The organism is Nonomuraea sp. NPDC049152 (assembly GCF_040648355.1).
In the GTDB taxonomy this organism is placed as follows: Bacteria; Actinomycetota; Actinomycetes; order Streptosporangiales; family Streptosporangiaceae; genus Nonomuraea.
This window is the reverse complement of the sequence record NZ_JBEZDO010000052.1, coordinates 1-42,157: the sequence shown is the minus strand read 5'-3', so window position 1 is coordinate 42,157 and position 42,157 is coordinate 1. Positions and strand designations below refer to the sequence as shown.

Genomic DNA, 42,157 nt, shown 5'->3' with positions numbered 1-42,157 from the left:
CGCAGCCCGCGCGGGTCTGACCCTGCCCTACAGCTCCGGCCCGGTCGAGGGACACGTCAACCGCATCAAGATGCTCAAGCGACAGATGTATGGACCAGCCAACCCCGACCTACTGCGCAAACGCGTCCTACTCGCCGACTGAGCCCGCCCCTTCACGGAATTCGTGCCAGACCCAAGATTCAGCCGTCGTTGACAGCTGAGGAGTTCACCGCATCGCGGCCTGGGCCGCGATGCGGTGGGACTGGTTGGTCGCGACAGAGACGGCTTCCCGCATCGTGAGGTCTTCTTCGCCAAGGTGCGAGAGCACTTCGCCCTGTCCGATCCGGTCGAGGCGATCGTTCCGATGGCGCGCACCTAGTCGACGGCAGCGGGATCTACCTCGAACGTCCTGGGAAGCCATTGCGTGCCGCAGCCGGAGGCCGGGAACAAGGCGGCGCCCAGCGCCATGAGCACCGTCTTCCGCGTCGCAATCGCAGACTGCGGGGTGGGAACCATCGCCGAACCTCCGCCGACCAGAGGAACCAACTCATGCTCGGTACTACGGCAACAGCCTGGCGCCGTGCCGATGGGCGGCGTGGCTGATTCGCGCACTACTCGTCGGTGAGTTTAGACGACTACAGGCCCTCGGGGTGCTGGCGCAGAACCGGCCTTCAGCCTGCTGTGGTCTGTCCTGTGTGTCCGACCATGACGCCGCATATCCATCGGGGGCTCTGACGGATGCTGAGCTTGCGTAGTGCCAGCTCCATCTGCGGCTCCTGAGCCGCATGATTGAGGCCTCGTCGCAGTGGCCGTGGAGGACGCCCCGATGTAAGGGAATGATGCCCCCGCCGCGCTGCTTGGGCGAGGGCATCGAGGAATGGCCGCGTTCGGGAGCGTTAGCCCTTGTAGTTGAAGATCTGGCGCAAAGTGTGCTGAACCTCCACCAAATCCTTTTGATCTGCCATTACCTGGTCGATGGACTTGTACGCATCAGGGTGTTCGTCCACCAGGGCAGCAGCTCGGTTTGCATTCCACGTGCGGCCGCGCATTGCTTCCGTTAGGGAAGCCGCGGACAATTCCCGCTTCGCCTTGGTGCGCGACATGCGGCGGCCCGCGCCGTGGGAGCAGGAGTTGTACGACTCCGGGTTTCCGCGCCCGCGCACGATGTAGGACTGGGTGCCCATGGAGCCGGGGATCACGCCTTCGTCGCCCGTGTCGGCCTTGATGGCGCCCTTGCGGGTGATCCAGAGGGACTTGCCGTAGTGGGTCTCCTGCTGTGTGAAGTTGTGGTGGCAGTTGATCGTGCGGACGCGCTGACCCTTACCGACCACGCGGAACAGGGCGTTGATCAGGACCTTGTCCATCCGGGCACGAGAGGCCATGGCGTAGCGCTGCGACCACAGCATGTCCTCGATGTACGCGGTGAACTCCGGAGTGCTCTGGACCAGGTAAGCCAGGTCCGGGTCCTCCAGGCCGACCTCCTGCTTCTTCATCAGCTTCTTGGCCCCCACGATGTGCATCGTGGCGAGCTGGTTGCCGATGCCGCGCGAGCCCGAGTGGAGCACGGTCCAGACGCGGTCACGCTCGTCGAGGCAGACCTCCACGAAGTGGTTGCCGGAGCCGAGGGTGCCGAACTGGTCGCCGACCTTCTTCGTCAGCCTTGGGTTCAGGTCGGTGTGGGGGAGTCCGAGGTCACCCAGGGTGCGGTCCATCGCGGGGTCGGAGTGGCCCTTGCCGACACCGGCCGGAATGCGGTGCTCCACCATGGGCATCAATGCGGCGAGGGTGTCGGGCAGATCGGCGGCGGTGAGGTTGGTCTCGGTTGCGACCATGCCGCAGCCGATGTCGACACCCACGGCGGCGGGGATGATCGCGCCTTCGGTGGGAATGACCGAGCCGACAGTTGCGCCGATGCCGACATGCGCGTCAGGCATGAGAGCGACGTGGCCAGAAACGAATGGCAGGCGGGCAGTACGTGCGGCCTGCATGATCGCGCCTTCGTCGATCTCGCTGGCCCACGACAGCAGGTTGGGTGCGGGCTGGTTCGGCGACATCAGATGAATCTCCTTCTCGTTGTTGATCAGTCTGGCGTGATCAGGAAGGAAATCCCACTCATTTTATCGCTCAGAGGATTCATAGGGCGCTTGCTCATTTGCCCGGTATTCGAGCTGAGGCTCGTGCTCCCGACCCCGACACCGCATTGTTCGTGTCCCTCGGTCGGCGTCAACTCCGTCTGTGCGGCATGGCATGGGCCCGTGGAATCCGCAGGGCAGCGGTATCAGAAGACGGAGTGGACACCTCGGTCGGGACACACAATCTGGCAGCTGTCGGGGGCGGGGGGAATGTGGCCGTGGGATGAACCAGCCACGTGGAAGGGAGGCGGCGATATGGGGACATCCGCCAGCCGCGCCGCCGCCCGGTTCAAGGGAGCTTGGCCAGGTGGACGCACTCCGGACAGGCGCGAGCCGCGGTTGGCGAGAACGGTATCGAGGGTCCGCAGATCGGCAACCAGCGCACCGGCTCTCCACACAGGCTGACCGTCACGTCGTGGGGGGCGGCATGCTGCACCGCTTGCCGTCCAACTCCTGAGAGTCCGAGGCGGAAGTCGTCGGAAGGAACGTCCGACCCTTGTTCCATGGCGTACACCAGCAGGTCATCCCAGTGGACTGGCCGGCGTCGTATCCCGCAAGAAGACCTTCATGCTGAAGGACCTGCAGGAGCAGACGTTCGGGGTGGAGTGCCGCAAGGACGCAGGGGTGATCGACGAGATCCCCGGGGCGTACAAGGGCATCGAGGACGTCATGGCGGCGCAGACCGATCTCGTCCAGGTGGTCGCGCACCTGCGTCAGCTCATCTCGATCAAGGGCTGAGCCGCTCGGCGGGGGTCCGGTGGAGCCCCCGCCCCGTGTCGTGGTGGAGGCGCCGACGGGCGGTCGCTAAAGGGGGATTATGGTGGGCTCCATCCATCCTGGCGTGATGGCATACGCTGAACACATGTTCCCCTCGATGAGCTAGGAGGTGACCGCCCAGTGCTGAAGGACTCGTTCGGCCGGGTGGCGACCGACCTTCGGGTGTCCCTCACGGACAAGTGCAACCTGCGGTGCACCTACTGCATGCCGCCCGAAGGCCTCGACTGGCTGCCCAACGTCCAGTTGCTGACCGCCGACGAGATCGTCCGCCTGGTCACCATAGGCGTCGAACGCCTGGGCATCACCGAGGTGCGTTACACGGGCGGCGAGCCCCTGCTGCGCCGCGAGCTGGTCGACATCGTCGCCCGCACCGCCGCCCTGCGGCCCAGGCCGCAGATCTCCCTCACCACGAACGGCATCGGCCTGGCCAAGCTCGCCCCTTCGCTGGCCGAGGCGGGGCTCGACAGGGTCAACGTCTCTCTCGACACCCTCGACCGCGAGACGTTCAAGCGCCTGGCCCACCGCGACAGGTTCGAGGACGTCATCGCGGGCCTCGAGGCCGCTGACCGGGCGGGCCTGCGTCCCGTCAAGGTCAACACGGTGCTCATGCGCGGGATCAACGAGCATGAGGCGGTGCCGCTGCTGCGCTTCTGCCTCGACCGCGGCTACGAGCTGCGCTTCATCGAGCAGATGCCCCTCGACGCCCAGCACGGGTGGAGCCGCGCCGACATGGTGACGGCCGACGAGATCCTCGCCCTGCTCACCGGCGCGTTCGACCTGTGCCCCGATGATCTGGAGGAGCGCGGCAGCGCTCCCGCCGAACGCTTCCTTGTCGACGGCGGCCCGTCCAGGGTGGGCGTGATCGGCTCGGTGACGCGCCCGTTCTGCGGGGCCTGCGACAGGGTACGGCTGACCGCCGACGGGCAGATCCGCAACTGCCTGTTCGCCAGGGAGGAGTCCGACCTCAAGGTCGCGCTGCGCGACGGGGCCACCGACGAGGAGCTGGCCGAGCGCTGGATCGCCGCGGTGCGCGGCAAGCGCGCGGGCCACGGCATCGACGACCCCTCGTTCCTGCAGCCGGTCAGGCCGATGTCGGCCATCGGAGGCTGATCAGCCGCCGGTAGGAGTCCAGGCGCCGGTCGAGGTCGTAGGTGTTCATCGTCACCAGCACCTCGTCGGCTCCCGTCCGCTCGACCAGGTCGCGCAGCCGGCCGGCGACCTGGTCCTCGGTGCCGTGGATCTGGCCCCTCAGCGCGTCGTCGAGGTGGCCGCGCTCGCGTTCGGTGAGGGTCATCGCCTGGATGTCGGCCACGGGGCGCAGCGGAGGGAAGACGCCACGGGTGCGTGAGTAGGCGGTCGCCCACGCCTCGGGCAGCTGGAGCAGGTGCGCGTCCTCGCCGACGGCGATGTTGGCCGCCACGATCACGTACGGCGTTCCCCTCACGTTCTCCCTGTAACGTCTGACGCCCTCCTCGACCCGGCCGCCGCCGATCACCAGCGGCAGCCCGAGCTCGGCCGCGATGTCCGCCCCTGAGCCGATCGCCAGGACGAACGCGGGCACCTTCCTGCCCTCGGACGGCATGGCGTGCACGCCGTGCCTGCCGGTGGTGAAGTAGTCCAGCACGTCCTCGATCTGGGCGCGGAAGTCGTCGGCGTCCTTCTTGTCGTGACCGAGCGCCCGCCTGATCCCGCCGGTGAACCCGACCGACCTGCCCAGGCCCATGTCGATCCGTCCCGGATACAGCGCGTCCAGCACACCGAACTGTTCGGCGACCACGAGCGGCTGGTGGTTGGGCAGCATCACCCCGCCGGTGCCGACCCTGATGCGCGAGGTGGCCGCGGCGACGGCGGCGGCCAGCACGGTCGGCGCCGAGCCCGCCACCCCGGGTACCGCGTGGTGCTCCGAGACCCAGAACCGGTGATAGCCGAGCTCTTCGGCCTGCCGGGCGAAGGCGACGGTGTCGCGGAGCGCCTGCGCGGGGTCCTGGCCGTGCCGGACGAGGGACCGGTCGAGGATCGACAACTTTGTCACCTTCGGTGCAACACGCCCGGCGCGGAAGGATTCCCGGCTAGACTGCGTATGCCGTACTCAGTTTGGGAGGCCGTCCGTGCGCACCCGAACGATCCCGATCCTGCCCTGCCCGTCGATCGATCCCGTCCAGGAGTTCTACGAAGCGCTCGGCTTCACGGTCATCTCGAAGCAGACCAGGCCCTACGGCTACCTCGCGGCATGCGCCAGTTCCTCATGACCGACCCAGGAGGGAACACGATCAGGATCGGCCGGCCGATCGAGACTCCCGAGCCGCCCGCGCAGGGCGGCCGGCTGGAACGCGCCTTCGCCAACGCTCTCGTGCTGGGGGAGTCGGGGCCGCTGCTGGCGGAAGCCGAGGGGATCAGGCTGTCGGAGAAGGAGCCGGCGGAGGTGGCCGACGACCTGGCCCGCGCCCGCGACCTCGCCGACGCTCTCACCCGCTGACCCAGAGCCACCCGCCGACCCGCAGCCATCCGCTGCCGAGGAGCCATCCGCTGACCCCGGAGCGCCAGGACCCGGCTCGGCTCGCTCGTCTCCCGTCCCGAGCCGACGGTCAGCCGTCGAGGACCGTGGACAGGGCCGCCACCGCGTGCGCGCGATGCTCGTCGAGCCTGAGCACCGCCGCGCCGGCGTCCCCGGCCCGCAGCGCGTCGAGCACCGCTCGATGCTCGGTCACGACCCGCTCCCTGTTGCCCCCGTCGCCGTAGTACATCGACCGGTAGGCGTCGGTGGAGTCCCACAGCGTCCTGATCAGCCTGACCAGCCGCGGCATCCCCGAGCACTCGAACAGCGTCAGGTGGAACACCCTGTTGGCCGCCGCCATCTCCTGCACCTCACCGGCCGCGGCCGCCCGCTCCACCTCCTCCTGCGCCCGGTCGAGCCGCGCCAGGTCCTCCGCTCCGAGGCGCGGTACGGCCTGCCGTACCGCCTCCTCCTCCAGCAGCTCCCTGATCCGGTAGACCTCGCGCAGGTCGTCGAGCGAGAGCGTCTCCACGAAGTAGCCGCGGTGCGCCTGGTAGGTGACCAGGCCCTCGCCTTGCAGCGTCTTCAGCGCCTCCCGCAGCGGCACCCTGCTGACGTCGAACTCCTCGGCCAGCGCGTCCTGCCTGATGGGGCTGCCGGGGCGCAGCCTGCCCGTGGTGATGGCCCTGCGGAGCTCGCCGAGCACGAACTGCTGGGCCGTGGGCGGCCTGCGCCGTTCCTCGAGCGAGCTCATCGCCCCAATATCTCACGGACCCACGCCGAGTCCCGCCCGAGAGCGGGAGGGGCGAGCCGGTACGAAGCCGGGGTGGCGCCGAGCCCGACGGGGTTGGCCACCTGGCCGTCCACGACGGGTTCGAACCCCAGCGAGGAGGCCAGCTCGAAGGCGCCCGCCACGTCGTTGATCGGCCCGCACGGCACGCCCGCCGCGGTGAGCGCCGCGAACCACTCGTCGGCCGTTCGCGCGGCCAGGGCCGACGACAGCTCGGGCACCAGCACGTCGCGCGCCTCCACCCTGGCCGCGTTGGTGGCGTAGCGGGCGTCGGCTGCCAGATCGTCGCGACCCAGCGTCGCGCACAGCGCGCGGAACTGCCTGTCGTTGCCCGCGGCGATGACGATCGGCCGGTCGGCCGCCTCGAACACCTCGTACGGCACGATGCTCGGATGCCTGTTGCCCATCGCGCGCGGGACCACCCCCGCAGCGGCGTAGGCGGAGGCGTGGTTGGCCAGCGCCGACAGCAGCGAGGTCAGCAGCGACACCTCCACGCGCTGGCCCTGCCCTGTCCTGTCCCTGTGACGCAGCGCGGCCAGCACCCCGAAGGCCGCGTGCAGCCCGGTGATGACGTCGACCAGCGCCACGCCCGTCTTGGTCCCCTGCCCCTCGGGCTCGCCCGTCACGCTCATCAGCCCGCCGACCGCCTGCACGACCAGGTCGTAGCCGGGCAGGTCGGCCCCCTTGCCAGGGCCGAACCCGGTCACCGAGCAGTAGACGAGAGCGGGGTTGAGCTCGCGGACCGCCTCGTAACCCAGGCCCAGTCGCTCCATCGTGCCTGGCTTGAAGTTCTCCACCAGCACGTCCGCCCTGGCCACCAGCGCCCGCGCCACCTCCAGATCGTCTGGATCGCGCAGGTCGAGGGCGATCGACCGCTTGTTGCGGTTGACGCCGAGGAAGTAGGTAGCCTGCCCGTCGGCGTACGGCGGGCCCCACGCCCGCGTGTCGTCGCCGCCCTCGGGCCGCTCCACCTTCACCACGTCGGCGCCCAGGTCGCCCAGCAGCATCGTGGCGTAAGGGCCGGCCAGCACCCTGCTGAAGTCGGCCACCAGCAGTCCGGACAGCGCTCCTGAAGTCTCCATAGGCAAAGCACCCTATGGTGTGCGATGTTGGATATTCAATATTGGATCCAATCCTGGAAGGCCCTGAACGCATGCACCCCACCGCCCTGTTCGCCATCGACGGCCTGCTGACCGAGGAGGAGCGCGAGATCAGGGGCACGGTCCGCCGCCTGTGCGACCGCGAGCTGCGCCCCAACCTGACCCAGTGGTTCGAGGAGGGCGCGATCCCCGCCAGGGAACTGGCCCGCACGTTCGGCGGGCTCGGCCTCCTCGGCATGCACCTGGAGGGCTACGGCTGCCCGGGGCTCGGCGCCGTCTCCTACGGCCTGGCCTGCCTGGAGCTCGAGGCCGCCGACTCGGGGCTGCGCAGCCTGGTGTCCGTCCAGGGCTCCCTCGCGATGTACGCGATCTGGCGCTACGGCAGCGAGGAGCAGAAGAACGAGTGGCTGCCCGCCATGGCCGCGGGCGAGCGCATCGGCTGTTTCGGCCTGACCGAGCCCGACTTCGGCTCCGACCCGGCCGGCATGCGCACGAGCGCCAAGCGCGAAGGCGGCGACTGGGTGCTGAACGGCACCAAGATGTGGATCACCAACGGGTCGGTCTCCGACGTGGCGGTCGTCTGGGCGCAGACCGAGGACGGCATCCGCGGCTTCCTCGTTCCTGCGGGCACGCCCGGCTTCACCACCAGGGACCTCAAGCACAAGATCTCCCTGCGCGCGAGCGTCACCAGCGAGCTGGTCCTCGACGGCGTACGGCTGCCGCAGCAGGCCATGCTGCCCGGCGCCCGAGGCCTGTCGGGGCCGCTGCGCTGCCTGAACGAGGCCAGGTTCGGCATCGTGTTCGGAGCGATGGGCGCGGCCCTCGACTGCCTGGAGACGGCGATCGCCTACGCGGGGGAGCGGGAGGTGTTCTCCAAGCCGCTGGCCGCCTTCCAGCTCACCCAGGACAAGCTGGCCGACATGGCGCTCGAGCTGGGCAAGGGGCTGCTGCTCGCCGTACACCTCGGACGGTTGAAGGAGGCGGGGACGATCACGCCGGAGCAGGTGAGCGCGGGCAAGCTCAACAACGTGCGCGAGGCGCTGGAGATCGCCAGGACGTGCAGGACCATCCTGGGCGCCAGCGGGATCACCCTGGAGTACCCGGTGATCAGGCACGCGGTGAACCTGGAGTCGGTGCTCACCTACGAGGGCACCTCGGAGATCCACGCCCTCGTGCTCGGCAAGGCGCTGACCGGCCACGCGGCCTTCGCCTGACGGTCGGCCTCCGAGGGTCTTCGCCAGGCGCGATCCCATGGCCCCATGTGATCAGCCCGGTGAACACCGTACGGTGTGATTCATGGGGCATGACGCGATCATTCTCGCGGGCGGCGCGGCCAGCAGGATGGGCGGCAAGGACAAGCCGGGACTGCGTCTTGGCGGCAGGACCCTCCTCGAGCGGGTCGCCGCCGCCGTGCCGGACGCGGGCCGCCTGGTCGTGGTGGGCCCCCCGCGTGACCTGCCCGGCGCGCTCTTCACCCGCGAGGACCCCGTGGGCGGTGGGCCCGTCCCCGCACTGAGGGCGGGCCTGGCACTGGTGGAGGCTCCGTGGGTGGCTCTGCTCGCCGGAGACCTGCCGCTCCTGGAGCCCGCCCACGTGACGGCCCTCCTGGAGGCCGCGGGACACGAGGAGGACGGGCTGCGGGCGGGCGCGGTGCTGCTCGACGACGGCGGACGCGAGCAGTGGCTGGCCGGAGTCTGGCGCGCGGCGCCGCTGCGCGCGGCGCTCGCCGGGTACGAGGGCCGCTCCCTGCGCGGCCTGCTCGCCCCCCTCGACCCGGTACCGCTGCGCCTGCCGGGCACTCCCTGGCTCGACTGCGACACTATGGACGATCTCAGAAAGGTGGCACAGATGAACGTGTTGGCCGAGTGGACCGCGCTGGCCTGCAAGGAGTTGGGCGTCGACCCCGCCAGGGTCGACAGGGATCTCATCCTGGAGTTGACGAAGGAGGTCGCGCACGGCGTCGCCCGGCCCGCGGCACCTCTCACCGCCTACTTGCTCGGCCTCGCCGAGGGTTCGGGCACGGCGCCCGCCGACGCCGTCGAACGCATCACGACGCTGGCCCGTAACTGGGAACGTGCCACGACAGAGACCTTGACCGACGGCTGAAGATCCTGGTCAAGCTGAAGATTTCCTGTGAACCCGCCGGCAAACGATTTTGGGAAAGCGTGCCTATCCGACCGGCGGGCCGGAACACATTTAAGGGAGAAAAGGGCGATGCCGGGTGGTTACGGGGGCAAACCACCCGGCATCGCTTCATCGGCGTTCCGACGGGGGCCCGGAACGCCGGCACCAGCACTCCGACGGGGGACCGGAGCGCTTGGCTAAAGCGTACACCTACAACCCGTGGGATGCGTCAAGACTTAGTCACGACCCGATCTCGCGTCGGTGATGCGGTATCTCGTCTTGGTCAGGAGCAGGGGTGGAAAAGGTCGGAGGCGGGGCATCTCTTCCTCGCTCATTGGCACCGATAACTGCTATGTATGGCAAAAAGATCGCGCCCGCGATGAACAGCAGCCGATACGGCCACGGCACCGGCACCACGACCGCCAGGATCAGGCACATCGTGCGGATGCCCATCTGGAAGAGATAGACCTTCTCCCGGCGGTTGATGTCCGCGCTGAGGGACGGCCGGGCGTCGGTCACCCGGTGCACGTCCTTCTTGCGCCGCCAGCCCCTCACATCTCCCACGGTAGACCTCGGACGGCGCGGGCGCGATGAGCCCCATGGACGGTACGGCAGGTCATGCGATCATGGCTTTCAGGTAAGGGAGGAGCAGCTATGTCGGATCGAACGTATCGGGTGACAGAGATAGTCGGCACTTCGGGGGAGAGCCTCGACCACGCCATCCGCAACGGCCTCCGCAGGGCCTCGGAGACCCTGCGTCACCTCGACTGGTTCGAGGTCACGGAGATCCGCGGGCACATCGAACAAGGGGAGGTGGCCCACTACCAGGTGGGCATGAAGGTGGGCTTCAGGCTCGAGGACGCCTGATCTCTGTCACCGTTACGTGTGAGGCGTGACTTCGCCGGGCCCGCGGGGCACACTCCGGTACCAAAGGGTTCGGCGAAGGGATCACGAGATGACACCGCTCCTCGGTGCCAGGCCGCGGGCGTTACAGAGGGCGCTGGCGTTACACAGGGCGCTGGCCGTGCTGGCGCTCGCCGTGCCGCTGGCGACCGGGTGTTCGGGCGCGCCCGCCCAGGACCGGGCCGCCGCGCCCGTCAGCGGCGGAGTGCTGCGGCAGACGGCCGACGAGGTCGCTCGCACCAGCGCCGGCATCAGGCAGCTCGACGACCTGCCGATGTACGAGATGACCTTCCACGGCGGCTACGACGCCGAGGCGCCGCTCACCAAGGACGAGCTCGCCCGCAAGGCCGAGGGCTGGGCATGCTCGCTGTACCACCGCGGCACCGAGTTCGGCCGCAACTTCGACTGGGACCCCAACCCGGCGATCGTCGTGCGCGCCGACCCGCCGGACGGCTACGCCTCCCTGTCGATCGCCGACGCCTCCTACCTGCTCGGCAAGGCAGGTCCCGCCGACCTGACCGACCCGGTCCAGCGGCGCAGGCTCGCCCACGCCGTGCTCGCCCCCTTCGACGGCATGAACGAGAAGGGCCTGGCCGTCGGCTTGGCCGCCACACCCGAGGCCGATCTGCCCGTGCCCGATCCCGGCAAGCCCACGCTCACCAGCGTGCGCATCATGCGGGTGCTGCTCGACAGGGCGGCCACCGTGGACGAGGCACTGGCCCTCATGCGCGCCTACAACGTCGACTTCAGCGACGGACCCCAGGTGCACTACCTGATCGCCGACAGGAGCGGCGCGTCCGCCGTCGTCGAGTACGGCAAGGGCAGGATGAACGTCAGCGAGGACCGCGTGCTGACCAACTGGAGCGTCGTCAGCGGCACGCCCGACGACCGCCACAAGACTCTGACCAGGAGGATCGACTCCAGGACCGACGGGCTCGACCTGCTGAAGAGCGTCGCCCAGGGCCACACCCGCTGGTCGGTCGTCTACGACCTCCAGGCGGGCACGGCCAGGCTGGTCACGGCCAAGCGCTGGGGCAGGGTGCACACGCTGTCGATCGCGGGCCCGCAGGGCTGAGCCCCGCGGGCCTGCGGCGGAACGGTCAGTTCGCCTGGCTGACCGTCGACATGTTGAAGTCCGGCACCCTGACCGGCGGCATGATCGTGCGGGTGAAGTAGTCGTTCCACTCGCGGGGCAGCGTCTGCCGGCTCTCGCCGACCTCGGTCAGACGGCCCAGCAGGTCGACGGGGCTCTCGTTGAACCTGAAGTTGTTCACCTCGCCCACCACCTCGCCGTGCTCGACCAGGTAGACGCCGTCACGGGTGAGGCCGGTCAGCAGCAGCGTCTGCGGGTCGACCTCGCGGATGTACCACAGGCAGGTCACCAGCAGCCCGCGCTCGGTCGAGGCGATCATCTCCTCCAGCGACCTGCCGCCCTCGCCGCCCCGCATGATCAGGTTGTCGATCGCGGGCGTCACGGGCAGGCCGCTCAGCTCGGCCGAGTGGCGGGTCTGCAGCAACGCCGACAGAGTGCCGTCCTTCACCCAGTCGGTCGCGGCCAGCGGCAGGCCGTTGTCGAAGACCGAGCTGCGGCGGCTGGCCGCGTGCGCGGTCACGAACGGCGCGCACTGGATGCCAGGCGCCGCGGGGTCGCTGCTCAGCGTGACAGGCAGCGGAGAGAGCCGCTCGCCGACGCGGGTGCCGCCGCCCGACTTGGAGAAGACCGTGCGGCCGTCGAGCGCGTCCCTGGCGCCCGCCGACCACAACAGGTAGATCATCAGGTCGGCGACCGCGCTCGGCGGCAGCAGCGTCTCGTAGCGGCCCGCGGGCAGCTCGATCCGGTTCTTCGCCCACTCCAGGCGCTGGGCCAGCGAGGAGTCGAGCGCGGCCACGTCGACGTCGGAGAAGTCGCGGGTGGCCACGCCCGTCCACGCCGAGCGCTTGAGGTCGGCGGACTTGGCGTTCAGCTCCAGGCGGCCCGTCGGCTGGTCGTGGCGCAGCCGCAGGCCCCTCGAGGATCCGACGAAGGACGAGGTCAGCGTGTGCTCGGCGAAGCCGTACAGCTTCCTGCCGCCCGCCTCGGCGGCGGCGAACGTCTCGCCGAGCGCGGGCGCGAAGTCGCCGAACACGCCGATCGTGGTCGGCAGCACCGGCTCGGCCCAGTCGGCGCTCGACCCCGCGCCCTCGACCAGCGGCCTGGCGTCCTCGGCGGGCTGCGCCTCGCGCGCCGCCGCGTCGGCCGCGGCGACCACCTCGGCCAGCTGCTCGGGCCGTACCCCTGCGCGGGAGACCACGCCGACGCCCGCGCCCACGATCGAGATCACGGTCACCTGCGACGACCTGGCGACGCCGTTGGTGGTCAGCGTGTTGCCCGCGAAGCGCAGGTTGGCCGTCGAGCCCTCGTCCACGATGACGACGCAGTCGTCGGCCTGCGAGAGCTCCAGCGCCCTCTCGACCATTGCCTGAGGAGACGTCACTTTCCACCCTCCTGGACGGTGTTGAGGATCCTGACGCCGCGGAACAGCGCCGAGGGACAGCCATGGCTGACCGGGGCGACCTGGCCAGGCTGGCCCTTGCCGCAGTTGAAGGCACCGCCGAGCACGTAGGTCTGCGGCCCGCCCACGGCCTCCATCGAACCCCAGAAGTCGGTCGTGGTCGCCTGGTAGGCGAAGTCGCGCGCCTGGCCCGCGAGGGCGCCGTTCTCGATGCGGAAGGCGCGCTGCCCGGTGAACTGGAAGTTGTAGCGCTGCATGTCGATCGACCAGCTCTTGTCGCCGACGATGTACAGGCCGCGCTCGACGCGCCCGATCAGCTCCTCGGTCGAGGGGCCGTCGGGGTCCGGCTTGAGCGAGACGTTGGCCATGCGCTGGATCGGCATGTGCCCTGGCGAGTCGGCGAAGGCGCAGCCGTTGCTCGCCCCCAGCCCCTTCATCAGCGCCATCCTGCGGTCGAGCTGGTAGCCGACCAGGATGCCGTCCTTGACGATGTCGAACTCGCGCGTGGCCACGCCCTCGTCGTCGTAGCCGATCGTCGACAGGCCGTGCTCGACCGTACGGTCGCCGGTGACGTTCATGACCGGCGAGCCGTAGACGAGCGAGCCGAGCTGGTCGAAGGTGGCGAAGCTGGTGCCGGCGTAGGCCGCCTCGTAGCCGAGCGCGCGGTCGAGCTCGGTGGCGTGGCCGATCGACTCGTGGATCGTCAGCCACAGGTTGGACGGGTGGATCACCAGGTCGTAGTCGCCCGCCTCGACCGAGGGCGCGGCCAGCTTCTCGGCCAGCAGCTCGGGAAGCCCGGCCAGCTCGGCCTGCCAGTCGTAGGAGCCGTCGGTGAGGTACTCGTAGCCGCGGCCGACCGGCGGCGCGATCGTCGACATGTCGTCGAACCCGCCGGCGGACGCCTTCATCGCGTTGAGCTCGGGATGCAGCCGCACGCGCTGCTGGGTGGTGACCGTGCCCGCGGTGTCGGCGTAGAACTTCTGCTCCTTCACCTGCAGGAGCCTGGCGCTGACGTGGTCGGCGCCCTTCAGCAGCCCCGCCGACCAGTCGGCCAGCAGCGCCACCTTCTCCTTCTGCGGCACGGCGAACGGGTCGATCTCGTAGGGGGAGACCCAGGTGACCTCGCCGTGGACCGGCTCGGGTGCCAGCTCGATGGGCTCCCTGTTGATCGGGGCGCTCACCTCCGCGACCTTGACGGCCTGCGCCGCGACCTCCGCGGCCGCCTCAGGGGTGAGGACCAGGCCCGCGGCGAAGCCCCACGTGCCGTTCTTGATCACTCGTACGGCGTAGCCGAGGTCGTCGGCGTCCATGGCCCCTTCGAGCCTGGCGTCGTACAGGGCGAGGGACTCGGCTCGCACGCGCTCCAGCCTGAAGTCGGCGTGCGAGGCGCCGAGGTCGCGGGCCCGCTGAAGCGCGGCGTCCGCGAGCTGCCTGAGCGGCAGGGCGAGGAAATCGGGATCGATCTGGCGCATGTCAACGATCCTAGCCCTGTGATCTTGTGCGTCCCGGACAACGGGATACCGGCCGGTACGAGATAGCGTCAGGTCTCATGGCACGCTCTGTACTCGTCACCGGAGGCAATCGCGGCATCGGCCTCGCGATCGCCCGCGAACTGGCCGCGGCAGGCGACAACGTCGCCGTCACCTACCGATCAGGGGAGCCGCCCGAGGGGCTGTTCGGCGTCCGCTGCGACGTGACCGTCTCGGACGACGTCGAGGCCGCCTTCGCCAAGGTGGAGGCCGAGCAGGGCCCCGTCGAGGTGCTCGTCTCCAACGCGGGCATCACCAAGGACACCCTGCTGGCGATGATGAAGGAGGACACCTTCACCGACGTCATCGACGCCAACCTCACCGGCTCCTACCGGGTCGCCAAGCGCGCGATCAGGCCCATGATGAAGCTCAAGCGCGGCCGCATCATCCTCATCTCCTCCGTCGTCGCATTGAGCGGCCAGGCGGGTCAGGCCAACTACGCCGCCTCCAAGGCCGGCCTCATCGGGTTCGGCCGCTCGCTCGCCCGCGAGTACGGCTCGCGCGGCATCACGGTCAACGTCGTCGCCCCCGGCTTCGTCGAGACCGACATGACCGCCGGCCTCGACCACGAGGCGATCGTCAAGAACATCCCGCTGGGCCGCCAGGCGGCGCCCGCGGAGATCGCGCGCGTCGTCCGCTTCCTGGCCAGTGACGACGCCTCCTACATCACCGGGGCAGTGATCCCCGTCGACGGCGGACTCGGAATGGGGCACTGACCATGGGCATTCTCGAAGGCAAGCGCATCCTCGTCACCGGCGTCCTCACCGACGCCTCCATCGCCTTCTCCGTGGCCAAGCTGGCACAGGAGCAGGGCGCCACGGTCGTGCTGACCGGCTTCGGCCGCCTGTCGCTCGTCGAGCGCATCGCCAAAAGGCTCCCGCAGACGCCGCCGGTGATCGAGCTCGACGTCCAGAACGACGAGCACCTCGACACCCTGGCCGCCCGCGTCGGCGAGCACGTCGACGGCCTCGACGGCGTCGTCCACTCCATCGGCTTCGCCCCGCAGACCGCGCTCGGCGGCAACTTCCTCAACACCTCGTGGGAGGACGTCTCCACCGCCCTGCACATCTCCACCTACTCCTACAAGTCGCTCGCGGTGGCCTGCCTGCCGCTGATGAAGGAGGGCGGCTCCGTCGTCGGGCTCGACTTCGACGCCAGCAAGGCCTGGCCGGTCTACGACTGGATGGGCGTGGCCAAGGCGGGCCTGGAGTCGGCCAACCGCTACCTGGCCCGCGACCTCGGCAAGCAGGGCATCAGGGTGAACCTGGTGGCCGCGGGTCCGCTGCGCACGATGGCCGCCAAGTCGATCCCCGGGTTCAAGGAGTTCGAGGAGAGCTGGCCGGAGAAGGCGCCGCTCGGCTGGGACCTGGCCGACACCGAGGTGGCCGCCAAGGCCTGCGTGGCGCTGATGTCCGACTGGTTCCCCGCCACCACCGGCGAGATCGTCCACGTCGACGGCGGCGTCCACGCCATGGGCGTCTAGTTCCTCCCGATATGGCTTCGCGGCCACCGGGTCACCGGTGGCCGCCGTCTTCTCCGGTCAGGCCAGGCGGTGGCGGCCGCCACCCACGCGCACCGGCTCGAACGGGATCGACTCGCCGCCCTCGTCACGGCGGCGGCGCGACTGCATCACCCTGGCCGCCAGCACCGCGGAGCCCAGCAGCACGGCCGTCAGCGCCGTCCCGAGCACGTCGGAATCGGGCTCGCTCGGCCGTACGACCTGGGCGCCGATGTGATCGGACAGGTTCTCGGAGTACGGCCCAGGCCACAGCAGCTCCACCCGGGGATCGTCGGGATCCACCGGCGCGGGCTCGGGCGTGACGACCTCGTCGACGCTCTGCATGAGCTGGGGCCTGCTCATGGGCGGGGTCGGCGCCTCGACGGGCAGCGTCTCCGCGTCCTTGCGCCGCTTGGCGGGCGTGGCGCTGGGCGAGGGCGAAGGACTCGCGGTGGCCTTCGGCGCGGCCGAGGGCTCGGGCTCGTTGACGGGAGCGAGCACGCCCTCCCCATCACAGGCCAGCACCGGCAGGCAGACGTTCTCCAACGTGCTGGAGACCAGGCCGTCACCGCCGCGCTCGGGCGGCGGCCGCTCGGCGGGCTCGTCGCGCGTGTCTCTGGGGGAGCGGGTGGAGGTGGGTGCGGGCTTGTCCGTGGGCGCGATCTCCCCCACGGGGGCGAGGACGGTACCCGTGGCCTTGTCGACGCCCTCGGTCACCGGGCCGAGCGAGTTGCCCGTGACGCCGTCGACCGCGTCGGTGACGCCGTCGACCAGGTCGCACACCCCGTTGGTCACGCCGGACAGCAGCCCGCCGCCGCGCTCGCAGTCGCGCGCCCGCACCTGCGCGAACCCCTCGCCCATCGGGAGCGCGGCCAGCGCCAGCGCGAGGAGGCCGGCCGAGACCGCGGTTCTGCGGCGTCCTACGCCCATCTACCCCTCCTGTATCGTTCGCCCGATGGACAGCTTTGTGGAGTCGGAGCCGATTTCCACGCAAAGTTACGATTCGATATCGACTAGTGATACGCGAGGGTGACTCTCGTTCTACTCGCCCTCGATGCGCTAAGGAGACGATCAGCCTACTCACGTTGATCGTCGTGACGCATCCCCGCATTACCCGGGCGGGCGCGGGGCTCAGTCGAGGGAGGAGACGTCGTCCAGCGCCTCGCGGATCTCGCGCGGCAGCGCCACGTCCTCCGACAGCAGGATGCCGCTCAGCTGAGCGTGGGTGCGGGCGCCGACGATCGCCGAGGAGACGCCGGGCTGGTCGCGCACCCATGACAGCGCCACCGAGAGCGGGGAGACGCCCAGCCCCTCCGCCGCGGTCGTGACCGACTCCACCACCCTGCGGCAGCGCTCGTCCAGGTAGGGGCGGACGAAGTCGGCGAAGTGCGGAGTGGCGGCGCGCGAGTCGGCGGGGATGCCGGTGCGGTACTTGCCGGTCAGCACCCCCCTGCCCAGCGGCGACCAGGCCAGCACGCCCGCACCCACGTGGTCGGCCGCGGGCAGCACCTCGCGCTCGGGATCGCGGGCCAGCAGCGAGTACTCCACCTGCGCCGCGGTGATCGGGATCCGGGTGGGGGTCGCGCGCTGCGTCACGGCGGCGGCCGCCAGCTGCCAGCCGGTGTAGTCGCACACGCCCGCGTAGACCGCCCTGCCGGAGGCGACGATCGCGTCGAGGGCCGCCAGCGTCTCCTCCAGCGGCACCTCGGGGTCGTAGGTGTGCAACTGCCACAGGTCGACGTAGTCGACGCCGAGCCGGGTGAGCGAGGCGTCGATGGCGGCGATCAGATGGCGCCGCGAGGCGTCACGCGGCCGCCGCGCCGCGGGGGTGAGCACGGCCTTGGTGGAGATGACCAGCTCGGAACGCGGCACGGCGTCCCTGAGCAGCCGCCCGAGCAGCCGCTCGGCGTCGCCGCCTGTGTAGACGTCGGCCGTGTCGATCAGGTTGCCGCCCGCCTCGGCGAAGGTGCGCAGCTGAGCGGCCGCGTCCTCGGCGTCGGTGTCCCTGCCCCATGTCATCGTGCCGAGGCCGAGACGGGACACCGAAAGGCCGCTCCGACCGACATAGCGTTGTTCCATGAAGCTCCGGCGCTCCCGTCTGTCGATCTCGGCCAGGAATTCGGCCAGGCTACCGCCAGCCCAGGCAAAGGAACGTGATCCACGCCTGCAAGACTTGTCTCATGGCGACCGTCCTCCTGGCCAGACACGGCCTCACCGCTCTGACCGGTCCCGTCCTCGCCGGCTGGACCCCTGACGTTCATCTCAGCGACGCCGGATGCGACCAGGCCAAGGCGCTGGCCGAGCGGCTCGCCGCGGTGAAGCTGGACGCCATCGTCTCGAGCCCGCTCGAACGCTGCCAGGAGACCGCGCAGGCCGTGGCGGACGCCAGAGACCTGGAGGTCCAGACCGACGACAGGTTCGGCGAGTGCGGCTACGGCGAATGGACCGGACGACCGCTGACCGAGCTGGCCAAGGAACCACTCTGGCGGGTCGTGCAGTCCCATCCGAGCGCGGCCGTCTTCCCCGGCGGAGAGGCGCTGGCCGACGTCCAGCACCGCGCGGTGGCAGCGGTGCGTGACTGGAACGAGCGGCTCGGGGAGAAAGGCGTCTACCTGGCGTGCACGCACGGTGACGTGATCAAGGCGATCGTGGCCGACGCTCTCGGGCTCCACCTCGATCAGTTTCAGCGCATAACTGCTGATCCGGCCTCCATAACGATCATCCGCTATACCCCCTTGCGTCCCTTTGTTCTCAGGCTTAACGATGTGGGGGAATTGCGGCTTCCTGAGGGTTCGGAGGAGAAAGACGGGGGAGAAAACATCACCGGGAGCGATGCCGCCGTCGGCGGCGGACCAGGAACCACGTAAGGTCGGGCTATGCCGGTCTTCGACTACGACCCACCAGAGAGGTTCGTGGCGGGTGCCTTGGGGCAGCCGGGGGCACGGATCTTCTTCTTGCAGGCCCGAGCCGAGGGCAGACTGACCACGGTCGCTCTTGAGAAGCTGCAGGTCGCCGCCCTCGCCGGCAAGCTCGAGGAGCTGCTCGACGAGGTGCTCAGACGCAGTGGGGGCACCGCTCACGTGCCGGCCGTCGCGCCCGCCGACCTGACCGACAACGCGCCGCTCGACCAGCCGATCACCGAGGACTTCAGGGTCGGCACGATGGCGCTGGCGTGGGACCCCGACAGGGACCAGGTCGTGATCGAAGCCCAGGAGATCACCGACGAGGAAGACCTGGAAGCCCCGGAGCCCTGCATGCTGAGGGTCCACATCAGCGCGGGCGCCGCCAGGGCCTTCTCCCAGCGCGCGCTGAAGATCGTGGCGCAGGGCCGCCCTCCCTGCCCGCTGTGTGGTCAGCCACTCGACGCCGAAGGCCACATCTGCGTGCGCCTGAACGGCTACCGCGGAGGTGAGGTCGCTACGTGAGCGTGCCCGAGCGCGAGCTTGAAGACCTCCGCTACGACGAAGAAGCCGCTCTCAGGCTGCTCAAGGACGGCCGGCTGGAGGTGGCCGGCCGCCTGGTCGAGGCGACGAACATGACCCTCTACTGCGGCATCACGCTCGGGGGCCGCTCGGCGGCCTGCGTCTACAAGCCGGTGCGCGGCGAGCGCCCGCTGTGGGACTTCCCCGACGGCACACTCGCCGCCCGCGAGGTCGCCGCCTACGAGGTGTCCAGGGCGACGGGCTGGCGGATCGTGCCGCCCACGGTCTACCGCGAGGGCCCCTTCGGCCCCGGTATGTGCCAGCTGTGGATCGACACCGACCAGGAGACCGACCTGATGAGCCTGATCCGCAGCCGCCACCCCGCGCTGCGGAAGATGGCCGTCTTCGACGCGGTCGTCAACAACGCCGACCGCAAGGGCGGCCACCTGCTGCCCATGCCGGACGGCGAGTCCATCTACGGCGTCGACCACGGCGTCTGCTTCTCCGCGGAGGACAAACTCCGCACCGTGCTGTGGCAGTGGCGGGGCAAGACGCTGCCGCGCGAGGCCGTCGGCGTGCTGGCCAAGCTGGAGCGTGATCTGGAGTCGGGACAACTCGGCCGCCGACTTCGCGAGCTGCTCACCCTCGCCGAGGTGGAGGCCACGTGGGCCAGGGTCAGGCGGCTGCTCGACACCGGCGTGCACCCCTACCCCTCGGAAGACTGGCCCGCGATTCCCTGGCCGCCCATATAGGTAGTCTGTCCGCGTGTGTACGGTCATCGTGCGGACGGGTGAGCCGCTGACTCTGCTGGGTGTGCGTGACGAGTTCGCTGATCGGCCGTGGGAGGGCCCAGGCGAGCACTGGCCCGAATACCCGGGCGTCGTCGGCGGGCGCGACCTCAAGGCGGGCGGCACGTGGCTGGCGGCCCTGCCGTCCCATGATCGCGTCGCCGCGCTGCTCAACGGGCGCGGCCTGCCCGCCGACGAGCGGACCAAGATCTCCAGGGGCGAGCTGCCGCTGCGCGCCGTCGTGACCGGCGACATGCCCGAGATCGAGCTGTCCCGCTTCGACCCCTTCCACCTGGTGGTGGCCGACCGATCCCGCGCGCGCGTGTGGTCGTGGGATGGCGAGCGCCTGACGGCCGCCGAGCTGCCCGAGGGCACCACCGTCATCGTCAACAGCGGCCGCGACGACGACCCCAAGGCGGTCGAGCTGCGCCCCCTGTTCGCCGCCGCCGCCGACTGGCGCGACCTGGTCGAGGCGGCCACCGTACGGCACGAGCTTCCCGACGGCCGGATCTACGCCTCGCTGTCGGCCACGCTGATCACCATCGGCGGCGGAGGGCTCGGCTACGAGTTCTCCGATCTCAGCAGGTGGAATGCGGTGCGGCTGCCTCGCGTTGATCGTGGTGTTTCCCGAGACGGATAAGGTCAAAGCATGCGATCGTGGTCTACCCCTGATGTTCCCAGCCTGCCCGGCACCGCCGTACCTCTGAGGTTGTATGACACCGCGGCGCGCCAGGTGCGGCTGACCGAGCCGGGGGCCACCGCCAGGATGTACGTGTGCGGGATCACACCGTACGACGCCACGCACCTCGGCCACGCCAACACCTACCTGGCCTTCGACCTGGTGAGCAGGGTGTGGAGGGACGGCGGCCACGAGGTCCACTACACGCAGAACGCCACCGACGTGGACGACCCGCTGCTGGAGCGGGCCGAGCAGACCGGGCAGGACTGGCGCGAGCTGGCCGAGCGCGAGATCGAGCTGTTCAGGACCGACATGCGGGAGCTGCGCATCCTGCCGCCGCGCGAGTACGTCGGCGTGACCGAGGTCGTCGACCAGGTCGCCGGCCTGATCGAGCAGCTGGCAGCCAAGGGCGTCACCTACTCCGTCGACGGCGACGTCTACTTCAGCGTCGCCGACGCGCCCAAGTTCGGCGAGGTGTCGGGCTACAGCCGCGAGGAGATGCTGACGCTGTTCGGCGAGCGCGGCGGCGACCCCGAACGTCAGGGCAAGCGCGACCCGCTCGACTGGCTGCTGTGGCGGGCCGAGCGGCCTGGCGAGCCCTCCTGGCCCTCCCGGTTCGGACCGGGCCGACCCGGCTGGCACGTGGAGTGTACGGCGATCGCCCTGGCCAACCTGGGCGCCGGCTTCGACGTCGCGGGCGGAGGCTCCGACCTGATCTTCCCCCACCACGAGTGCGGCGCCTCCGAGGGTTACGCGGCCAGCGGCGAGTGGCCGTTCGCCAAGTTCTACACCCACGCGGGCATGGTGGCGCTCGACGGCGAGAAGATGTCGAAGTCGCGCGGCAACCTGGTGTTCGTCTCCAAGCTGAGGGTCGAGCACGACCCGATGGCGGTCAGGCTGGTGCTGCTGGCCCACCACTACCGCGCCGACTGGGAGTACACCGACGACCAGATCGCCGCGGCCGAGACCAGGCTGGAGCGGTGGCGGGCCGCCGTCGCGCTGCCGTCCGCGCCCGCCGCGGACCGGCTGCTGGCCACGGTGCGCGAGCGGATGGCCGACGACCTCGACGCGCCCGGCGCGCTGGCCGCCATCGACGCGTGGGCCGCCACGGCCCTGGCGGAGGGCGGCTCCGACGCCGCCGCGCCCGGTCTGGCGCGCGACCTGGTCGACGCGCTGCTCGGAGTGAAGCTCTAGAGCGCCTCGTCCCCGGCCATCAGGGCGGCCGACATGTTGCGCTCCATCAGGCGACCCGCTCGACGCGCTCACGACCGACTGAGCGGCGAGGGAGTGGACGGAGCGGACCCGGCCCCCGCACGCGCCGGGTCACGCTTCCCGTTGCACGGCGCGATCCTCCACCGGCCCGCCGAGCCGCGCGAGCGAGTCGAGCCCTGCGAACCACTCGACCGTACGGCGCAGCCCCTCCTCGGCCCCGACCAGGGGCCGCCAGCCCAGCTCGGCGGCGGCCAGGCTGGTGTCGGGTCTGCGGACCTTCGGGTCGTCGACGGGCCTGTCGATGAACGCGATCGGCGACGACGAGCCCGCCAGGTCGCGGATCAGCTCGACCAGCTCGACCATGGTCAGCTCGTCGGGGTTGCCGATGTTCACCGGGCCCGCGAAGTCGCTGTCGGCCATGCGCAGGATGCCCTCCACGGTGTCGTCGACGTAGCAGATGGAGCGGGTCTGGTTGCCGTCCCCCGTCACGGTCATCGGCTCGCCCGCCAGCGCCTGCCTGATGAAGGTGGGGATCGCCCTGCCGTCGAAGGGCCGCATGCGGGGACCGTAGGTGTTGAAGATCCGCACGATGCCCGTGTCGGTGCCGTGCGAGTTGCGGTAGGCGGTGGTCAGGGACTCGGCGAAGCGCTTGGCCTCGTCGTAAACGCTGCGCGGCCCCACGGGGTTGACGTTGCCCCAGTACGTCTCCCGCTGCGGGTGTTCGAGCGGATCCCCGTAGACCTCGCTGGTGGAGGCCAGCACGAACCGCGCCGCCTTCTCCTTGGCCAGGCCGAGCGCGTGCAGCGTGCCCAGGCTGCCCACCTTGAGCGTCTCGATCGGGTGCCTCAGGTAGTCGGTGGGCGAGGCGGCCGAGGCGAAGTGCAGCACCAGGTCCACCGTGCCAGGCACGTGCACGAACCCCGTCAGGTCGCACTCGACGATGTGCAACCGGGGCCTGTCCAGCAGGTGTTCCAGATTGCGCGGAGAGCCGGTGAGGAAGCTGTCCATGCAGACGACCTCGGCCTCCCTCTCCAGCAGCTTCTCGCACAGGTAGGAGCCGAGGAACCCGGCGCCTCCCGTCACCACGGCTCTCATCGCGGCATCGCCTCGATCACTTCGTCGACTTCGATCTCCAACAGACCTGGATCGGGGGAGCAGCCGCGCGGGTCGCCGGAACCGCCCTTCCACAGCACGGTGTGCGGGCCATCGGGGGGCGGCCCCCACAGGGCGGGGGAGACGGGGCCGAACAGCAGTACCGAAGGGGTGCCGTAGGCGGTGGCCAGATGCGCGACCCCCGTGTCGCCGCACACCACCATCCGGGAGTCGCGGACCAGCGCGGCCAGCTGCCGCACGTCCGTCCGCCCCGCGAGCACCAGGGCCCCGCTGTCTCCTGCCACCCGCTCGGCCAGCCCCCGCTCGGTCGCGCCTCCCGTGACGGCCACCTCGTGCCCCCTTCGCCGCAGCTCCGCGACCACCGCGGCGAACCGGTCGGGCGGCCACCTCCTGGACGGGAAGGCCGCGCCGGGATGGACCACCGCGGGCCCGCCCCTGTCGCCGCCTCCCAGGCGCAGGTCGGCGGGGTCGGCCCGCACGCCGTACCACTCCAGCAGGTCGCACCAGCGGCGCACCTCGTGCACGCCCTCGCGCCACGGCGGGCCGCCGCCCCCGTGGGTCAGCAGCCGCCCTGGGTGGGTCGCCCGCAGCGCCCGGGTGCTCTGCGGGCCCTTGCCGTGCAGGTTGACGGCGATCTCCGGGGACTCGTACGGGACGGGGCCGGGCCCCCGCACCTCGATCACCTGGTCCACCGGCAGCAGCGGTTCCAGCGCCGGAGGACCGGCCAGTACGAGGCGGCTGGCGGGGAAGGCGCGGCGCAGCGCCCGCAGCGCGGGCACCGCCGTCAGCAGGTCCCCCAGTCCCAGCCCCCGCAGCACCAGGACCTCTAGGGCCACGAGGTCTCCGTGGAGGGGCAGACCACGAGTTCGCGCACCTCGCAGCCGGACGGCTGCGACAGCGCGAACACCACGGTCTGCGCCACGTCCTCAGGCCGGTTGAGCTTGGCGCCGGGACCCGGCCTGTACTGCTCGGGCCGGTCGTCGAAGAAGTGCGTCGACATCCCGCCGGGCACCAGCATCGTCACCCCCACCTGGCCCGCCAGCTCGGCCGCCAGCGCCCTGGTGAAGCCGACCACGCCGAACTTGGCCGCGCAGTAGGCCGTCGCGTCGCCGACCGCGCGAAGCCCGAGCGTCGAGGCGCAGGTCACCACCCGTCCCGACGACCGCTTCAGGTACAGCAGCGCCGCCCGCACGACCGAGGCCGTCCCGACGAGGTTGACCTTGATCACGCGCTCCCAGTCGTCGGCGGGCACCTCCTCCAGCCGCCCGCAGGCGTCGATCCCCGCCGCGGTGACCACCCCGTCGAGGCCGCCGGCCCGCTCGGCAAGCTCCCGCACCGCCTGTTCGGCCTGCTCCCGTACGGCCAAATCGGCGATCGCCTGGTCGAATCCGTCCGTGGCGCGCACATCCACCACCAGCGGCCTGCCTCCCGCCTTCGCGACCGCCTCGGCGACCGCGAGGCCGAGGCCCGAGGCCCCGCCGGTGATCAGGATGTTCCCCAGCATCGCTTCCCTCCTCATGTCTCCTGCACGGCGGCGATGAGCCCGGTCGTGGACCTGCCCGGCACGCTGGCCAGCACGACGGTCTCCGCGCCGACCCGCCGCAGCGAAGCGGCCTCGGGCAGTTCGCGGCCCGAGTAGTCGCCGCCCTTGACCCACACGTGCGGCCGCAGCCGTTCGATGGCAGGGCCGGGGGTGTCCTCCTCGAACACCATGACGGCGTCCACGCAGGCCAGTGCCCTCAGCACCTCCACGCGGTCGCGCTGCCCCACGACCGGCCTGCCGGGGCCCTTGAGCCGCTTGGCCGAGGCGTCGGAGTTGACGCACACGATCAGCGCGTCGCCCAGCGCCCTCGCCCTCCGCAGGAGGCTCACGTGCCCGGCGTGCAGCAGGTCGAAACACCCGCCGGTGGCGATCAGCCGTCCCCCACCGGCCCTGACCAGCTCGGCGACCTCCATCGGCGTACGCGGCCTGTCGCCCATCTCGTGGCTCTGCAGCCTGATGGCCGCCGCTCCGCCGCTCTCGACGAACCTGGAGGCCTCGCCGACGCCGACGGCGACCGCGTCCTCCACCGGCAGCCCGTCGCGCAGCGCCAGCGCGGCCGCTCCGGCGAACCTGTCGCCCGCCCCGCACACGTCCGGGCCGGAGGTGAGCATCGGCGGCGGGATCCTGCTGTGGTGGCCGCTCGCGTGGGCGAACGCCGCGCCGTGCGGGCCCAGCGTCACCGCGACGGCCTGCGCGTGCAGGACCTTCGTCAGGTGGCGGGCCGCCAGGTCGGGGCTGGTGTACGGCGGCGGGCACAGCCGCCTGGCCTCCGCCTCGCTCGGCGTGATCAGCACGCACCCCCGCACCGGCACCGCGCCCCTCGGATGCGGATCCCACACGACCGGCACGCTCACCTCGCCGAGCAGGTCGAGCACCGAGTCGGCGACGCCTCTGCCGTAGTCGGACACGAGCACGGTGCCGGCCCCGCGCACCGCCGCGCGCACCGTGTCGGTCACGCGGGCCGGCGCCCGCCCGTCACCGGTGTCGATCCGCACCAGCGTCTGCCCCCTGGCCCTGACCCTGGTCTTGCACACCGTGGTGCCGTGCAGCGGCAGCCTGACGACCTCCACATGGCCGTTCAGCAGCGAGCGCAGCGTACGGCCCTGCGGGTCGTCGGCGAGCGCGGTGATCAGCACCACGTCCGCGCCGTCGCGGGCGGCCAGCAGTGCCGCCAGCCCGGCCCCGCCCGGCCGCACGTGTTCCTCCTCGACGTCGACGACAGGAACGGGCGCGTCGGGCGCGATGCGCTCGGCGGCTCCGTCGATGTCGACGTCCAGCAGCGTGTCGCCGATGACGACAAGCGGTCCTGTCTTCACGCGCACGCCTCCTCGATCGAGTCGCAGAGCAGGTGGATCATCGCCAGATGCACTTCCTGGACGGTCGCCGTGTCGGCCTCGGGCACGGCGACGACCTCGTCGCTCAGCTCGGCCAGCGGATTGGGCGCCATGCCCGTCATGGCCCACGTGATGAGCCCGCAGTCGCGGGCGGCCCGCGCCGCGGCCAGCACGTTGCCGCTGCAGCCGCTGGTCGACAGGCAGATCAGCACGTCGCCCTGGCGGCCGTGCGCGCACACCTGGCGGGCGTAGACGACGTCCGCGCCGAAATCGTTGGAGATCGCCGTCACCGACGAGGTGTCGGCGTGCAGCGCGATCGCCGCGAACGGCCGCCGCTCGCCCCTGAACCTGCCCACCAGTTCGGCCGTCAGGTGCTGCGCCTCGGCGGCCGAACCGCCGTTGCCGCACACCAGCAGCCTGCCCCCGCCGCCGAGGACGGCCGCGAGCTTGCGACCCCACGCCTCGACCGTGGGCGCCTGGTCGGCGCTCATCGACAGCGCGTCGCGCAGTCTGATCAGGTGCCTGTGCATCTCATCCCCCTTCTCACCCTGCCTTCCAGCACGCTCAGGTAGACGGCCTCCGTCTGCTCGGCCACGTGCGGCCAGCCGTACCGCGCCCGTGCTCTGCGGGCCCCCGCCGCGCCGAGCTGGGCGGCCCTGTCCGGGTCGTCGAGCACGTCCCGCAGGGCGCGGGCCAGCGCCTGCGGGCGGCGCGGCGGCACCAGGAGGCCGGAGCCCGCGACCGTGTCGAGGTGGCCGCCCACCGCGGAGGCGATCACCGGCACCCCGCAGGCCATCGCCTCGAGCGGCACCATGCCGAACGGCTCGTACCACGGCACCGTCACCACCACGTCCGCCGAGCGCATCAGCACGGGCACCTCGTCACGGGGGATGCTGCCGATCACCTTCACCCTGCCGGCCAGCCCGTACGCGGCCGCCAGCTCCGACAGCCTGACCGCCTCCGGGTCGTCGGCCGAGCCGCCGGCGATCATCAGCTCGACCTCGGGCACCTCGCGCAGCGCCCGCAGCACGGTGTCGACGCCCTTGCGCGGCACCAGCCTGCCGATGCTCAGCACCCGTTTGACGGCACCCTTGGGGGCCCGGGGACCGTCGGGGGTGAAACGGTCCAGGTCGACCCCGCACGGCACGATCGACACCCGGCGGTCGGGCACGCCCATGGCCCGCAGCTCGGTCACCTCGTCGGCACAGGTCGCCACGACCGCCGCCGCCCGCCGTCCGATCTGCGTCTCCACCGCGATCCGGCCGGGCGGGCTGGTGTCGGCCCTGCCCTGCCAGCGCCGCTTGACCGAGCCGAGCGCGTGGAAGGTCTGCACCACGGGACGGCCGCGCGCGGCCAGCAAGGCGGCCCTGCCGCTCATCCAGAAGTGCGCGTGCGCCATCTCCGGCGGCCGCGCCGCCCACCGCCGCGACAGCTCCTTGGCGAAATCCGGCATGTACGGCGGCAGCTCGTCCTTCGGCACCGGCGCGGCCGGCCCCGCGGTGACGTACTCCACCCGCACCCCGTCCGCCAGCGGCACGCTGCGCGGCTGGTCAGGAGCGCTTCGCCTGGTGTGCACGACGATCTCGTGACCGCGCTCCGCCAGGGCGACGGCCAGGGCTGCGACGTGGACGTTCTGCCCACCCGCGTCGACCCCGCCCACCACCGCCAGCGGATCGGCGTGCTCGGAGATGAGATCGATTCTCATGTCACCAGCTCCCTCACTGCTTTGACGACCTGTTCCGCCGTCACTCCCGACAGGCACGGATGGCCTCTGACCGGGCACAGGCGTGCCCTCGTGTCCTTGCACGCCGCCTGCTGATCGCCCAGCAGCACGTACGGCACGCCGTACGGCGCCCAGCGTCCTGCGGGCACGACGGGGGCGAAGAGGCTGACCACGGGAGTGCCGACGGCGGCGGCCAGATGGGCGGGCCCTGTGTTGCCCGCGACGAGGGCGCAGGCGTCGCCCAGCACCCCCGCCAGCTCGGGCAGGCTCGTCAGGCCGCCCAGGTCGACGCCATGCCGCCCGGCCACCTCGGCCGTCAGCGCCCGCTCGCTCCTGCCGCCGGTGACGACCACCGTGAAGCCCTCGAAGGACAGCGCCTCGACCGCCTCCCTGTGCCGGTGCGGCGGCCACGCGCGGGCGGGCGCGGCGGTGCCCGGATGGACGACGACGTAGCCCGGCGGGCCGACGACGCTCGGCGGCGGCCGCTTGACGGCCGGCGTGGCGTCGCCGCCGTCGAAGCCCGCCGCCCTGGCGACGGCGAGCATCCGCTCGGCCTCGGGCAGGTGCCTGGTCTCGTCGACCCGGACCCTGACGTCGAGCAGGGATCCCGGATAGTCCTCGCTGATCGCGGTGATCCGCCCCACGCCCCGCAGCCTCAGGAGCAGGGCCAGGGGGAGCGCGGACTGGTGGAAGGAGGTGAGGATCAGCGCCTCGTCGGCGGCAGGCAGCAGCTCCATGAGCCGGGCGACGTGCTCGCGGGTGACCGGCGGCGGATCGATGTCGATCCACGGGGTCCGCCACTCGATCACGCGATCGACTCCCGGCAGGAGTTCCGCCGCCGCGCGGCCCAGCGGACCCGCCAGCAGCACCACCGCCTCGGCACGGGCCCTGACCGCGCGGATGGCCGGACCTGCGAGGATCACGTCGCCCGCGCTGTCCGGCCGGGCCACCAGGACGGTCCCCGTCACCGGCGTACCTCCAGCTCGCCGCGCAGGCGGTGCAGGCAGGCGGCGGGCGGGATGACGACGCTGGTGACCGTCATCCTCGCCACCTCGCCAGGCGTTCCGGGGCCGGGGACGATGCGCTCCCACGCGAACCTCGCGCTGAGCGCCGCCCATCCGGCCGCGGCGGCCAGCGCGCCACGCCTCGTCCCCGCGAGCGCGAGAGCCAGGGCGCCGAGCCCCAGCACGGTCGTGGCCGCGTGACGGGGCAGCAGCCCGCCCGCCCCGATCCGCGACCGCCAGCCGGGCCCGTGCACCCTGCGCATCAGGGCGTCGTCGGCGTTGCCCCGCTGGAAGCGCACGCTGGCCCAGAAGCCGTCGTTCCGCACCGGATGCCGCGTCACCCGCTCACCCCTGACCAGCCGGAAGCCCGCCTCCCGCACTCTCAGCGCGAGATCGGCGTCCTCCCGGTAGGCGCGAGGAAAGCGCTCGTCGAACCCCCCGACCTTCTCCAGCGCCGACCGCCGGTAGGCCATGTCGGCGGTGATCCACTCGGCGCGGGCCAGGCCGGCGGTGTTGCGCTCGGCGTCGGTCGGGCGGCGGCCGGACGGCAGCGGCACCTCGATCCTGCCCTGGCTGCCGCCGACGTCCTCCGGCAGGTCCGCCAGGTCCCTGATAAGCGCCTCCAGCCACCCCTCGCCCGGGACCACGTCGTCGTCGAGGAACACCACCCAGGGCGTCCGCGCCTGCCGCCACCCCCTGTTGCGCGCCGCGGCGGGCCCCTTCCGCTCGGTGTCCTCCACCACGATCACCGGCACCCCGTCGGGGATCGCCCGGGCCAGGGAGGCCCGCCCGATCGTGGGGATGACGATGGTGATCACGTCGCCCTCCGCACCACGAACGGCCCCGTCACGAGCACGTCCACGGGCGAGGAGCCGAAGCACTCCAGCGCGTCCCTCGGCGAGTCGACCATCGGCCTTCCCGCGGTGTTCAGGCTGGTGTTGACCACCACGGGCAGCCCCGACAGCCCCTCGAACCGTTCGAGGACCTCGGCCATCAGCGGGTCGTGCTCCCGCGACACCGTCTGGATGCGGGCCGTCCCGTCCACGTGCACCACGGCGGGGATCCGCTCCCGCCAGTCGGACCGCACGTCGTGGACGAACAGCATGTACGGCGAGGGCACCGGGCCCCTGGCGAAGATCTCGTGCGCCCTCGACTCCAGCACCATCGGCGCGACAGGACGGAACTGCTCGCGTCCTTTGACGTCGTTCAGCCGCTCGGTGTTGCGGGCGAAGCCGGGGTGGGCCAGCAGGGAGCGGCGGCCGAGAGCGCGCGGGCCGTACTCGCTGCGGCCCTGGAACCAGGCCACGATCCTGTCCTCGGCCAGCGCCCGCGCCACCTCGGCCGCCAGATTCTCCGGCCGCGAGTACGGCACCCGCGCCACCTTCAGCCACGCGGCCAGCTCGCCCTCCGTCCAGCCGCGGCCGAGGTCGGCGCCCCGCATGGGCGCGGCGGGCTCGCCGTACTCCTGGGCCAGGTGCAGGGCGCCGCCCAGCGCGGTGCCCGAGTCGCCCGCGGCCGGCTGCACCCAGATCTCCTCGAACGGCCCCTCGGCCAGCAGCCTGGTGTTGGCCACGCAGTTGAGCGCCACCCCGCCCGCCATCGCCAGGCATCGCGCCCTCGTCCTGTCGTGCAGCCAGAAGGCCAGTTCGAGCAGCACCTCCTCCAGCCGCGTCTGGACGCTGGCGGCCAGGTCGGCGTGGTCGGCGGTCCAGGTCTCGCCATGGCCGAGCCGCTTGGCGAAGCCGCCCCAGTCGATGGGCTCGACGCTGAAGCCGCCGTCGCCCGTGGCCGTGACGAGCTCGCGCAGCACGTCGAGGTGGCGCGGCGTGCCGTAGGAGGCCATCGCCATCACCTTGTACTCGTCGCTCGAACGCGTGAAGCCGAGGTGCTCGGTCACCTCCTCGTACATCAGGCCGAGCGAGTGCGGCAGTTCCTGCGTGGCGAGCGTGGTCAGCTCGCCGCCCCTGTAGTGCCCCGCCAGGTGCGAGACGGCCTCCCCGCGGCCGTCGCACACCAAGACCGCGCACTCCTCGTACGGCGCGGCCAGCCCCGCCGAGGCCGCGTGCGCCACGTGATGCGGCACGAAGCGCACCTGGGCGGGGTCGAGCCCCGGTAGCGCCGTGGCCAGGAAGCTCGGCGCCCTCGTCGTGTACATGGTGCGCAGGTCCTCCCACGGAGCCCCCGTCTCCTGCCGGACCAGCGAAGGGTCGTAGGAGTAGGCCACCGCGTCGAGATCCTCAGGCCGCAGTCCCGCTTCGGCGAGACACCACGCGGCGGCCTGCTCGGGCAGTTCCCAGGCCGAGAACGGGACGGGGCGCTTGCCGTGCTTGCGGCGGCTGAACCGTTCCTCCTCCGCGGCCGCGACGACGTCGCCGTCGATCACGAGGGCAGCGGCCGGGTCGTGAAAGACCGCGTTGATCCCCAGGAACCTCATGGGAGAAGCGCTACCGAGAGAAGCCCTTGTTAAACACAAGGTAGACGGGGTAGCCGCCACTCATGTTCACGCATCGGCCCGCCGCGGCCGTGCTTTTCGACCGCGATGACACCTTGATAAAGGATGTCCCTTACAACAATGATCCGAGCCTCGTCGAGCCGATGCCCGGCGCGCTGGAGGCGTTGACGGCGCTACGCGCGGCTGGGATCCCTGTGGCGGTCGTGACCAACCAGTCAGGCGTGGCCAGCGGGCTCATCACGCCCGACGAGCTCCACCAGGTCAACGAGCGCGTCGAGGAACTGCTCGGCCCGTTCGACGCGTGGGCCATCTGCGTCCACGGCGAGGACGACGGCTGCGCCTGCCGTAAGCCGAACCCCGGCCTGGTGCTGAAGGCGGCGGGGGCGCTCGGCGTCGACCCGGCCGACTGCGTGGTCATCGGGGACATCGGCAAGGACATGCAGGCGGCCAGGGCAGCGGGAGCCCGCGCCATCCTGGTGCCCACGCCGAAGACCCGGCCCAGCGAGATCGTCGCCGCTCCCGAGGTCGCCCACGACCTACGCGAAGCGGTGGGATGGGTGCGCGCATGAACATCCTGCTCTGGCACGTCCACGGTTCATGGACCACCTCGTTCGTCCAGGGCAGCCACACCTACCTCGTGCCGCTCACACCGGGACGCGACCCCGACGGGCGGGGGAGGGCGCAGAGCTTCGACTGGCCGTCCTCGGTTCGCGAGGTGCCGTGGGACAGGCTCGCGGACGAGCGCATTGACCTCGTCGTCTACCAGCGCCCGCACGAGATCGAGTTGGCCGGGGACTGGCTCGGCAGGACGGTCCCCGGCGTCTACGTCGAGCACAACACGCCCAAGGGCGACGTCCCCTCCACCCGGCACCCGCTCGCCGGGCAGTCGGCCATCCCGCTGGTGCACGTCACCCACTTCAACGCGCTCTACTGGGACAACGGCATCGCCCCCGTCCACGTGATCGAGCACGGCGTCGTCGACCCCGGCCACCTCCACACCGGTGAGCTCCCTCGCGCGGGCGTGGTCGTCAACGAACCGGTCCGCAGGACACGCGTGGCGGGCACCGACCTGCTCGCCGCCTTCCAGGTGCCGCTCGACGTCTTCGGCATGAAGACGTCGGGCCTGCCGTACCCGGCCTTCGACCTTCCCCAGGCCGAACTCCACGCCGCCCTCGCCCGCCGCCGCGCCTACCTGCACCCCTACCGCTGGACCTCGCTTGGCCTCTCGCTCATCGAGGCCATGATGATCGGCCTGCCCGTCGTGGCGCTGGCCGCCACCGAGGCGATCGAGGCCGTCCCCCCGGAGGCGGGCGTCCTGTCCACCAAGCTGCCCGTGCTGGTCGAGGCGCTGTCGGCGTTCGTCGGCGACCCCGCCATGGCGAGCCAGTACGGCAAAGCCGCCCGCGCGGCCGCGCTGTCCAGATACGGCATCGCCAGGTTCCTCGCCGACTGGGACGGTTTGCTCGGCTCATGACCGGGTACCCGGGCTGGACACGCCGCCCGCTGACACGTCTGGAATTCCATGTTCATCCTCGAGCGCTCGCGCCGGGCCGCCTGCCTGGACGAGGACCCCGAGATCTTCTTCCCCATCTCGCTCCAAGGCGCGGGACACGCGCAGGTGGAGCGGGCCAAGGCCATCTGCCACGGCTGTCCCGTCAGACGGCCGTGCCTCGACTACGCGATCACCACCCGCCAGGCCGACGGCGTCTGGGGCGGCACCGATCCCGCCGAACGCCGGGCGCTGGCCCTCACTCCTGAACCAGCCACTCTCCGTCGCGCATGAGATCGCGATCCTTCAGCTCGTTGACCTCCCGCCACGCCTGCACCCGTTGCGGCGTCACGCGGAAATAGAGGTAGGGACTGCGCAGCCGCCGCGGGTCGAAGCCGGTCTTGACCGCGAACGCGTCGCCGACCTCCTGCGAGATCTCATCCGACGCGAGCGTCTGCACGCTGCCCTCGATGAGGACGACGTCCCTGGTGAGCCCGAGGCCGAGCCTGACGGTGCCCGACACCTCCAGGTTGCGAGCGGTCGGGTTGCTCGCCGCCGTCGACAGCAGCAGGCCGGTGCCGTCCCACAGGAAAGACAGCGGCATCAGATACGGGCCGCCCTCCTGATCGGCGCTCGCCACCCACACGTCCACATCGTGCTCGAGCCTGTCCAGGGTGTCCTGCTTACGCTGCTTCGGCGTACGAGCTTCAGGGGGCATGTCGGTCATCTCCATAGATTGTCACATCGGCGTGGTTTGCCGGGTCAGTGGTCTGACACGTCGACACGGGAGAAAGTGACCGATGAGCGAACACGATTTTCTGGCGGACCGTTTCGAGGAGTACCGGCCCCACCTGCGGGGGGTCGCCTACCGGATGCTGGGCTCGCTCAGCGAGGCCGACGACGCCCTCCAGGAGGCCTGGCTACGGCTCAGCCGCTCCGGCACCGGCGACGTGGAGAACATGGGCGGCTGGCTGACCACGATCGTGAGCAGGATCTGCCTGAACATGCTGCGCTCCCGCACCACGCGCCGCGAGTACCCGCTGGATGACGACGGGCGCGAGCCGATCGTCAGCGGGGACGACCCCGAGAACGAGGCGCTCATGGCCGACTCGCTGGGGCTCGCGCTGCTCGTCGTGCTCGACACGCTGACACCCGCCGAACGGCTGGCGTTCGTGCTCCACGACCTGTTCGGCGTGCCGTTCGACGAGGTCGCGCCCGTCGTGGGCCGCAGCCCCGCCGCGAGCAGGCAACTGGCCAGCCGCGCCCGCCGGCGCGTGCAGGGCGCCCGAGGCGCCGGCGGCGCTGAGGGGGCAGGGAGTGCCGAGGATGCCAGGAGCGAGGGTGCCGGGAGTGCCGAGGGAGTTGTGGGCGTTGGGGGAGCCGGGGGCTCCGCCCCCACGCCCGGCATCGACCTCGTCAGGCAGCGCGAGATCGTCGACGCCTTCCTGGCCGCCTCCCGCGGCGGCGACTTCGCCGCGCTCGTCGCGATGCTCGACCCCGACGTGGTCCTGCGGGCCGACGGCGCCGCGGTGGCGGTGGGCGCGACGGGGCTCATCAGAGGCGCGGACGCGGTCGCCGAGTCGTTCTTGGGACGCGCCCGTACGGCGGTACTCGCGCTGATCGACGGGGCGGCGGGCGCGGTGTGGGCGCCGGCCGGGAAGCCCAAGGTGGTGTTCGCGTTCACGCTCACCGAGGGCCGGATCACGGCGATCGACCTGATCGCCGACCCCGCCCACCTGGACGAACTCACCCTCGAGCCCCTCACCGACTGAACCCTCGTCCACCCAGCCGCCCCCTCGCCCGGAGGCGCGCCCACACCTTCACCGCATCCGCACGCTCGCCTGGAGGCGCGCGCAAGATAGGGCCGCATCAGCGAGCCGTCGTTCACGACCGCCGCCGACAGCATGGCGATCTGGAGTGGAGTGGAGCGGCCATCCGACCCTCGCCGCACCCGTACACGAAACGTCGCCTGCGCCGGGCCGGGTCTCGGGCCCGGCGCGCGCGAAGCCGGCGGCCCGGGCTGTCTCGGGCCTCACACGTGGCTGCGGATCCGTCTCGGGTCCTACCTCATGCGTGGTCTTCGGATCCGTCTCGGGTTCAGGCGAGGCTGTTCAGGGGGTTCAGGCGAGGGTGATCAGGTCGGCGTACCCGGCGTTCCAGAGGTCCTCCACCCCGTCGGGCAGCAGCAGCACCCTGTCAGGCCGCAACGCCTCCACCGCGTCCTCGTCGTGCGTGACCATCACCACCGCCCCCTTGTACGCCCCGACGGCCCCCAGCACCTCCGCCCGCGAGGCCGGATCGAGGTTGTTGGTCGGCTCGTCGAGCAGCAGCACGTTCGCGCCCGAGCTGACCAGCCCGGCCAGCGCCAGCCGCGTCTTCTCGCCGCCCGACAGCACCCCCGCAGGCTTGTCGACGTCGTCACCGCCGAACAGGAACGACCCCAGAACGTTGCGCGCCTCCCCGTGCGTGAGATGCGGCGCCGCGTCGGCGAGGTTCTGACCGACCGTGCGACCGGGATCGAGCGTGTCGTGCTCCTGGGCGAAGTAGCCGAGCCGCAGCCCGTGCCCGCGCACCACCCTGCCCGAGTCGGGCGCGAGCCGCCCCGCCAGGATCTTCAGCAGCGTGGTCTTGCCCGCGCCGTTCAGCCCGAGCACCACCAGCCTGCTGCCGCGGTCGACGGCCAGATCCACGCCCGACAGCACAGGCAGCTCGCCGTAGGACTTGGCCAGGCTGACCGCCCCCAGCGGGGTCCGCCCGCTCGGCGCGGGCTCGGGCAGCCTGATCCTGGCCACCCTCTCCGTACGGCGGGCAGGCTCCACCCCCGCCAGCATCCTGTCGGCCCTGCGGGCCATGTCCCTGGCGCGGACTGCCGTCGCCACGTTCGAGCGCATCCTTCCGGCCTGGGCGTGCAACGCGGCGGCCTTGCGCTCGGCCGCGGCCCGCTGCCTGCCCCTGCGCCGCTCGGCGGCGGCGCTGTCGGCCAGGTAGGTCTCCCATCCGGTGTTGTGCACCTCGATCGCCGCCAGGTCGGCGTCCAGCCGCCATACCCTGTTGACCACCTCGGCCAGCAGCTCGGTGTCGTGACTGATCACCACCAGGCCGCCCGGGTATCCCGAGAGGAACGACCGCAGCCACGCGATGGAGTCGCCGTCGAGATGGTTGGTCGGCTCGTCGAGCAGCAGCGTGCCGCGCTCGGCGAACAGCACCCTGGCCAGCTCCACCCGCCGCCGCTGCCCGCCGGACAACGTGCCGATCGGCTGGGCCATCACCCTGTCGGGCAGACCGACCCCCGCCGCGACCCTGGCGGACTCCGCCTCGGCCGCGTAGCCGCCGCGCGCCTGGAACTCGGCCTCCGCCCGCACGTAGCGGGCCATGGCCGCCTCGCCGCCCCCGCCCATGTCGTGTTCGGCGGCGCGCAGCGTGCGCACCGCCTCGTGCAGGCGGCGCGCCGACAGGATGCGGTCGGTGACGGTGAGCTCGGGATCGGCCGCCGCGGGATCCTGCGGAAGGTAGCCGACGGGCCCCGTACGGCTGACCATGCCTGCCGCGGGGGCATCCTGGCCCGCGAGGATGCGCATCAATGTGGTCTTGCCCGCGCCGTTACGGCCGACGAGGCCGACCCGGTCGCCTGGACCGACGTGAGCGGTGATGCCGGACAGCAGAAGACGAGCGCCGACGCGCACGTCGACATCGCGAAAGGTAATCATGAAGTAACGCTCCGGAGAAGCCAGTGGACACACTTGTGACGCGAAAGCTGGTGTCCTGGCTAAGAAGTCCGGGGCGTAGACATGCGGCCCAGGCTACGCGGCCCGCCCACCTGGCCGCATCGGATTTTCCGGCGCCGGGCCCTGCCGGGCCACCGCTACCCGGCCTGGCTGGCTGGTCACAACGCACGGGGATCACGATCGAGACGTGGGCGCTGCCCGCCGAGGGGCTGCCCCAGAGGGTCGCGGACGCGGTCCTGGGCTGCTTCGCCGAAGCGCTGTCCAACGTCGAGAGGCACAGCGGCGCACGCGTCGTCTCCATCGCGGTGACCAGGGGCGCGAAGGGGTTGCGGGTCACGATCAGTGACGACGGCCGAGGCTTCATGGGCGAGGCGAAAGGCCGCGGCATCGTCAGGATGGGGGCACATCTGGCCGCCGTGGGCGGGCGCTGCACCGTCAAGGGAACTCCCGGCGGGGGCACCACGGTCGGTGCCGTCGTTCCTCTCCCGGTGCTCGACGGCGCATAGGGCCGCATCGCCAGGACGCGGCGACCGGGTGTCACAAGGAGGGGGATATTCGGTTGTTCCGTCTGATACCGGTGGGCCACAGTCCTCGCATGCGTGATGTTCTCCTGCTGCCGGGCGCCGGCCGCACCAAGGCGGACTGGCGGTTGGTCCGGCCGATGCTGGAGGCGGCTGGATTCCAGACCCTCGCGATCGACCTGCCTGAGCTGGGCACATGGTCGTGGCAGGGGGCGCTCGACGCCGTCGCCGCCGCGATCGACGACCACGGCCTGGACCAGCCGATCGTGGTGGGTCACTCGCTGGGCGGGCTGGTCGCCGCCCTGTGGGCCACCCTTCACCCGGAGTGCCCGCTGGCGGTGAACGTCGACGGGCACACCAACCCGACCGGGCCGCTCGAGGGAATGGATGCCATCGAAGGCGTCCAGATCATGCGGGCGTTCCTGACCGAGCAGTCGACCGACCCCGCGCTCGCGCACCTGGTAGCCGAGTTCGACGCGCTCGACCTGCCGGCGACCTACCGGGCGACGCGCTGCCCGCTGCTGGTCATCTCCTCGACCGGGTCGGACATCCGGGAGATGCTGCCACCCGAGGTGGCGAAGGTGTTCGCCGCCTACGTGCGGGGGTTCGGCCTTGAACTGGCCTCGATCGTCCGGACGACTCCTCTGGTGTCGATCGCCGACCTGCCGACCGGCCACGACGTCCATCTGGAGGCGCCGCATGAGGTCGCACGACTGATTCTGGAGCACCTGCCGTGAATGCTTCGGTTGATCAATACCAGTGCCGTCATCGCCTGCGACTGGATCGTCGAGCTCGCAGCGGGCAGTCACGTCCCCTGCGTGCCGTACCAGCGCCACTCGGTGAGTCGTGGGCGATGGGGGAGGGCGGCGCGTCCGGTCGCCCACAGCAGGGTCTCCCAGACGTCAGAATCAATGGCGACATGGGGAAAGAGCTTCTTCAGGACCCGTTCGCACAACTCCCTTGGCGGCGACCATTCCAGATTCAACCCCTGAGTGACGTCATGGGTGTGCACGAGGGTCTCGACAACGGCCATCGCGGCGAAGCCCTCTGGATCCGAGGGGCCGAAGACGTGGTAGGCGACGGTGCTCGAGGGGGCGGTGCGTAGGACGGAGGCGAGCAGGCCACCACACGCCTCCAGGACGGTCATGAGGCCCTCGGGGCCAGAGGCCCGCTCGACGAAGATGACATTCGCCGGCCCGCCGCTTCGGTCACTGCTCGTCCGGAACGGCAACAGCGTGGACATCGGCGGCTTCGTGAGCCCGAACCTCGCGGCGTAGGTGAACAGGTCATCGGCCAGATGCTCGAGCGTCTCCCAACACGTCCACTCGAGTGTTCCCGCCTTGGCCTCCCACGCCTGGGGATCGGCATCCCTCAGGGCGTCGATGGCCAGGGTGACGACCCGGCGCACGTCCTCTCCGTCAACTGGGGTGTCTGCGCTGTGCATGCGGCGGATCGTAACGTGCGGCCGTTCTCACCCGTCGAGTGCCTCCGCCATGCGGTCGAGGTCGGCGAGGAGCTCGGCGAGACGCCGCTCCGGGACGGCGTCGGTCATGCGCTGGTCGATGGCGTAGACGGCGGAGCGTGCCGACGCGAGGTGACGGTGGCCCTCCTCGGTGAGGTGGGCGGGCAGAGCGCGACCGTGGTCGGTGGTGGCGGGCCGGGTTATGAGGCCGGCGTCCTGCAGTCCGCGAAGGACGACGTTCATGGACTGCCGTGTGACGAAGGCGCCGCGGGCCAACTCGGCGTTGGACAGGCCGGGGCGCTGGTCGAGGAGTTCGAGGCAGGCGTACTGCGGCACCGTCAGGCCGTACTCACGCAGTGCTCTGTCCATCGCGCTGCGCAGCGCCGCGGCGGCGCGCTTGAGGCGGTATCCCAGGCGCTCGGTCACGTCGGCGGCCGGCGGGGTGTGGCTGGAGAGAGTCCCTTCATGCATGTCAGGAGTTTGACATGTAAGCGCGGTGCCGTCTATTTTCTCCTATGTCAAAGTCCTGACATAAACCATGATCGAGGAGTACTCATGACCGTCACCGTCAGCGGGCCGGACTTCGTCGCTCTGCAGGTGCGCGATGTCGAAGCGGCTGCCGCCTTCTACGAGACGCATCTTGGGCTGCGCCGGGTGCCTGCCTCGCCGCCCGGCGCGGTGGTGTTCGCCACCGAACCGGTTCCGTTCGCCGTCCGCGAGCCGCTGCCGGGAGTGGATCTCGACGCCGTCGAGCGGCCCGGCCTCGGGGTCGCCCTGTGGTTCCGGACCACTGACGCGCAGGCCCTGCACGACCGGCTCCACGCCGCCGGGATTCCCATCGTCAAGGCGCCCGAGGATGGTCCGTTCGGCAGGATGTTCACGTTCGTCGGCCCTGAGGGCTACGCCATCACCACGCACGAAGACTGACCATGACCGCCATCGCCATCGCCCCGCGCGGGCCGTTCTCGCTTGCGGCGAGCATGCGGTTCCTGGAGGGCTTCACACCCGCCGGGTACCGCGACGCCTCAGACGGCAGGGCGCTGCGCCTGGCCTTTCCCGCCGACGACGGCCGCTCGACGGTGAGCGCGGAGGTGGGGCAGGCGCAGGGCTCCGAGGGCACCGTACAGGCGGATGTCACCCTGCACGCCGGGGATCCGGGTCGGGACGCTGCGGGCACGGCATCCGCGGAACCGGATCGCATGGGCGCGGCGCGGGCGCGGTCGCTCGGTGAGGTGACTCACAGAACGCTCTCCGGAGGGCCCTGTGGTGCGACACCGCACGTCAGGTCGTGCTCCAGCGTTCGCGCGTAGGACTCGACACCGGCGACGATGTCGATCGTGTCAGGGTCGAGCAGCCATTGGGTCTGCAGGCCGTCCAGAGTCGCGATGATCTCGGCCGCCTTGGCCACGGGGTCGATGTCCAGCCGGGTGACACCGGCGGCCTGAGCGGAGCGGATGCTGTCGGCGACGATGGCCCGCATCGCGCGGTAGCGGTCGACGAAATGCTCGTGGCCTGGAGAGTCGGGCTCCAGGCTCTCCGCCACCAGTACGGTGAACAGCTTGGCCAGCCCCGCCCGTTGCCGGTTTCGGCGCGCGAACTCCGGCATGGCTCGCAACCGCCCTTCGGGTGCCATGCCCAGCAGTTCCATCGCGAACGCTTCGCTGTCATGGTCACGCCGCTCGATCACCGCCAGCAACAGGCCCGCCTTGCTGCCGAAGTGATGGAGCAGCCCGGGCTGGGTGATGCCCGCCGCGGCGGCGACGTCGGCCAGCGAGGTGCCCCGGAAACCGCCGCGGGCGAACAGTTCGCAGGCGACGGCGATGATCTCTTCTCGCCGCCGAAGCGCGCGTTCCTGCCTGCTGGGGGCTTGCCTGCCGCGGGTCACGGTGCTAAATCTAACCCATTCACTTACCGAGTACTAGGTAAGTGAACACCCTCTACGAGTTGGGAGGTGCGACGATGCCCTCGAGACGACAGCACGTCGGGCCGTTACTGATCGCTGCGCTCAGCCTGCTGACCGGGCTGTGCACCGGCCAGCAGGCCCAGGCCGCGCAACGGGAGCCCGTCATCCTGGTCCACGGCTGGAACGGAACGCCCGCCGTCTTCGACCAGATGAAGACGGCGTTGGAGCAGGCCGGGCACCCGGCGTACGCGATCGATCTTCCCGGCGAGGAGAACCTCGCCAACGCCGAAGCGATCAAGAACCTGGTGGATCAGGTACGGCAGGCGCACAACGGCAGCAAGGTCAGCCTCGTCGGGCACAGCATGGGAGGGCTGTCCGCGCGCCACTACCTGAAGTTCCTCGGCGGCGCGGAGCAGACGCTCAGCTACGTCTCAATGGGCACCGGGCAGCTCGGCTACTGGCCCGCCTGCCTTCTGCAACCCGGGCAAGGCGGGCAGATGTGCCCCGCCAACAGCTTCATCAAGCAGCTCAACAGCGGCGACCCCACTCCGGGCCCGGTCCGGTACACGGTGCTGGCGAGCTCGCTCGACGAGACCCGCAACGACGTCATCGCCGGCACCTCGTGCAGGGCCGAATTCCCCGGCCTACCCCATGCCGACGAACCGAGGACGCCGGTGTTCATCGACGCCGTCCTCAGCGCCCTCGCCGGTCAGTGCCCATCCTGATGCTCGGGACGCCGCGGCACCGGCTGATCAGGCAAGTGGCCCGACCGCCTGGACGCGGCCTCGATGCGCAGCCGGGCCCTCAAGATCCTCGCGTCGGATGTACGGCTATCGTGCGTGAATGCCATACGAGCTCAGCGCCGTCATCGGACGGTTCGATCCACTGAGAAGCCGGATAGCCGGGGTGCGGGAAGCGACTGTCACCCCGCTCCGGCAGCGTATGGGGCTGGTTCCTGTCACCGGACGACTCCTGGAAGAGCTGACCGGCTCGCTGAACAGCCGGGACAGCGGAGGATCAGCGGCTCGGCCGTTCACGCTGATGTCCCCGGCCGTTGATCAGATCTTGGGTGACTGGTCTCGCGGTGGGCCGATCGGTTACGTGGAGGCGGACTTCCACGGCGGGGACGGATATCAGACCTCCGCCGTGTGGCGGTCCGGTTCGAGGGTGTGGGGTCCGGCGCATACCTGGGACTTCACCGGTCCACGGGAGGGCTGGCCGATCAACGCCGCGCTCGCCCGGCTCGGTGTCGTTGCGAGCAGTTCCGAGGAGGCGGACCATCACGACCTGTTCCTGGAGGTGGGGCTCGGTGGGGAGCAGGACATGGACGGCTGGCGATCGGCCGGCCGGCGTGCCGAATGGGCGAGGGACTATGACGAGTGGCATGAGGAGTGGCTGGCAGAGCGCGAGAGAAGAGCGCGTGCCGCCGAGGAGAGCGAGAGATACAAGAGGCTGCCCGACGTTCCGGTGATGTTGGACGGCAAGGCGATCATGGAGTTGCTCGGCATAGCTCCAGGCCCGCTGGTCGGTGCGGCCACGCGCTATCTGCAGGATCTGCGTCTGGAACGCGGTCCGCTGTCACGGGACGAAGCCGTGGCCGGACTGCGGGCCTGGGCCATGGAGCAAGACCTCGGTCGGCGAGGCCGCTGATCGATCAACGGCGTGCTCGGTGCCGTGCACGCGTTCGGCGAGCTCCGCCCAGCGCTCGTGCGGCGCGGCGACGAACCGTACTGAGCCTGGTCCTTTCGCGAAGCCGCCGGTTCCGCTCCACCGCAGCGTGTCGGGCCCGCGCCGGAGACGACCACCTTTCCTCCGTCGCGGGCCGACACGCGCAGGTCGCGTATGGGGACCGTCAGACTTCTTCGACGCTGCTCGGCTCGCGCCGCGACAGATCGATACCGAGCTCCTCGGCCGCCCTGAAGACGTCCTCGTCGGTGTCACGCATCTCGATGGACATGCCGTCGCTGGA

General features: G+C 70.9%; 47 protein-coding genes and 1 pseudogene. 25 read left to right on the top strand and 23 right to left on the bottom strand.

Annotated elements, in window-relative coordinates; translation table 11 throughout:
* The first annotated feature begins 235 nt into the window (after positions 1–235).
* Positions 236–358 carry a hypothetical protein gene (locus tag AB0B45_RS48830; protein WP_358145470.1) on the top strand — a complete coding sequence of 41 codons (123 nt, stop codon included), beginning with the start codon at positions 236–238 and terminating at the stop codon, positions 356–358.
* 517 nt (positions 359–875) lie between these two features.
* On the opposite strand, the gene AB0B45_RS48825 is transcribed toward AB0B45_RS48830, so the two are convergent.
* Complete coding sequence (locus AB0B45_RS48825; protein WP_358145468.1) at positions 876–2,033, bottom strand: RtcB family protein; 1,158 nt, start codon at positions 2,031–2,033, stop codon at positions 876–878.
* A 633-nt stretch (positions 2,034–2,666) separates the two neighbouring features.
* On the opposite strand from AB0B45_RS48825, the pseudogene AB0B45_RS48820 reads away from it, so the two are divergent.
* Positions 2,667–2,849 (top strand): annotated as a pseudogene (locus AB0B45_RS48820) (RtcB family protein); the annotation flags it as partial.
* Between the two features lie 159 nt (positions 2,850–3,008).
* Complete coding sequence (gene moaA, locus AB0B45_RS48815) at positions 3,009–3,998, top strand: GTP 3',8-cyclase MoaA (protein WP_358145466.1); 990 nt, start codon at positions 3,009–3,011, stop codon at positions 3,996–3,998.
* Here moaA and AB0B45_RS48810 read toward each other — a convergent pair.
* Complete coding sequence (locus AB0B45_RS48810) at positions 3,970–4,920, bottom strand: LLM class flavin-dependent oxidoreductase (RefSeq protein ID WP_358145464.1); 951 nt, start codon at positions 4,918–4,920, stop codon at positions 3,970–3,972. The genes moaA and AB0B45_RS48810 overlap by 29 nt on opposite strands.
* 76 nt (positions 4,921–4,996) lie before the next feature.
* Here AB0B45_RS48810 and AB0B45_RS48805 point away from each other — a divergent pair, with 76 nt between their 5' ends.
* Positions 4,997–5,137: a hypothetical protein gene (locus tag AB0B45_RS48805; RefSeq protein WP_358145463.1), complete on the top strand. Its 141-nt coding sequence runs from the start codon at positions 4,997–4,999 to the stop codon at positions 5,135–5,137.
* Positions 5,119–5,364, top strand: a complete 246-nt coding sequence (locus AB0B45_RS48800) for a hypothetical protein (RefSeq protein WP_358145461.1) — start codon at positions 5,119–5,121, stop codon at positions 5,362–5,364. The genes AB0B45_RS48805 and AB0B45_RS48800 overlap by 19 nt, the downstream gene beginning before the upstream one ends.
* Before the next feature lie 109 nt (positions 5,365–5,473).
* Here AB0B45_RS48800 and AB0B45_RS48795 read toward each other — a convergent pair whose 3' ends face one another.
* Together AB0B45_RS48795 and AB0B45_RS48790 are read right to left on the bottom strand one after the other, a co-directional pair.
* Positions 5,474–6,136 carry a GntR family transcriptional regulator gene (locus AB0B45_RS48795; RefSeq protein ID WP_358145460.1) on the bottom strand — a complete coding sequence of 221 codons (663 nt, stop codon included), beginning with the start codon at positions 6,134–6,136 and terminating at the stop codon, positions 5,474–5,476.
* The gene (locus AB0B45_RS48790; protein ID WP_358145458.1) at positions 6,133–7,254 is read right to left on the bottom strand and encodes a CoA transferase; all 1,122 of its coding nucleotides are present in this window, start codon (positions 7,252–7,254) and stop codon (positions 6,133–6,135) included. Before AB0B45_RS48790 ends, AB0B45_RS48795 begins: the two co-directional genes overlap by 4 nt.
* A 71-nt stretch (positions 7,255–7,325) precedes the next feature.
* Here AB0B45_RS48790 and AB0B45_RS48785 point away from each other — a divergent pair, with 71 nt between their 5' ends.
* Positions 7,326–8,486, top strand: a complete 1,161-nt coding sequence (locus AB0B45_RS48785; RefSeq protein ID WP_358145456.1) for an acyl-CoA dehydrogenase family protein — start codon at positions 7,326–7,328, stop codon at positions 8,484–8,486.
* 82 nt (positions 8,487–8,568) lie between these two features.
* A complete protein-coding gene (locus AB0B45_RS48780) occupies positions 8,569–9,378 on the top strand; it encodes an NTP transferase domain-containing protein (RefSeq protein WP_358145454.1) in 810 nt (269 codons plus the stop codon).
* A gap of 258 nt (positions 9,379–9,636) precedes the next feature.
* On the opposite strand, the gene AB0B45_RS48775 is transcribed toward AB0B45_RS48780, so the two are convergent.
* Positions 9,637–9,951, bottom strand: coding sequence for a DUF3099 domain-containing protein (locus AB0B45_RS48775; RefSeq protein ID WP_358145453.1), 315 nt, complete (start codon positions 9,949–9,951; stop codon positions 9,637–9,639).
* Between the two features lie 99 nt (positions 9,952–10,050).
* On the opposite strand from AB0B45_RS48775, the gene AB0B45_RS48770 reads away from it, so the two are divergent.
* Positions 10,051–10,263 carry a dodecin gene (locus AB0B45_RS48770; RefSeq protein WP_358145452.1) on the top strand — a complete coding sequence of 71 codons (213 nt, stop codon included), beginning with the start codon at positions 10,051–10,053 and terminating at the stop codon, positions 10,261–10,263.
* A gap of 88 nt (positions 10,264–10,351) precedes the next feature.
* Entirely contained in the window at positions 10,352–11,374 is a 1,023-nt protein-coding gene (locus tag AB0B45_RS48765) for a linear amide C-N hydrolase (protein WP_358145451.1), read from the top strand.
* 25 nt (positions 11,375–11,399) lie between these two features.
* On the opposite strand, the gene AB0B45_RS48760 is transcribed toward AB0B45_RS48765, so the two are convergent.
* On the bottom strand, positions 11,400–12,755 hold the full coding sequence (locus AB0B45_RS48760; RefSeq protein ID WP_358145449.1) for a metallopeptidase TldD-related protein: 1,356 nt from the start codon (positions 12,753–12,755) through the stop codon (positions 11,400–11,402).
* 14 nt (positions 12,756–12,769) lie between these two features.
* Positions 12,770–14,263: a TldD/PmbA family protein gene (locus AB0B45_RS48755; protein ID WP_358145447.1), complete on the bottom strand. Its 1,494-nt coding sequence runs from the start codon at positions 14,261–14,263 to the stop codon at positions 12,770–12,772.
* Positions 14,264–14,340: 77 nt separating this feature from the next.
* Between AB0B45_RS48755 and AB0B45_RS48750 the strand changes: the two genes are divergently transcribed.
* Both AB0B45_RS48750 and fabI read left to right on the top strand, forming a co-directional pair.
* Entirely contained in the window at positions 14,341–15,036 is a 696-nt protein-coding gene (locus AB0B45_RS48750) for a beta-ketoacyl-ACP reductase (RefSeq protein ID WP_358145445.1), read from the top strand.
* A 2-nt stretch (positions 15,037–15,038) separates the two neighbouring features.
* Positions 15,039–15,803, top strand: a complete 765-nt coding sequence (fabI, locus tag AB0B45_RS48745; protein ID WP_358145443.1) for an enoyl-ACP reductase FabI — start codon at positions 15,039–15,041, stop codon at positions 15,801–15,803.
* Between the two features lie 57 nt (positions 15,804–15,860).
* On the opposite strand, the gene AB0B45_RS48740 is transcribed toward fabI, so the two are convergent.
* Together AB0B45_RS48740 and AB0B45_RS48735 are read right to left on the bottom strand one after the other, a co-directional pair.
* Positions 15,861–16,748, bottom strand: coding sequence for a hypothetical protein (locus AB0B45_RS48740; protein ID WP_358145441.1), 888 nt, complete (start codon positions 16,746–16,748; stop codon positions 15,861–15,863).
* A 201-nt stretch (positions 16,749–16,949) separates the two neighbouring features.
* On the bottom strand, positions 16,950–17,897 hold the full coding sequence (locus AB0B45_RS48735) for an aldo/keto reductase (protein ID WP_358145439.1): 948 nt from the start codon (positions 17,895–17,897) through the stop codon (positions 16,950–16,952).
* Positions 17,898–17,998: 101 nt separating this feature from the next.
* Here AB0B45_RS48735 and AB0B45_RS48730 point away from each other — a divergent pair, with 101 nt between their 5' ends.
* The 5 genes from AB0B45_RS48730 to mshC are packed head-to-tail and all read left to right on the top strand — an operon-like array spanning position 17,999 to position 21,901.
* Positions 17,999–18,685 (top strand): histidine phosphatase family protein, encoded by a 687-nt coding sequence (locus AB0B45_RS48730; RefSeq protein ID WP_358145437.1) that lies wholly within the window; start codon positions 17,999–18,001, stop codon positions 18,683–18,685.
* Positions 18,686–18,694: 9 nt separating this feature from the next.
* Positions 18,695–19,243 carry a DUF3090 domain-containing protein gene (locus AB0B45_RS48725; protein ID WP_358145435.1) on the top strand — a complete coding sequence of 183 codons (549 nt, stop codon included), beginning with the start codon at positions 18,695–18,697 and terminating at the stop codon, positions 19,241–19,243.
* On the top strand, positions 19,240–19,992 hold the full coding sequence (locus AB0B45_RS48720; protein WP_358145433.1) for an SCO1664 family protein: 753 nt from the start codon (positions 19,240–19,242) through the stop codon (positions 19,990–19,992). The genes AB0B45_RS48725 and AB0B45_RS48720 overlap by 4 nt, the downstream gene beginning before the upstream one ends.
* 13 nt (positions 19,993–20,005) lie before the next feature.
* Entirely contained in the window at positions 20,006–20,668 is a 663-nt protein-coding gene (locus AB0B45_RS48715) for an NRDE family protein (protein WP_358145431.1), read from the top strand.
* A gap of 9 nt (positions 20,669–20,677) precedes the next feature.
* Positions 20,678–21,901: a cysteine--1-D-myo-inosityl 2-amino-2-deoxy-alpha-D-glucopyranoside ligase gene (mshC, locus tag AB0B45_RS48710; RefSeq protein ID WP_358145429.1), complete on the top strand. Its 1,224-nt coding sequence runs from the start codon at positions 20,678–20,680 to the stop codon at positions 21,899–21,901.
* 129 nt (positions 21,902–22,030) lie between these two features.
* Here the strand turns inward: mshC and AB0B45_RS48705 are convergent, their stop codons facing one another.
* Genes AB0B45_RS48705 through AB0B45_RS48665 form a run of 9 tightly spaced genes read right to left on the bottom strand, consistent with a single transcriptional unit; the run spans position 22,031 to position 31,070 of the window.
* Positions 22,031–23,014 carry a UDP-glucuronic acid decarboxylase family protein gene (locus AB0B45_RS48705; RefSeq protein ID WP_358145427.1) on the bottom strand — a complete coding sequence of 328 codons (984 nt, stop codon included), beginning with the start codon at positions 23,012–23,014 and terminating at the stop codon, positions 22,031–22,033.
* Positions 23,011–23,868 carry a glycosyltransferase family 9 protein gene (locus AB0B45_RS48700; protein WP_358145425.1) on the bottom strand — a complete coding sequence of 286 codons (858 nt, stop codon included), beginning with the start codon at positions 23,866–23,868 and terminating at the stop codon, positions 23,011–23,013. The genes AB0B45_RS48705 and AB0B45_RS48700 overlap by 4 nt, the downstream gene beginning before the upstream one ends.
* Entirely contained in the window at positions 23,859–24,536 is a 678-nt protein-coding gene (locus AB0B45_RS48695) for an SDR family oxidoreductase (RefSeq protein ID WP_358145423.1), read from the bottom strand. Before AB0B45_RS48695 ends, AB0B45_RS48700 begins: the two co-directional genes overlap by 10 nt.
* Before the next feature lie 11 nt (positions 24,537–24,547).
* Positions 24,548–25,891 carry a PfkB family carbohydrate kinase gene (locus AB0B45_RS48690; protein ID WP_358145421.1) on the bottom strand — a complete coding sequence of 448 codons (1,344 nt, stop codon included), beginning with the start codon at positions 25,889–25,891 and terminating at the stop codon, positions 24,548–24,550.
* Positions 25,888–26,439 (bottom strand): SIS domain-containing protein, encoded by a 552-nt coding sequence (locus AB0B45_RS48685; RefSeq protein ID WP_358145419.1) that lies wholly within the window; start codon positions 26,437–26,439, stop codon positions 25,888–25,890. The genes AB0B45_RS48690 and AB0B45_RS48685 overlap by 4 nt, the downstream gene beginning before the upstream one ends.
* A complete protein-coding gene (locus AB0B45_RS48680; RefSeq protein WP_358145417.1) occupies positions 26,424–27,614 on the bottom strand; it encodes a glycosyltransferase in 1,191 nt (396 codons plus the stop codon). Before AB0B45_RS48680 ends, AB0B45_RS48685 begins: the two co-directional genes overlap by 16 nt.
* A complete protein-coding gene (locus AB0B45_RS48675) occupies positions 27,611–28,600 on the bottom strand; it encodes a glycosyltransferase family 9 protein (RefSeq protein WP_358145415.1) in 990 nt (329 codons plus the stop codon). The genes AB0B45_RS48680 and AB0B45_RS48675 overlap by 4 nt, the downstream gene beginning before the upstream one ends.
* Positions 28,597–29,454 (bottom strand): glycosyltransferase, encoded by an 858-nt coding sequence (locus AB0B45_RS48670; RefSeq protein ID WP_358145412.1) that lies wholly within the window; start codon positions 29,452–29,454, stop codon positions 28,597–28,599. The genes AB0B45_RS48675 and AB0B45_RS48670 overlap by 4 nt, the downstream gene beginning before the upstream one ends.
* Positions 29,451–31,070 carry a carbamoyltransferase C-terminal domain-containing protein gene (locus AB0B45_RS48665; protein ID WP_358145410.1) on the bottom strand — a complete coding sequence of 540 codons (1,620 nt, stop codon included), beginning with the start codon at positions 31,068–31,070 and terminating at the stop codon, positions 29,451–29,453. The genes AB0B45_RS48670 and AB0B45_RS48665 overlap by 4 nt, the downstream gene beginning before the upstream one ends.
* A gap of 62 nt (positions 31,071–31,132) precedes the next feature.
* Between AB0B45_RS48665 and AB0B45_RS48660 the strand changes: the two genes are divergently transcribed.
* The 3 genes from AB0B45_RS48660 to AB0B45_RS48650 are packed head-to-tail and all read left to right on the top strand — an operon-like array spanning position 31,133 to position 32,871.
* Complete coding sequence (locus AB0B45_RS48660) at positions 31,133–31,657, top strand: HAD family hydrolase (protein ID WP_358145408.1); 525 nt, start codon at positions 31,133–31,135, stop codon at positions 31,655–31,657.
* Positions 31,654–32,562 (top strand): glycosyltransferase, encoded by a 909-nt coding sequence (locus tag AB0B45_RS48655; protein WP_358145406.1) that lies wholly within the window; start codon positions 31,654–31,656, stop codon positions 32,560–32,562. Before AB0B45_RS48660 ends, AB0B45_RS48655 begins: the two co-directional genes overlap by 4 nt.
* Positions 32,563–32,610: 48 nt before the next feature.
* A complete protein-coding gene (locus AB0B45_RS48650; RefSeq protein ID WP_358145404.1) occupies positions 32,611–32,871 on the top strand; it encodes a WhiB family transcriptional regulator in 261 nt (86 codons plus the stop codon).
* Here AB0B45_RS48650 and AB0B45_RS48645 read toward each other — a convergent pair.
* Entirely contained in the window at positions 32,837–33,295 is a 459-nt protein-coding gene (locus AB0B45_RS48645; protein WP_358145402.1) for a pyridoxamine 5'-phosphate oxidase family protein, read from the bottom strand. The two genes, AB0B45_RS48650 and AB0B45_RS48645, sit on opposite strands and share 35 nt — an antisense overlap.
* 82 nt (positions 33,296–33,377) lie before the next feature.
* Here AB0B45_RS48645 and AB0B45_RS48640 point away from each other — a divergent pair, with 82 nt between their 5' ends.
* Positions 33,378–34,349 (top strand): sigma-70 family RNA polymerase sigma factor, encoded by a 972-nt coding sequence (locus tag AB0B45_RS48640; RefSeq protein ID WP_358145400.1) that lies wholly within the window; start codon positions 33,378–33,380, stop codon positions 34,347–34,349.
* 348 nt (positions 34,350–34,697) lie between these two features.
* Here the strand turns inward: AB0B45_RS48640 and AB0B45_RS48635 are convergent, their stop codons facing one another.
* Complete coding sequence (locus tag AB0B45_RS48635) at positions 34,698–36,284, bottom strand: ABC-F family ATP-binding cassette domain-containing protein (RefSeq protein WP_358145398.1); 1,587 nt, start codon at positions 36,282–36,284, stop codon at positions 34,698–34,700.
* Between the two features lie 35 nt (positions 36,285–36,319).
* Here AB0B45_RS48635 and AB0B45_RS48630 point away from each other — a divergent pair, with 35 nt between their 5' ends.
* Both AB0B45_RS48630 and AB0B45_RS48625 read left to right on the top strand, forming a co-directional pair.
* Positions 36,320–36,808, top strand: coding sequence for a hypothetical protein (locus AB0B45_RS48630; protein ID WP_358145396.1), 489 nt, complete (start codon positions 36,320–36,322; stop codon positions 36,806–36,808).
* 89 nt (positions 36,809–36,897) lie between these two features.
* Positions 36,898–37,560, top strand: a complete 663-nt coding sequence (locus tag AB0B45_RS48625; RefSeq protein WP_358145394.1) for an alpha/beta fold hydrolase — start codon at positions 36,898–36,900, stop codon at positions 37,558–37,560.
* A gap of 68 nt (positions 37,561–37,628) precedes the next feature.
* Here the strand turns inward: AB0B45_RS48625 and AB0B45_RS48620 are convergent, their stop codons facing one another.
* Together AB0B45_RS48620 and AB0B45_RS48615 are read right to left on the bottom strand one after the other, a co-directional pair.
* Positions 37,629–38,267, bottom strand: a complete 639-nt coding sequence (locus tag AB0B45_RS48620) for a hypothetical protein (RefSeq protein WP_358145392.1) — start codon at positions 38,265–38,267, stop codon at positions 37,629–37,631.
* A gap of 27 nt (positions 38,268–38,294) precedes the next feature.
* On the bottom strand, positions 38,295–38,756 hold the full coding sequence (locus AB0B45_RS48615; RefSeq protein ID WP_358145390.1) for a MarR family transcriptional regulator: 462 nt from the start codon (positions 38,754–38,756) through the stop codon (positions 38,295–38,297).
* An 84-nt stretch (positions 38,757–38,840) separates the two neighbouring features.
* On the opposite strand from AB0B45_RS48615, the gene AB0B45_RS48610 reads away from it, so the two are divergent.
* Positions 38,841–39,212, top strand: a complete 372-nt coding sequence (locus tag AB0B45_RS48610) for a VOC family protein (protein WP_358145388.1) — start codon at positions 38,841–38,843, stop codon at positions 39,210–39,212.
* A gap of 310 nt (positions 39,213–39,522) precedes the next feature.
* On the opposite strand, the gene AB0B45_RS48605 is transcribed toward AB0B45_RS48610, so the two are convergent.
* Complete coding sequence (locus AB0B45_RS48605) at positions 39,523–40,170, bottom strand: TetR/AcrR family transcriptional regulator (protein ID WP_358145386.1); 648 nt, start codon at positions 40,168–40,170, stop codon at positions 39,523–39,525.
* A gap of 74 nt (positions 40,171–40,244) precedes the next feature.
* Here AB0B45_RS48605 and AB0B45_RS48600 point away from each other — a divergent pair, with 74 nt between their 5' ends.
* Complete coding sequence (locus AB0B45_RS48600) at positions 40,245–40,913, top strand: alpha/beta fold hydrolase (RefSeq protein WP_358145384.1); 669 nt, start codon at positions 40,245–40,247, stop codon at positions 40,911–40,913.
* Positions 40,914–41,289: 376 nt separating this feature from the next.
* A complete protein-coding gene (locus tag AB0B45_RS48595; protein WP_358145382.1) occupies positions 41,290–41,838 on the top strand; it encodes a hypothetical protein in 549 nt (182 codons plus the stop codon).
* Positions 41,839–42,157: the final 319 nt, after the last annotated feature.

Excerpts from the sequence above, each read along its gene's own strand:
- AB0B45_RS48695 (WP_358145423.1), bottom strand. The coding sequence starts at position 24,536 with ATGCTGGGGAACATCCTGATCACCGGCGGGGCCTCGGGCCTCGGCCTC.
- AB0B45_RS48610 (WP_358145388.1), top strand. The coding sequence starts at position 38,841 with ATGACCGTCACCGTCAGCGGGCCGGACTTCGTCGCTCTGCAGGTGCGC.
- AB0B45_RS48625 (WP_358145394.1), top strand. The coding sequence starts at position 36,898 with ATGCGTGATGTTCTCCTGCTGCCGGGCGCCGGCCGCACCAAGGCGGAC.
- AB0B45_RS48750 (WP_358145445.1), top strand. The coding sequence starts at position 14,341 with ATGGCACGCTCTGTACTCGTCACCGGAGGCAATCGCGGCATCGGCCTC.
- AB0B45_RS48685 (WP_358145419.1), bottom strand. The coding sequence starts at position 26,439 with ATGCACAGGCACCTGATCAGACTGCGCGACGCGCTGTCGATGAGCGCC.
- AB0B45_RS48615 (WP_358145390.1), bottom strand. The coding sequence starts at position 38,756 with ATGCATGAAGGGACTCTCTCCAGCCACACCCCGCCGGCCGCCGACGTG.
- AB0B45_RS48760 (WP_358145449.1), bottom strand. The coding sequence starts at position 12,755 with ATGGTCGAGAGGGCGCTGGAGCTCTCGCAGGCCGACGACTGCGTCGTC.
- AB0B45_RS48705 (WP_358145427.1), bottom strand. The coding sequence starts at position 23,014 with ATGAGAGCCGTGGTGACGGGAGGCGCCGGGTTCCTCGGCTCCTACCTG.
- AB0B45_RS48735 (WP_358145439.1), bottom strand. The coding sequence starts at position 17,897 with ATGGAACAACGCTATGTCGGTCGGAGCGGCCTTTCGGTGTCCCGTCTC.
- AB0B45_RS48755 (WP_358145447.1), bottom strand. The coding sequence starts at position 14,263 with ATGCGCCAGATCGATCCCGATTTCCTCGCCCTGCCGCTCAGGCAGCTC.
- AB0B45_RS48730 (WP_358145437.1), top strand. The coding sequence starts at position 17,999 with ATGGCGACCGTCCTCCTGGCCAGACACGGCCTCACCGCTCTGACCGGT.
- AB0B45_RS48795 (WP_358145460.1), bottom strand. The coding sequence starts at position 6,136 with ATGAGCTCGCTCGAGGAACGGCGCAGGCCGCCCACGGCCCAGCAGTTC.
- AB0B45_RS48655 (WP_358145406.1), top strand. The coding sequence starts at position 31,654 with ATGAACATCCTGCTCTGGCACGTCCACGGTTCATGGACCACCTCGTTC.
- AB0B45_RS48765 (WP_358145451.1), top strand. The coding sequence starts at position 10,352 with ATGACACCGCTCCTCGGTGCCAGGCCGCGGGCGTTACAGAGGGCGCTG.
- AB0B45_RS48650 (WP_358145404.1), top strand. The coding sequence starts at position 32,611 with ATGTTCATCCTCGAGCGCTCGCGCCGGGCCGCCTGCCTGGACGAGGAC.
- AB0B45_RS48785 (WP_358145456.1), top strand. The coding sequence starts at position 7,326 with ATGCACCCCACCGCCCTGTTCGCCATCGACGGCCTGCTGACCGAGGAG.
- mshC (WP_358145429.1), top strand. The coding sequence starts at position 20,678 with ATGCGATCGTGGTCTACCCCTGATGTTCCCAGCCTGCCCGGCACCGCC.
- AB0B45_RS48740 (WP_358145441.1), bottom strand. The coding sequence starts at position 16,748 with ATGGGCGTAGGACGCCGCAGAACCGCGGTCTCGGCCGGCCTCCTCGCG.
- AB0B45_RS48660 (WP_358145408.1), top strand. The coding sequence starts at position 31,133 with ATGTTCACGCATCGGCCCGCCGCGGCCGTGCTTTTCGACCGCGATGAC.
- AB0B45_RS48770 (WP_358145452.1), top strand. The coding sequence starts at position 10,051 with ATGTCGGATCGAACGTATCGGGTGACAGAGATAGTCGGCACTTCGGGG.
- AB0B45_RS48780 (WP_358145454.1), top strand. The coding sequence starts at position 8,569 with ATGGGGCATGACGCGATCATTCTCGCGGGCGGCGCGGCCAGCAGGATG.
- AB0B45_RS48725 (WP_358145435.1), top strand. The coding sequence starts at position 18,695 with ATGCCGGTCTTCGACTACGACCCACCAGAGAGGTTCGTGGCGGGTGCC.
- AB0B45_RS48800 (WP_358145461.1), top strand. The coding sequence starts at position 5,119 with ATGCGCCAGTTCCTCATGACCGACCCAGGAGGGAACACGATCAGGATC.
- AB0B45_RS48600 (WP_358145384.1), top strand. The coding sequence starts at position 40,245 with ATGCCCTCGAGACGACAGCACGTCGGGCCGTTACTGATCGCTGCGCTC.
- AB0B45_RS48665 (WP_358145410.1), bottom strand. The coding sequence starts at position 31,070 with ATGAGGTTCCTGGGGATCAACGCGGTCTTTCACGACCCGGCCGCTGCC.
- fabI (WP_358145443.1), top strand. The coding sequence starts at position 15,039 with ATGGGCATTCTCGAAGGCAAGCGCATCCTCGTCACCGGCGTCCTCACC.
- AB0B45_RS48635 (WP_358145398.1), bottom strand. The coding sequence starts at position 36,284 with ATGATTACCTTTCGCGATGTCGACGTGCGCGTCGGCGCTCGTCTTCTG.
- AB0B45_RS48825 (WP_358145468.1), bottom strand. The coding sequence starts at position 2,033 with ATGTCGCCGAACCAGCCCGCACCCAACCTGCTGTCGTGGGCCAGCGAG.
- AB0B45_RS48640 (WP_358145400.1), top strand. The coding sequence starts at position 33,378 with ATGAGCGAACACGATTTTCTGGCGGACCGTTTCGAGGAGTACCGGCCC.
- AB0B45_RS48645 (WP_358145402.1), bottom strand. The coding sequence starts at position 33,295 with ATGCCCCCTGAAGCTCGTACGCCGAAGCAGCGTAAGCAGGACACCCTG.
- AB0B45_RS48680 (WP_358145417.1), bottom strand. The coding sequence starts at position 27,614 with ATGAGAATCGATCTCATCTCCGAGCACGCCGATCCGCTGGCGGTGGTG.
- AB0B45_RS48790 (WP_358145458.1), bottom strand. The coding sequence starts at position 7,254 with ATGGAGACTTCAGGAGCGCTGTCCGGACTGCTGGTGGCCGACTTCAGC.
- AB0B45_RS48620 (WP_358145392.1), bottom strand. The coding sequence starts at position 38,267 with ATGCACAGCGCAGACACCCCAGTTGACGGAGAGGACGTGCGCCGGGTC.